Raw genomic sequence first — 57,671 nt, 5'->3', positions numbered from 1 at the left:
CGTGCGCCTGATTTTGTAGACACTTTCGCACCCGTTCTAGAAGATACCAAGAAGGTCTTTGCTACTACCAAAGGCCAAGTCATCACCTTTCCCGCCAGTGGCACCGGCGGATGGGAAGCAGCGGTTTCCAATACGCTTAGCCCCGGCGATAGGATTCTTGTGGCACGCTATGGAATGTTCAGCCACCGCTGGATCGATCTGTGCCAGCGCCACGGTCTTGACGTCCAGGTCATCGATTGCCCGTGGGGGAGTGGCGCGCCTGCAGACAAATTCCAGGAAATCCTGTCTGCTGACAAGGAGCATCAGATCAAGGCAGTCCTGACAACACATAACGAAACTGCCACTGGCGTCCTTTCAGACATAGGCGCGGTGCGCCGCGCGATGGACACCGCCGATCATCCAGCCATGCTTTTCGTCGATTGTGTCAGCTCGTTGGCCTCGGTTGATTTCCAGTTTGATCGCTGGGGCGTGGATATCGCTGTTTCCGGCTCGCAAAAGGGGTTCATGCTGGCCACCGGCATGGCGATCCTCTGCGTCAGCCCCAAGGCGCTGGAGGCAATGAAATCCGCCAAACTGCCGCGCACATTCTTTGATTTCCGTGACATGATGATAGCCAATGCCTCGGGCGGGTTTCCCTACACCCCACCTCTGCAACTGATTTACGGCATGCGCGAAAGCCTTAAGATGCTGTTCGAGGAAGGTCTGGACAACGTCTATGCCCGCCATCACCGGTTGGCCGAAGGCGTGCGCCGTGCAGTTGATGCCTGGGGTCTCAAACTGGTTGCTCAATCCCCAGACCTCTATTCCGATACCGTTAGCGCGATTTTTGTACCCGAGGGTTTCGACAGCAACACTCTCACGGATCACGCATTCAGCGCATATGGTGTATCCTTCGGCATCGGCCTGGGCGAAATGAACGGTAGGGCATTCCGTATCGGACACTTGGGCAGTCTGACCGATGTCCTGGTTCTGTCTGGGCTAGCCACCATCGAAATGGCCATGGCTGACCTGAACTATCCGATTGAACTGGGCAGCGGGGTCGCGGCAGCGCAGGATTACTATCGCACCAGCCGCCAGACACCGACCAAAGCCGCAGCGTGAGGAGGACCGTATGCTCGACTACACTTCAGCGGCAGATTTGACGATCGACCACATGCGCGAGGCGCATGAAAGTATAAAACCACATATCCGACGCACACCGGTCTTGACCTCGGATTATCTGAACGACCTGACCGGCGCGCAGGTGTTCTTCAAATGCGAGAATTTGCAGGAGGCCGGGGCATTCAAAGTGCGCGGTGCCTGCAACGCGGTCTTTGGGCTTTCCGACAAGATGGCGGTGAAGGGGGTTTGCACTCATTCCTCGGGGAACCATGCCCTGTCGCTCTCATATGCCGCAGGCCGCCGGGGCATTCCGTGCAACGTCGTCATGCCTCGCACCGCGCCACAGGCCAAAAAGGATGCGGTGCGACGCTATGGGGGAACCATCACCGAATGCGAACCTTCAACCTCATCGCGTGAGGCCACCTTTGCCGAGGTTCAGGCGCGGACGGGTGGCGAATTTGTTCACCCTTATAACGATCCGCGCGTGATCGCGGGACAGGCCACTTGTTCGGCGGAACTGCTGGAACAAACCGACGGGCTCGACGCAGTAGTCGCCCCCATCGGTGGCGGAGGCATGGTATCAGGCACTTGTCTGACCGTTTCGAGCCTTGCTCCTGAAACTGCAATTTATGCGGCGGAACCGGAACAGGCTGACGACGCTTACCGTTCGTTCAAGGCCGGGCACATCATTGCCGACGATGCGCCCAAAACGGTGGCAGATGGGCTGCTGGTGCCACTCAAAGAGAACACCTGGCATTTCGTGTCCAACTACGTGACCGATATCTTCACTGCATCCGATCAGGAGATCATTGATGCGATGAAACTGACCTGGAAATACCTGCGTGTGGTGATCGAGCCGTCTTCGGCCGTACCGCTCGCAACGATTCTGAAGAACCCCAGCACGTTCCGAGGCAAGCGCATCGGCGTCATCGTCACCGGTGGCAACGTGGATCTGGACAAATTGCCCTGGGTCAAAGGGTAAGGAGGAAGACCAATGAACAAACCGGCAAACATCGACGATCTGGAAGTTGGCTTTGACATCCCAGCCACCATTGGCATGGATGAAAGCGAAATTCAGACCCCATGCCTGATCCTCGACTTGGATGCATTGGAGCGGAATATCAAAAAAATGGGCGACTATGCCAAGGCGCATGGCATGCGACACAGGGTGCACGGCAAGATGCACAAATCGGTGGATGTTGCCAAACTGCAAGAGGAACTGGGCGGCGCGGTTGGCGTTTGCTGTCAGAAAGTGTCCGAGGCTGAGGTTTTTGCCCGAGGCGGCATTAAGGATATTCTTGTTAGCAATCAGGTGCGCGACCCCGCCAAGATCGACCGACTGGCCCGTCTGCCAAAACTCGGCTCACGCATCATTGTCTGCGTTGACGATATTGACAATGTGGCCGACCTGTCGGCAGCGGCTCAGAAATACGGTACCGAGTTGGAGGTTTTCATCGAAATTGACTGTGGCGCAGGCCGCTGCGGCGTGACCACAACCACTGCTGTGATTGAAATCGCCAAAGCAGTTCAGGGCGCTCCAAACCTGAAATTCACCGGCATTCAGGCCTATCAGGGCGCGATGCAGCACCTTGATACCTACGAGGCTCGCAAGGAAAAGCTCGACATCGCCATCGCGATGGTCAAGGACGCGGTCGTGGGCCTTAAAACTGAAGGCATCGAGTGCGAGCTGGTCTCAGGCGGCGGTACAGGATCGTATTATTTCGAAAGCAACTCGGGCGTTTACAATGAACTGCAATGCGGCTCGTACGCATTCATGGATGCCGATTATGGCCGCATTCTGGATAAGGATGGAAACCGCATCGACCAAGGAGAATGGGAAAACGCGTTTTTCATCCTGACCTCGGTAATGAGCCACACCAAGGCCGACAAAGCCATTTGTGACGCGGGCCTCAAAGCCCAGTCCGTCGATAGCGGCCTACCCTTTGTCTATGGGCGAAATGATGTGGAATACATCAAATGCTCTGACGAACACGGCGTGATCTCGGACCCGAAAGGTGTCCTCCAGGTCAATGACAAGTTGCGCTTGGTGCCTGGCCATTGCGACCCCACAGCAAATGTCCATGACTGGTATGTCGGCGTGCGCAATGGAAAGGTCGAAGCTCTGTGGCCGGTTTCGGCCCGTGGTAAGGCTTTTTGATCAGATAGCCTCGAGGCCTGGGATGCGGTGCTCCTTCTTCTCCGATCTCCGCACTGCGACCACAACAAAGAAAGCACGGTGACAGACATGACTGAAGAAACGGATGGCCTACTGATCGTAAGCGAAGCCTTGTGCGAAAAACTGGTTGGACGAAAACAGGCCTTTGACGCTGTCGAGGCGGTCTTCGCCGCTATGGCGCGTGGCGATGCGTATAACTTTCCTGTCGTCCGCGAGGCAATCGGCTATGCCGACGCGCTTTACGGCTTCAAATCCGGCTTTGATCGCGCCGGTATGGTGTTGGGCGTCAAGTCGGGCGGCTATTGGCCAAACAACATGGACAAGGGCCTGACCAATCACCAGTCCACCGTGTTCCTGTTCGACCCTGACACTGGGAAACTGGCGGCTCTGGTGGGCGGCAACTATCTCACGGCAGTCCGTACTGCGGCCTCATCCTCGATCTCGATCGCCCATTTGGCACGCGAGGATGCTAAAGTGTTGGGCATGGTCGGCGCGGGTCATCAATCCACCTTCCAGCTGCGCGCGGCGGCCGAACAACGCGATTTTGAAAAGGTCGTCGCTTGGAACCCGCATCCAGACATGCTGCCTCGCCTCGGGGCTGTCGCCGAGGAGCTTGGCATGGCGTTTGAAGTGGTTACACCAGAAGACTTGGGTGCACTGGCCGACGTCATCATCACCATTACGTCTGCTTTTGAGCCTTTGCTTATGAAAGACTGGATCAAACCCGGAACCCATATAGCCTGCATGGGTACCGACACCAAGGGCAAGCAAGAGGTCGATGCAAACCTCGTTGCCGCGTCCACGATTTTTGCCGATGAAGTCGCTCAATCCGTGTCAATCGGTGAGGCGCAACACGCCACTGCCAACGGCCTGATTTCAGCAGATGATATCACTTCAATTGGTGCCGTAATCAATGGAGACAAACCAGGCCGAACCAGTGACGAGCAGATAACGTTGTTCGATGGTACGGGTGTCGGGCTGCAAGATCTCGCCGTAGCATCAGTCGCCGCCCGGCTGGCAAGGGAACAAGGGTTGGGGTTAGTTGCTTAGGAGGCCCGCTAGCTTCAGTGTGCTACCGTGGGATTTTCACAAACAGGCTAGCGGCTTGCACGACCGAAAACTAGCATGACCGGTGTTTGTCCAGAGAATGAATTCAGGTTCATGGTTTCGGTAAGATAGGACGCGTGGTTTAGCATGCGTGCAAATGGGGTGGATTCCGGTAGGGGGCAGGATTGTAGTGCTCTGCCTCCTGAAAACTGGATCGTTTGAAGCTGGGTTTTTCCGCTAGGTTTCCTTGGCTGGGAAAGGAGCGGAATCGCATGAAAGCATCGAAGTTCACGGAGGCGCAAAAGGCCTTCATTCTGAAGCAGGGCGAGCAGGGCACGCCGGTCGCGGAGATCTGCCGCAAAGCCGGGATCAGTCAGGCGACGTATTTCAATTGGACGAAGAAGTATGGCGGGCTGCTGCCGGACGAGATACGTCGGTTGAAGGCGCTTGAGGATGACAACACCCGGCTGAAGAAGATCGTGGCCGATCTGACGCTTGACCGTGAGATGCTTCAGGACGTCATTCGGCGAAAGCTCTGAAGTCTGGTCGTTTGCGCGAGATCGTGACCAGGATGTGCGTCGACTGGGGCGTGTCGATCCGGAAGGCCTGTGGGGCCATCTGCTTCGACACCTCCACCTACCACTACAAGGCCCGGCGAACGGATCAGGCTGCCGTCGAGAGGCGGATCAAAGAGATCGCGGAGACGGGTGTGCGCTATGGTTACAGGCGTGTGTACGTGCTGCTGCGACGCGAAGGATGGGTGATCAACATGAAGAAGACTCGCCGGATTTACAATGAGTTAGGCCTGCAGATGAGGGACAAGCACCCGAAACGACGGGTGAAGGCAAAGCTGCGGGAAGATCGCCAGGAAGCAGTCGGACCGAACGATGTCTGGGCAATGTACTTCGTGCACGACCAACTCGCCCTGGGCAACAAGCTGCGTATCCTGACCATTGTTGACACGCATTCCCGCCTCTGTGCGGCAGCCGATCCTCGCTTCACTTATCGGGGCGAAGATGTCGTGCAGACGCTCGAACGGGTCTGCGGGCAGATCGGCTATCCGAACACGATCAGGGCTCGAACAACCCGTTCCGTAGGCAGTGAAAAGTCGATCTCAATGCCCAACCCTTTGCGGTTGAAGTCGTCCAGAACGTTCAGCAGCCGGAATTGCGGTCCATCCCCCAGCCTGTCGGCCATAAAATCCATCGACCAGAGCTCATTCGGGGGCCCAGGCACAGCCAGTTCGTCCGGCTTTTCTCGCTTCAGACGCTTGCGCGGCTTGATCCGCAGGTTCAGCTCCAGCTCGCGGTAGATCCGGTAAACCCGCTTGTGGTTCCACCTGTGCCCCTGCACGTTGTGCAGATACAGAAAACACAGGCCAAAGCCCCAAGTCTTATTTGCAGCCGTCAGGCCGAGGAGCAGGTCGGCGATTTGCTCGTTCTCCTCATCCAGCTTCGGGCTGTGCCTGTAGCACGTTTCGCTGACGCCGAACGCCCGGCACGCCAGCGCGATGCTGACCCCTTTCATCGCCACCGCTTTCACGGCCAACTCCCGGCGCTGAGCTGGCCGTATCATTTTTTTCCAACAGCCTCCTTCAGCAAGTCGTTCTGCATGCTGACGTCGGCGTACATGCGCTTCAGCCGACGGTTCTCCTCGGCCATGGCCTTCATCTCGCTGATGAGACTGGCGTCCATGCCGCCATACTTCGCCCGCCGCTTGTACAGCGTGGCACTGCTCATCCAGCGCTCGCGACAAAGCTCGGCGGCAGGCACACCGCCCTCCATTTGGCGCAGCACACCCATGATCTGGGCCTCTGTGAATCGTGTCTTCTTCATCGGAATCTCCTCGTTCATCCTGCCGAGAAAATTCTACTTCCGCATCCCCTTAAGATCGGGGGGGATTACCCATGCACAAGCTCAGAGAAGCAATGAAGGCGGAGACCCGGGACGTCCGTCTGGACGGCGAGGTCGAGGTTGATGGCGCCGTGTTCGGTGGTCATGTCCGGCCCGCCAATCTGCGGGAGGAGCGTGTCGACCGGCGGCGTCGCGCCAACCGGAGTGGGAAGCGCCGGGTGGTTGTCGTGCTCCGCCAGCGGGGCGACCGAACTGTGACGAGAACCTTTCTTCGAGAGGCGCAGGGCGTCGAGTTCGCAAGGGAAAGGATCGCTCTAGATACCGTTGTCTCGGCCGATGAAGTCGCGCATTGGGTCTTCTGGAAACTGACTTTGACATGCAAAGGATCAATCATTCAGAGGGTTACAGCGTCGGAGGAGCTCATACCAACCTTGCCGAGAGCTTCTTCTCGCGGCTTAGACGGATGATTGGCGGACAGCATCTGAAGGTCGACGGAAGTTATCTCGATGCATACGTGGCCCATGCAGCCTGGCTCGAGGATCATCGGGAGGAGAGCAATGGCCGCCTGGCGGATTGTTTGATCGGCGGCGCTCTCGCGTCCCCGGTCAGCCGGTCGTGGAAAGGGTATTGGCAACGGCGCGCAGCGTGACGGCGTCGCCGGCACCCCAGACACACATGCCTTTCTTCTTCTCGATCATCCTGACGAGCTTTCGTCGCTTGGCATGTCGCAGCGCCTGAACGACCTTGAAGACCACCGAGTTCCTAAGCGCAGTATCTGAGATGTCCTGGTCGCGCTCCGCCATTGCGCGGTCGGCAAGTTCTCTCGTGGTCAGCTCAACATCGACCCCGAGATGGCGGGCACAGATATCCGCGATCTCGCCCTTCTTGAAGAACCCATGGCTCACAATGTACCGGGCACGCTGCCGTTCAGATGCGGCGAACAGTTCAATCGTCGCGTTCACATGCGCCAGATCGTGCTTCGCATGTGCGAACTGCGCTTCGTATGCTTTAATCTGGCACAGTATCTCGGCCCGCTTCTCTGTCAGCGTGTGAACAATCAATGGTTTCGACATGCCGCCATTCCACACGAGATCTCGCCGGTCATCCAGATGGCATTTTGGTGCATTTGCTACCTAAGACCGAATGCCTGAACGCGCACTGGTCCATGAGTCTTGCGGATGCCCGTGAAATGCTGGAGGATTGGCGCAGGTACGACAACGAAGACAGACCCCACAGTGCGATCGGATATAACGTCCCGATCGCCATGCATTATCCCGATGGGGTCACCAGCCCGCCATCGTGAAGGAGCCGGAAAAATCTAGCTTCCGGCGGTCCAAACTTGGGGAGCAGCGCAAATCAACGACGGTTTCTCCCAAAGACTGGATGAAAGTTGGGTCTCAGGTCAAGTTTGATGAACCCTTCGAAGGAGCAAATGAATTCGAAAAAGCGGTTTCAGCGAAGCGCAGATTATCGGGACGATCAAGGAACACGAGGCAGGCATGTCGACGGCGGAGGTGTGCCGTCGACACGGGCTTAGCAACTGTATTTTTCAAGCGGTCTGAGCCGACCAGTATTGCTGAGATTTGAGGAGTGCGTTCACTATTGGGCACGGGTTTTCCAGAAGAGGGCCCGAATCCGCGTACCGGTTTACAATGAGGCCTGCGAAAATCTTTCAGATTTGGCCCGAAACTTTTCGATGTGAGCTCGAGACAGAATTTTAAGACGCATAATCAACACATTGACGGCGAGCTTCAGTTGTGAGATCAAAACCTCAAAAGGTGTGCTTATTTTTTTGCTTTTAAAATCATTGAACCACATCTACCACAATAACCGAAATATTGTCGCTGCCGCCGCCATCCAGTGCCAGTTGCACCAAGCGATCCGATATGGTTTCGATCGGCATTTCCGACATGGCACGTTGCAACATCCCGAAAGTAGCGTATTTCGTCAATCCATCCGAGCACAACAAAAATCGGTCTCCGGGTTGCAGTGCGCCACGAAATTTATCGAGTTCCAGTTCTCCTCCAACTCCAACCGCGCGGGTAATGGCGTTGGACTGTGGATGATGTTCGGCTTCGTCCCATGTCATCTGACCGGCCAGAACCAACTCGGCCACAAAGGAGTGGTCGGATGTCAGCATCTGAATTTCACCATCGCGCATCAGGTAAATCCGACTGTCACCTGCCCACAAACCGACAAAATGCCCGTTGGCCATCATCAGAACAACCACTGTTGCCCCAATTGTCTGCCCACCGCGCTTCGAGGCTTCTTTTTGGATTGCCTCATGGGCCAGGCGCAGGATGTCACGAAGAGCATGCAGCTTGTCGGTTGGCGTCAGACCCGAAGGAATTGCGGCCACCATATCCGCAATCAGACGGCTGGCGTAATCGCCGGCAGCGTGGCCTCCCATGCCGTCCGAAACAAGCCAGATACCTTCATCCGGAAGCGCCAGAATCGAATCTTCGTTTACCTTTCGTCTCAGGCCGACATGCGTGCGTGCGTTGTAACGTACCCTGGAAAAAGTCATGTAGGTGGTGCCTCGGCCCAGATTTCGGCATGAAGATTGAACAAGCCTTGCATCTTTGGTCCGGACGGTAAACCTTCGCAGACCATCAGACGGGAACCGCCCTGAACGACTGTGCTCCAAATGCTCGGATTGCGAAAAGAATCCGACATTAGTCCCGAAGCTAGATCGGGCAAGCAACCATTTTGCCCGTTTTCCTGTATCAGGATGATACAGTTGCCGGTTTTTTGTATGTTCGCGTTCTGTTGAGAGGATGGAACGGCTATTTCAGACAGGGCCTTGTCTAACCGATCACGAGACATGTCATCATCCAGCGCGTCCAATGCAACCCTCTCTAGGGCCTCGAATACACCGATATTGTTGAAATGGTCCAGAAAAGCACTGCTGCCGGAAACTACTGGAGCGGCGAGTGTCAGCGGAAAGCGGCGGCCCACCCGATCGACTGACGGCATCAGAACGCCCAGGACCTTTTGTGGACCAGCAAGTCCCGGTGACAGGCAGAACCGCCAGATCGGCGCGGACATGTAAAGCTCATTCCATCTTCCGGAATTCAACTCGGACCCCTGCAACAGACAGCGTTGCAACCATTCATCCCATTCGGCCACAAAAGACTGGGAAAGGCTGAGGCGAAAAAAGTCGCCAGCCGACGGCATCTTACCGAATGCTCCGAACCTCTGCCGCTGCATCAAAACGACTTGGGACAGCTGAATTTGGCAAGCGCTGGCAACGCAAAGGGATTGATCACCGATCCCGATTGTAGCTGGAAGATAGCGATCCGGCCTCCGACATTGAAAATGACTTTCTTGCGGTCGGATACGTTGGTTCGTCGCACTTCGGCCGCATCCAACAATCGAAACCACGCCCAGGGTCCATCACGGCTTAGTACGCTTTCGATGTTTTTCTTTTGCGGATCGAAACTGACCCGCGCAAGCCCAACAGGCCCCGGCCATGCCACGGCTAACGGTGATGGCAGCCCGCCGCGATGACGGAACTCCAGGGTTTGGCCGTCAATTTCCAAACTCACACCTTTTGCCTTGGGATCGAGCGCTTCGGGCATGATCTGGAAGTTAATTGCCGGTTGCGGACCGTTTGCAAAGAACGCATCGCGGATTTCCGCTGCGTATTGCAGTTGTTGCAACACCGCCTGACTTATCCCGAGATCGGTCTGGTTCACGCCAGTTTTCCATGTCCAAGGCCGCGTGCGCATATCAACGTGCTTGATCAGGTTGTCGTTCATGAAGGCGTCGATCATCCCACCAGGCCCAAACAACTTGGCAAAATCGCCAATCGCAACGTCCGCACGCGCCCGACGGTCGAACGGGTAGCGGTTTTCCAGAACCTGCTCGCAAAACGGCAAAACATTAGCCTGCCACCGAGCATTGATCGATGCACGCGTGCTGTCCGTCGTGATGCCAGATGAGCCGTTAACAATCTGCGTGGCCCAACGTTCCATTGGTCCCGGAACACGCGCCGCTTCTTGCATGAACCGCTGCATGGCCTGCCCGCTTTCCGCCCCTGACACGCCGCTGAACGACATTTTGTTGAGGTCCTGGTACACGTCTGTCAACGAGCCCATCAGCATATCAAGTTGCGAGGGTTGTGCCTCGGGCCGTGCCGTCAACTGATGCAACCAGTCAAACCGGTCCTGAACATAGGTGCCGGGCGGCGCTATGGGTTGAGCACCTTGACCGGTCGCCGTTTTTGCCAGTGCCTCAAGCAAGATCTGGGTTTGCACCGAGGTATTGGCTTGCAGCTCAATTCCAGCCACGGTGGAGAGTTTGTTGCTGACCTCGGTGTCAGCCAATGCAGAGCGGTCTTCGGTGAGCCGTGTTTCGTCGGAAATCGCCATCAGGATATTCACAATCGGCGAAGTCGGTCCGGACAGGACATTTGTAACCTCGACGGCGTGACTGAGCGATTCCATTGGGATGATATCGATATCGCCCAAAATGGCGTCATACCGTGCAATGTAGTCGTTGTAATACAGGTCAAGAACATCACGGCTGAGCGCTGCAAGTGCGAGTTCCGTCTGTTCTGCTTCGCCACGCGGACCCAATACCCAGCTTTCCCGTTGAACACGCTTTGCGACGCCGACAGCTTCTCCCAAGAATACCCCGTTGAAGCCTTGATAGGTAAATATACCTTCGATCCCGGAGTTGAGCGGCTTTCCGGAACTGCGGACCAGAACACGTGTGACGGCAGGGCCGCCAACCTCGGTAAGCCGCCATTCTGGCAAAGCGGTTGAGGCCGGGCTGGCTATAATCCCATTATAAACCCTCTGGGCCAGCGGCATCTCGGACAGGATACCCTGAATCTGCTCTACCATTGGGCCGTTCAACGCAATTTCCTGCATGGGCTGACCAAGCAATGCGTCCAAATGGTCGTTCAAATCGGCTCGCAGTTGGTCGCGCGATGGCCCAGGATAGGAGACGGTCCAGTCGATATTCATCCACTCGCGAACCAGGTCCTTGTTCATCGGGCCTTGCAGCCCAAGCATCAGATAGACCTTGAGCGCTTCATAGAGGACATCCGGGTTGTTGATGTTGGCTGCGATCTGCTCTTCCAGCCGCAACAGCAACCTTGGCAAATAGCGCCGGTTCAGCGCGGCGCGATAAGTTTGTGCAGCCTGCGTGCCAATCACCTCACCCTGATACAGACCGTATGTCAGGCGGCGTTCGGGGTCGGGGTCATCAAGCACGGGATTCGCAGGCATGTCGCGAAGGTTGTTGAGCGCCTGCACTACTGGCACAAGATCGGTATCCCCGACCGGGCTGGGAGGAAGTGTTGCCGCGGCGGCCTGATAGGCGCCGACACTGTCCCGAGCCTCTGCTATCAGGTCGGCGTTGCCCAGATAGCTACGCACCAGCAAGGCACCAACACCGATTGCCGCCAAAATCGTGGCCGCGATAGAACCCCATTTGACAATTCTGTAACGGCGTTCAACCTTGTCGTCGGCAGATACCAGACCCGCCTCGCGAAAGATCACCGCTTCGAACAACCGGGTCAGGAAATAGGATCTTCCCGTCCCCTGTCCTGAACCGATGGCTTGCCGTCCGATACCAAACGTACGAGCCATGCCGAGCATCAGGCGGTCGATCGGTGTACCTTCCTGTGTACCTGATGTGAAGTACACCCCTCGCAGCATATGGCGATGCTGGTATCGGCTTTCCTGGAAGACTTCGCTCAGAAAATCGCGGGCAACCTTGCGAACAGAGGCAACCTGAACCGGGAACCCGGCGACAAGCGCGCGGCGCTGGGGATCGGTCTCGGTCTGCATCCTCTCCAAGGACTGCGCATTTAGTTGCCCCAAGAGACCTGCAAACTCCTCATCAAACGCCGCAACCGGGGATTGTTCACCTTTGACCTTGTCCAGAGGCAGTGTAAAACCCCAGACCTGCTCGCGCTCTTCCTTGCCCAAATTGTCGAAGAATTCGGCGAAGCCCGCGATCAGATCAGCCTTGGTGAAAAGGACATAAACCGGGAAACGGACACCCAACGTCTCGCGCAATTCCTCTAGTCGACGTCGAACCGCCTTGGCATGTTCTTTTTGCGTCATCTCGTCCTGTAGTGACAGGTCGCTCAGGCTGATAGCGATCATCGCGCCGTTGATTGGCTGTCGCTTCCGGTACTTCTTGAGCAATCCAAGAAAACCGACCCAAGCCGCGTTGTCGACTTCGGCATCGCTTTCCTGGGTCGTATAGCGGCCGGCGGTGTCGATAAGGACCGCGTCTTCGGTGAACCACCAGTCACAGTTACGGGTTCCGCCCACGCCTCCGATTGCAGATTTACCCATTTCCCTGGCCAAAGGAAAACTCAGGCCGGAATTCACGATGGCAGTGGTTTTGCCTGCGCCCGGCGGCCCTATCATCACATACCAGGGCAATTCATTCAGATGTCTGCGCCCGTTCTTGGATTTGCGCAATTGGGACATCGCCGTCTTCAGCTTTGAGCGCAGTTCTGCGATTTCGGAGCCGATCATGTCGCCGGTTTCATCCACCGTTTCGACGATTTCCTCGGTCATCTTTTTTTCGCGACGGCGTCGAACGAAGAAAATGATCAACATTATCACAAAAAAGAAGCCGAAGATCGCGCCACCCCAGATCAAGCGGCCGCTCAGGCTGTCAAACGGGTGCCATTCGCCCCAACCAATCAAAGGGCCAAAATAGATCAGGCAACTTGCCAGCACGACCGCGACAAGCAGCAGGATGGTATAGATCGAACGGAACAGCGGCAGGATAAGTCGGTTGATAAGCATCAGTTCTGCTCCTGGACCAGCAAGACTTCGATTCTGCGGTTGGCCGCACGTCCTTCGCGGGTCGAGTTGTCTGCAATCGGCTCATTGTCTGCACGGCCTTCGGCACTAAGTCTTGATGGGTCGTTCAAGGCGTCAGCCATCTGCTGCATAACGGACTTGGCCCTTGCCAATGACAAATGCATGTTGGAGGGAAACCGTGAGGATCGGATTGGGACATTGTCTGAATGTCCCGCCACTATGACCGGCCCCGGTTCGTCGTTTAGCGCCTGAGCGACCCGATTGACGGGATCTACAAACGAATCCTGCAGCTGATCCGACCCTGACCCGAACATTCCCGACCCGGTGATCCTGATAACCAGTGTGTTGCCTGCTTCGAAGACCTTCACGATGCCCTCTTCAATTTCGGGCTGAAGGAACTGCGCCACTTTTTCAACTTTTGCTTGCTCAGGTGGCGGCGGTGGAGGGGGAGGTGCTCGGCGTTGCAACTCGGCTACCGGTCCTGAATCTATCACCGAAAGTTGGCCTATCAGGTTTTCAGTCTTGGAAGACAGGGCATACGAAAGACCGGCAAATTCTAACACCAGCAAGACCGCGGTGACCCCCACCGCAATCCAGACGGGCTTCCATGCGCTGAGCGCGCGATATGGTTTGTCCGCACCTTCCCAATGCGGCGACAAATCGTATTCGAGCGGTCCTCGCTGGGCGCGGATAAGCCGAGCCAAACCTTGCCGGATCTGCAGATGTCTGTCGCTTCCCCCCTGCTCTACGCGAAGCCGCCCCTCGAACCCGAGGGACAGGCACATATAGACAAATTCCAGAAGTTCGATATTGGAGCCGGGCTCTTTCTCGAGGCGCGCCAGCAGGTCGTAGAAGCGATCACCGCCCACCGTTTCGCGGTGGAAGGTTCCAACAAGCGATTGCGTGGCCCAACTGGATTGCTCACCCCAAGGCGTGTTCAGGACCACATCATCCAGTGTCGCGCAGATAGCATACCGCGCTACCTTCACCGTCTGCGCCGCAATTCCGGCCTGAAGCGCCGCATTTTCAAAGGTGCGGACTTCGGACACCACGCTTTGTCGAAGTTTGTCCGGGTCCATGTGCTGTGCCCGGTTTCGTATGCGACTGATCAATGAAAACAAAGGTGTAGCACAAGCATTCAAGCGATTCATACCGGTCATGACGACAGGCTCCGCCGTAGGTGCGGATTGCTGCTGCTTAGTCCGCGACTGGGGAACGCCATATGCGCCGACGCCACCCGCGCCCGCCGTAGGTGCAGACGCCGGTTCAAGCGGTGGTGTTCCATACCCAGAAGGATCGCTGGCCTGAGGGGCTGCAGGCTGTTGCGAAGCGCTATGCACCGGGCGACGCCCGCCGGGGTTCGGGCGGATCACTGTTTTGTCGGTGTCGTTCGGTTCTGCGAACGGATCGTCATCTGACATTAAGTTACACCTGTTCTTTTCGAGCCTTGCTGGCCAGTCTGACCTAGCCGGAACACTCTATCAAATTAAAACAACGCGAACCCGGCTCATCGGCTCAGTGGTTGCGAATGGCCCAAAGCTCCATTGTCAGCCCCGGATACTGGCCTGAAACATGCACCGCGATGCCGCCTGATGTGGTCATCTTGCTCCAATACGGGCTGGCAGCATCCAGTTCGAAATAAACGACGCCGGAATGATACGGGATTTGCCGAGGCGCGACAGGCAAAGGTCTGAGCGTAATGCCGGGCAAGGCCGAGTTCACAAGCTGGCGGATTTCTTCGACCGGACCGGTCTTGGCCTGACCGGCAAAGTGACGGCGCACATCTTCTGCAGGAATATCGGCGCTAACGGCAAGAACGAAACCTGCATTGCCGATCAATTTCCGGTCGGCGATGACACCAACACTTATACCATACTTCCGGGGTTCCAATGGGATCGAAATCGCGGTCTGTTCAAGAACGGAACTGAGATATTGCCGCAACATGCGGATCACCGGCGCGAACGTACCTGTCAGTTTGTCGTGCTGATAGGGACTGAATTGCGGTGCCTCCTTTTCAGAGCTCATGAAGGTTGCCAATTCACCCGCCAACGACGCACAAAGGCGAAAGGCCGTTTCAGGATGAACGTTTTCGATATTTGAAAAATGGCGAACTACCGGTAGCGCTCGGTTGATCGTCATCAGCAAAAGAAAATCTGAGATCTCTGCCGCACCCTTGGCGGGACCGCCCTCGGACAAGCGACCGGCAAGTGCTTGCATCCTGTGGGCAAGCATGCCCTCCAATTCATTCAGAAAACCGCTGAGTGCCGGGGCAGCCCGCACATCCAGACAGCTTGGTATGAAACCCCTATCAAGAATGATCTCACGATCCGGGCGCACCTCGATAATGCGGGCAATCGGAATGGCCAGACGATCCGCCAGATCATCGACTTCCAGCGCGAACTGTAAACGAAGCGTTCCCACACCGATCGTCACTGGCTTTTTTTGCTGGCTCATCACATCGGTGATTTCATGCTCGGTCGGACGCAGGCGGCTTGCCGATTGTTCCGCACCTGACAGGTCAACCTCGGATGCACCTTGACGGCGTTGCGGAACGGTCAGGTAAACCACGCAGTCCTTTATTGTTTCGGGAACTTCCAGCGCGGGCGGGTGGGTATCGGATTGCGGCATCCGGAAAACTGTCCCGTCCTGCGTCAGGCCTGAGCAGGACTTCAGCGCAATCTGACCAACTTTCAGGACCTCGTCATCAAGTTCCAGAGAACTGACGCCCCAGGCATAAGGCGTGATCCGTCGGGCCAACCCCGCGACCAGCGCCTCGGTGTACCGGTCCGCCTGCTGGAAATGGTGAGGTTGCAAAAACAACCCCTCGGTCCAAAGTACCTTACTGTCCCAGGACAAACCCAGTCCTCCCTCAATTCTCATCGCCGCCAATTTCACATTGCGACGTTACTTCAGTTTTTCCAACTGCTCCTTGTAGGCGCGCGCAAACTCGCGGCTGAACAGGTCGTGGAACTCGTTTTCGGCCTGATCCGAAATTTCTTCAAATATGTTCTCGTAGGCTTCCCAATAGCGCGCTTTCTTTCCCTTAAAGAGACTGCCAAGCGCACCAGAGCTTTCGATCTTGCCCGCAACTTCATCGGGGCTGAGTTTGGCCAGGACACCCTTGAGGGCGGCCTCCATCCCCGTGACCATCGCGACTTCGTGCGCCTTGATATCGTTCAAAGCTTGTTCAGTCGCCTCTTCCGAGCCCAGATAACCACGCGCGCGCGGCTTGATCATCGCTTCGATGGCCTGCTCGGGGCTGATCGAGAATTTCAACGGATTGTTACCGCCTGCGCTTATCATGGTCTGATCAATGCGGAATTCGCTTTTGATCGAAGTGCGGGTCATCAGAATTTCCCGCAGACCGGTGATCATCGCCCGCAGAACACGCCCCATCCGCCCCATTGTGGCAGGAAGATCGGCATCATCGATCCGTAAGTCCTCGATCTCCAACGCTTCCAAAAAGGCGCGTGCCGAGGAATGATCGCCTGGCTGTTCAGATCCCTGCGGCGGAGGTGGCGCAACCGTTCCTTGCGAAGATTCCACAGCCGGGGTCGGTCGTGGCGTTGGCCCCGAAGTCCTTTCAGGTGATGGGGGTTCCTTGAATGGATCACTTGACGGTGCCTGCGCCGAACCCGAAGGCGACAGTAAATCTTCTTCCCAGTCCTCCGGGATGAAATTTGCACTGGCCGTCGGAGAGGAAAACGCATCCTGCGCCGATGGGTTGTGCGCCGCATCGCTTGCGCCTTGACCGGCATGCGGATCTTCTGGCTTGCCAAAGAACGGGTCATCATCGTCCAACGGTGGTAGCAGTTCATCCATCGGATCATTGCGTTCAAGCTGCGAATGGCCTTTTGGCGCATCCCCCGAGCCCAAGAGATCATCCAGAAAATCACCCTCGGGTCCCGCATCATCGAGTAGAGCCAAAGGATCGGGCGCATTTTGCGCCTGTCCGTGGCTCACATTGCCCTGATCCATCGGTGCAGGAATGGCATCTTCGAGCGATCCCTTTTCGGCACCTATCTCGACTACCATTTCATAGTTCCCGGCGATCAGCACATCGCCATTGTTCAACGGCGTCGGCGTACGCCCCAGCGGAAGCTTGGAGTAGTTCAAGAAAGTTCCGTTCGTACTCAGATCGACAACTACAACGTTACCGTTGTGATCTTCGACCACGAAATGGTTCTTGGAAAGCATCCTGTCCGGGTCCGGCAAAACCAGATCGTTTGTTTCGGCACGCCCAACGGTCAAAGACCCGCCTCGCATCGCGACCGGGCGACCATCACCGGGTACGGTTCCGGTCGACTGAAACTTAAGCGTGACAAACATGCTTTGAGATCAACCTCCTACCAAAACTGTAAATTCACCTTTTACGATCATGCCGCCACACGCGACATTATCCATGACGCGTGCTGCAGGCAGTTTTCCGATAAGCACAGTGGCCGAACCTTTGATGATCGGATGGGGCGCAGCCGGTGTTGCCAGATCGGTCAGCCGTGCTGCCGGCAATTTCCCCACCAAAACCGTTGTCATGCAGGGTGGGAGGATCGGCATCGGTGCAGGAACCGGTGACGGCGGTGCCGGTGGCGGTGCCAGAAGCACACAAGGATGCAGATCTGTCACTCTGGCTTGCGGGAAACCCATGATCAGCCCTCCTTTGCCCCTATTTTACCGTTTCCGCCCTTGGCGATATTGACTGCGCGGTCGATAAGCAACTGCAGATACGACTCAAAATCGTCTTTGTGGTGTTCCAGCGCCACGAGGTTCATCGCAAAGGTCAGAACCTCACCCGCACCCGGAGGGGCCGCATGTTCCGCCAACTCGCCTGGCCCCAAGGTTCCATCGGCATAAACCACAGCTTGCGCGCATTTGACCGTTTCATCGTCCAATTCGGCGGTATCCACCGCAAGCGCAGCTTTTGCGCGGTTTTCGGGGGAAGGGCGAAACACCCACTCTTCCGCTGCGGCAAGTGACGGCGTATTGTGGTCGGGCGCCGGGCCGATAACGTCGCGTGCCGCCAGACAGGCCCACCAAATTCGTTCGCGCGGTGGCAAAATAACGGACATCAGCCTCAGAATATCGACCGGGGCGTTTTTTTCTTCCAACTCAGCCAAGACAACATCCGGCATCGAACTAGCCGGCGCCGAAAGTTTGGTGGCCAGCTTTGCATTTGCGCCAGCCAAAGCTCGCGCAGCCGGTTGCTGTGGCACCTTTGTCATGTTTTGCCATTTTGCGGTCATGATCAAAGTCCTCAGTTGATCATCGTGAGACCACCTTTGAGGGTCAGCATCCCGCTGCCGTCGACGGTGGTCATCGGGCTTTTCACGTCAGTTTTTGCCGTGCCTTCCACGGTGATCATCATGCCTTTCACCGTAACACCGGTTTGGTCGAGTTTCACCGACGATGAGCCAACTTTCAACTCGATCGACTGCGCGGCAGTCATCGTGATCTTGCCGGCACTGGCATCGACCGTGATATTCCCCAAACTCACCGCGGTGCTCTTGTCGCCTTGTTTGATAGTCTCGGAATGATCGCCGGTGACTGTGCGAGTCGACTGTCCTTCGATTGTCTCTGTCTGGTCGGTCTTGATCGTAACGGTCTGGCTACCGGTACTGATGTCAAAGGTCTGGTCACCCTTTTCTATCGTAAAGGTATGGTTGCCTTCTTTGATAGTCTCTGTGACGTGATTGAAAACTGTCTGGGTAAGATCGCCCGCGTCTTGTTTTTCCATGCCAATGGTGATCGTGGCGTTGTTCTTGATGATCTGTTCATAGTCTTTTTCTGACTGAAAACGGACCAGTTCGGCGTCTTTCTTGTCTTCAAACATCAACTCGTTGAAACCGTCTCCGCCCTTTGACGAGTTGGTCTTGATACCCGATTGTGTCGCGTTTGCCGGGTAGTCGTAGGGCGTCGGCGTTTCGGCATTGTAAAGCATTCCTGTACAGATTGGCCGGTCCGGGTCGCCCTCTTCGAACTGGATCACGACTTCCTGCCCGATACGCGGCACATGCACCATTCCCCAGTTCTTTCCCGACCACGGAGTTACCACACGAACCCAACAGGTGGTGTTCTCGTTTTTTTTCCCATCGCGGTCCCAATGAAACTGAACTTTGATCCGTCCATGTTCGTCGGTGTAGATTTCCTCCCCCGAAGGTCCGGTCACGATCGCAGTATGCAGCCCGCTGATCTGGGGCCAAGGCGTCACCAGCGGGGTTCGAAAGGGTTCGGTTTTCGGAATCGCATGAAAATCGTTGGAATACAATTCCTTGGCGTCCTTTGGGAAAGGGAAGGCGTCTTTTTCAATATCCTTGCGCTCGGCGTCGGCAGTGTAGTTTCCAGGTGCCTGCATGTAATGCGCGGCGCTGATGACAAGATAGTCGGTGGCTGTATCCTTGATCTTGAGGTTATCGGTATTTTCAATTTGAAATGTTCCACCCACCGCCATAGTCCGCACGGTGGAAGCCCCCTTCCATTTAGCAAATCTTACGGCTTCGGCCTCCATGCGAATGCGCGCGCGCGATGTGCCCAGGCTTGTGTCGCGCCGATAATGACCGGGATAGTCGTAGTTCTCCTTGGTTTTGAAGCTGTGTACGCCTTTGGCAATGTTGCTCGCAACTGTCAGGTCTGCGGTGGGCGTTTCCATATCGAAATCCCTCAACGTTACAGCCCCACTCGTGATGCGCTGATTACTGGTCATCTCGAATATATGATCGCCCCGACGCGCGGAACTTGCATCGCGGTCGAAGAATTCCGGGCTTGGCGTTTCTGGAAGGGCGGAATGCGCACCCGAACCATCGGCAAAAACCAGCGTCTCGCCGACTCCATCGGAATTAGCATGGTCGAAGAAATAATAGATCCCCTCCTCTTCCATCAAACGGCAGATGAAATCGTAATCCGTTTCCCGGTATTGAACACAGTACTCCCGCTCGCCATAGGTTTCCGACGTCGAATTGCGGGTGCGCGATATTCCGTGATCATTGAGAATTTCGTCAATGATGGTAGGGGCGGACAAGTTCTGGAAGATCTTGGAGTTCCTGCGGCGCGTAAGAAGCCAAAGCTTCGGCCTGAGCTCCAGATCGATCAAAACGCCTCCGCTTGAGATGTCTACGACCTTGGCACCAACGACCATGCCGCTGAACAATCTTTCATTACCTTCACTGGTCTCGAGGTGAATAGTCATAAACTTGCCGAGAAACTCTTCGAGTTTGACGTCGAATTTGGCCCAGACAACCTCTATTCGGGTTTCGGTCAGCTGGCTCATGCCATCCGTGACAACGGCACGGCGAATTTCGCAATCCTCCTGGGCGAAATCCCCGGTGACCCACAGCAGTTTTTCATCGCGGGTATTGGCCATCTCATCTCCTTTCCCGGAAAGCCGGCAAGGGTCTCCGGGTCATCACGGTTCTACAGGTCTTCCAAAAGTGCCGCCAGTTCGGCGTCAATATCATCACTATCACCATCATCTGCCGCATCGTCCGAGAACCCTGCCAGAAGGTCATCGAGATCGCCTAGAGGATCATCATCTGGCGGTACGTCATCCTGATCCTGAGGCGCTATCTCCCGCGGCGCGGGCGCCACCGGTTTTGGCGGCGTCGGGTCCGGAGGTGGCAGACCTGACCACGGCCCCAGGATTTCTCGCCCGGCCACCGAGTTAAATGAACCAAGTCGGATTTCGTCACGGCCCTTGATCGACACAATCGGCATGTAGCCACGCGCGATGGTATGTTCATGTTTCGGCAACGTCAGATTGCGTTCAGTGCATGGAAGTGCAACCTGATCTCCGTACCGGTCATTGACGAAATGATATGGCATTCCGCCGAGACTCATGACCTGCCCCAGACCCATAGACGAACCGTTCTGTTTGAACGAACGCGCCAGAAGGATCAAAATCAACACCACCGGGTTTGCCCATAGCATTCCTTTTAGCCCCTCGGACATGGTGAATTCTTCGAAATCGAACTCGTAGATAGGTTCGGACTTCGCACCATATGGCCGCCGCAGCAAAAAGCGCGGCGATGCCAGACCCAGATGACCTGCCTCTGGCATTGCACGCAAAGTGTCCCAGGCTTGCGCCACCAGTGGATGGCGATCCTTGGCATCCACATCAAGATATCCCGGCGTCATGGCACCGAAGAACGGGGCATCCACATGGGCTGCCACGCGCGCTATGCGGGCCAGGATTTCTGCGTGAGGCGGAGTTTCTTCGAAAGTGTATAGGCCAATCAGGGCCGAAAATCCGCCACGGCCATTTTCTTCGTCCAATGGGTCCTCGGTCAGAAGACGCACAAAACCGGTTTTTGACAGATCATCTTCGGCGGCGAGGTCTGCCGCGATTTCATCGGCAGAAACGTCGTACAGCATGACTTCGAGCGTATCATCGGTTTCAACGCTGCGGGCAATCAGGTCCAACGACCGCCACTGTGCTTCGAGGGACTGGAATTCAGGATGGTGCAGCACCAAGCGCATAGCCGCACTCAGAGCTTCATTCACCGCTTTCTGCATTGCGGCCGCATCTGGGTCAGGCAACTTTCTAATATGTGGGCCGACGATCCGGGCCAACAGTTCATCCAACGGCGAAGCCTGGGCCAATTGGCCAGATATGTCGCCAATCAGTTCTTGAAAATCGCTCAGCTTCCGGTCTGCACGGACCGTGTTGCCGCTCGAACTTTTTCGGGGCGGCACAACCTCCTGACCGAACTGCTCACCCCAAGTGATCAACTGACGCGAAGCGTGTTCTGCCGTCGCTCCGGATGACAACTGTCGTTTCAGGTTCGCCAAACCCTCGAACAACTCAACCTTTTCAAACAATTCATCGGGGTGCAGGTCGTCAAGTTCGTTCAGCCGAACTTCAATCCCGGCCCCATCCTTGCCGATCGGCAATACGAGGCTGGTGGCAAATCCTGCTATCACATCCTCGACCGTATCCGGATCCAGCAGGATCGGTTTGCGATTGGCAAGGGTATCCCCGGTTTCTAAAGTACCGCGTGCCGAGCGGCCCGAAAAATCACCAAAAAGCGCGATGCGAAAGCGCCTACGGTTCAGTTTCCCCGTGTCCGGACGTTCTGCATTCAACACACCAAAAGTGAACTCTGGATCAGAACTCATTAGCACGGCTTGGTTGGCGGTATCTGGCTGAGCATCCGATGCCTCGACATCCATCTCGCCAAGCAGGTCATCCAGATCCGAAACCCCAACATCACCCTCGTCGATCTCGGCAAGCACGTCATCAATATCCACAGGTTCGTCGTTTTCCAAAGCCGATAACAAAGCATCAAGATCGTCGTCTGCGGAACCTGATAGCGCATCGTATTCTTCGTCGAATACCGGTGGCAACTCACCCGGATCATCGAATTCGCCCAGAGTGTCTTCTTCATCCGGGATATCTAGATCAGACAACAGGTCGCTCGAGTCCAGATCGTCGCCCTCGCCAACTTCACGGACCTCCAGTTCGTTCAGCAAAGCATCTTCATCGGCAGGGTCTGGTGGTGTGTCTGCTGCTTCGACCACTTCGCCCAGATCGGTCAAATCGTCCAGAAGACTATCCAGATCAGAGTCGACTTCCGAACCATCATGTTGATCAAATTCTACCAAAGTGTTTTCGTGGTCTTCGGGATCAGCTAGGCCTGTTTCGTGGTTCGGTTCGTTATCGCCTGGGTCATTGAGCAGATCGTCAAGTTCAGACTGCGCTTCCCTGGCCGTATTTTCGTTTTCATCGATCGCCAGATCACGCAACAGATCATCCACCAATGCATCTGTTTCAATGGATTGATCGGCATCGAACGGATCATACAACAAGTCCTCGCGATCGGAAGCGTCTTTCATATCCGATTGTTCGGGTATGAGGTTCAAGTCGTCTGACCTATCGCCAAATGCCTCTTCCGCAGTCTCTTCAACCGGAGTTTCAAGCTCATCCAAAACATCTTCCAAATTTGGGTTTTCCATCAATTCTTGCGTCGACGGTGATTCAACCAGATCTGCCAGAAGACCTTCCAGGTCATCAGTAGGATCAGGATCGTGTTTGGACTTGGATAAGGAAGACAGCGTGTCGTCAGATTTTTCTTCGTCTACTGAGTTTGGTTCCAGCTCCGATAGTGACGTGAAAATATCGTCGCTTCCATCATTTGGGATCTCTTCAATTTCAGATATTGAAGACAAGACATCTGCAACGGATGTTTCTGGGTCTTCCTGTTCGGGATCATCGCTCAAGAGGTCTTCAAGAATGCCCTCGTAGCTGTCTTCTTCTTGCTTGTCTCCGGCTGTGGAAAGGGCCGCCAAGGCTTCCGCGGCTGACGTATCCCCGATTTCATCCTCTGGTGTAGACTTGGACAGATCCCCCAGTATGTCAGTAAGATCATTGTCATCTATTCGAGAATCAAATTCAGGCACCGACGACAGGACATCCGCTACAGCCGTGTTCTCGTCTGCCAACTCTGGTGTGTCGCTCGCCAAGTCATCGAGAATATCATCAAACGTTTCTGTATCGGGCGCCTCTTCAAGCGCCGGCAAGGAAGACAGGGCTTTGGCCGCCGACGTATCCTCGACATCCATTTCCGCTTCGCCTATCGCCAACCCGCTCAGAATGTCACCTGCATCATTGCCATCGCCAGAACTGACAACCTCAGGCAAGGAGTACAGGGCATTTTCTACAGTCGAGTCTTCGGGATCAGTTTCGGACGGTTCCGTCGCCAGACCGGACAAAACGGAATCAAATCCAGCATCGTCGGGAATGTCTTCTATTTCGGGAATTGACGATAGAACATCGGCGACCGTGGTATCGTGTTCTTCTACCGCGGGTCTCATACCGGCCAAGCCGGTAAGTACATCGGCAGTATCATCGGCTTCGGAAAACTCATCCGCATTCGACAGGGAGGCAAGGGTTTCAGCGACGGAAGTATCATTGTCTTCGACGTCAGAAGGTTCGGTCGCCAATCCTGCCAGAACCGCGGCAGATTCATTTTGGGCTTCAGGTTCATTATTTTCGGGCAGCGAGGACAGCACATCGGCTAAGGATGTATCTTGTTTTCCTTCGATCGGGGCAGATGCCGCGAGGTTTCCCAATACCTCGACGGTATCGTCTTCCTCTACCTTCTCTCCAACCGCGGCCAAAGATGACAAGGCATCAGTGGCCGATGTGTCCACCTCCTCTTTTTCGGGTGCAGCGTCGGCCAGATTGGCAAGTACATCGGAAGAGCTGTCTTCCTCAGGTTTCTCCTCCGTGTTTGGCAAGGACGAAAGAGCGTCGGCAACAGAAGTGTCTTCGGGGACATCCGGCCTATCGATTGTTTTGAGCCCCTCAAGGGCCTGCGTTTGTTGATCTTCCTCGGGCGCTTCCGAGGGCTCGGACGAGCGCAAGGACTCCAATGCGGATTCTTGCAGAGCGGAAGACGTATCACTGGATGCCAGTGAGGCCAGCAATGTCGGGTTGGCAAGGATTTTCTCGATCAGGGTTTCGGCCCCGGTCTTGCCATCCATATAGGCCATCAGGTTCGAGAGTTGCGTTCGAGCCTCAAGCAACCCTTTTAAAGGTTCAATTCTGGCCGCAATTTCCGCTGGCGAGAAATCAGCCATCTTCTCGAAAGTCAGGTCAACCGAAAGATCACCTTCTCCGGTCACGCTATTGGGAACCATAAACGCGACGCGGGGGGCCATCGCTTTCATCCGTTCATCGAAATTGTCGACATCAATCTCCAGGAAATTCCGATCTGATACCGATGGCGGCTCGATCCGTGATTTCCCGCTCAGGTCGCTCATAACCCCCATGACGAACGGCAATTGGACCTTCTTGGAGGACCCATACAGTTCGACGTCATATTCGATCTGAACCCTGGGCGCCCTATTACGGGCAATGAACTTCTGAGAACTGTCAGCCATCCGAGCGACCTTTAAGTTCTGCGACTTCTCGCCTTAATGCACGAAGCTCTTCGTGCATTGCCAGGACGTGCTCATCCACAAGGTCTGTTTCGCTGCGCACGAGTTCGCGTATCTGTTCAAACTCGGCCTCGGCTTCCGCCTCCACCGCAGACTGCATTGTGTTTACCAGAAGACCGATGAACAGATTTAAGACGGAAAAAGCCGTAATGACGATGAACGGGACGAAAAAGGCCCAGGCAAACGGGAACTCCTCCATGACCGGGCGGACAATGCCCATGGACCAGCTTTCCAGGGTCATGATTTGGAAAAGCGAGTAAAGAGACCGGCCCAGTGTCCCGAACCATTCTTCGAAAACTCCACCATACATCAACGTTGCCATTACCCCGAAGACATAGAAAACGATGGAAATCATGACGATGACAGCGCCCATACCGGGCAAAGCATCCAGCAATGCCTGCACCACGGCGCGCATTTGTGGAATTACTGATAGCAAACGAAGGGACCGGATCACCCGAAGCCCCCGCAGCGCGGAGAGGCCGGATCTATCGGGCAGCAGGCCCAGACTGACTACGACCAGATCAAACACGTTCCAGGCGTTGTTGAAGAACCGGAAGCCGTAGGCATAGAACTTAATCAGAAGCTCAATCACAAAAATAGTCAGGACAATCCTGTCGATGACCTTCAGCAGGTCACCGATTTGGCTCATCACTGCATGCGACGTACTCAATCCCAAAGTAACCGCATTGAAAATAATCACGGCCAGAATGGCGTTGGTGACCGACGGCCGCTCGATGAATTCGCGCGCGCGGTCCCGAAGAGTCAGTTCGGATTGGAGCTGATTTTCCATATGTCTGTCTCCTTCCGGTGATCGCGACAAAGTTTCAGGCGCTACCGGTCACCAGCGCATCAGGCTACTGCCGAAGCAACATTGTCGACGAGATCTTCTACATCCCTGATCGCGTCAAAGATGCCTTTTCCTTCTTCCATGATCGTCAGTTTTTCCAGATCCTTGATTTTCTGAATCGTAGTACGATCATCGATTTCCAGGCCATTGCCCATCATCATCTGCTGAATTTCGTCAAGGAACGCCTGTCGCTCGGCCAGCTTCTTGTTCATCGCAGTACCCTGTCGCTTCAATTCCATGCATTTGGCACCGATCTTAACGCCTTCCTTGAGCGTCTTCTGCTCTTTCATCTTTTTCATCAGCTTGTCGGCAGCAGAACCAAGCTTTTCTGACTTCTCCAGTGTCTTGGCCGTGTGATTGCGATATGCGACCCGTGCCTTTTCAACATCGCTGATCAGGCTTTTGACCTTCTTTACCGCAAAGTCCAAAATTCTTCTTCCGATGGATTGAATGTCCCTGCCCTTGGTGATTTCCTCGCCTGCCTTTTGTGCGCCCGACAAGGTTTCCTTGATAGCGTTCATTGGATTCGAAAAGTCCTTGGCCATGACGTCGTGCAGGCCCTGTCGTTCCAGCGCCTGCTGAACCGAAGATTCCCGCAGCTTGAGAAATGTCGCCAGCCCCTGTTGCAGATCTCTACGAAGTTTTGCCTCGTTCTTGAGCTGCTGATTTATTTCCACTCCCAGTTTGGCCACTTCGACAATTAGGGTCTTGTACGAAGTCACATCCGCCCCAGCCGTCGCCACCAGCTTGGCAACCGCTCCCGAAATTTTGATCACGCCCAAGGTGGTTTTCACCGTGGTCTTGATCCGGGTTTCCTTGAGCAGCCCCTTGAGATGTTTGTCCTTCTTGACCTCCGCTGCGACGGCCTTTTGCGCCGCGGGTTCCGCGCCCGCCAAAGCATTCCTGATGCTTAAGTTGGTCTCGCGGATCATTTCTTCGGCTAGCTTAAGGTTCGTTTTCGACGGTTGTTGCATCAACCCGTCGATTTTCTTGTCCAGCCGGACTGCTTCCTCCTTGATAACCTTTTCGTATTCCAGCATCACCTCTTCGGCGACGTCCTTGTACCGGTTCATCGACGTGCTGGGCACTTCGGAAGGCTTTTTGATCTTGTTGGTTCGGGTAATTTCAATCACGACATCGGCGCGGTACACCGGGATTTCGATATGATTCAGCTTCGGTTTGTTCCGAACCAGATCAACTATCGGCAGTTTCGCAGTCGTGACAGTTGATTTGGACATTCATTTCATCTCCCTGTAGCCATCTTATCCGAATGGAATCTTGCGCCCGCGTTTTCCGTCGGAGCGCGCCATTCCAACTTAGTCAAACCGATAGGTGAACTCGCCGTCAGTGAGATCGATCACAACACTGGCGACTTCCTTTCCTTCCATCATCCGTCGCAAGAATTCGATGGAAATGTCGGGCAGCATGGTGTTGGTCACGATCGCATCAATCATTCGTCCGCCGCTGTCGAGTTCCTGACATCGGTTGACGATCTCTTCGACGACCGCAGCGGTGTATTCAAAGGGCACACCATGTGCCTCCTGCACCCGTTTCTTGATCCGACCCAGTTGCAACTTGGTTATCTCGCCCAACATGTCCGGACTCAGCGGATAGTATGGGATCGTCACCAGACGACCCAGAAGCGCCGGTGGGAACACTTTCAACATTGGATCGCGCAGCGCCTTTGCCATGCCTTCCGGGTCGGGCATCAGATCGGGATCGGCGCACATATCCATGATCATTTCGGTTCCGACGTTCGATGTCAGGAGAATGAGTGTGTTCTTGAAATCGATCAGGCGGCCTTCGCCATCCTCCATCACACCCTTGTCGAAAACCTGAAAAAAGATCTCATGCACATCCGGATGCGCCTTTTCGACCTCATCAAGCAGCACAACCGAATAGGGTTTGCGCCGAACGGCCTCGGTGAGCACTCCTCCTTCGCCATAACCGACATAACCGGGAGGCGCGCCTTTCAGGGAACTGACGGTATGCGCTTCCTGATACTCGCTCATGTTTATGGTGATAACGTTCTGTTCACCACCATACAAAACTTCGGCCAACGCAAGCGCGGTTTCGGTTTTGCCAACGCCACTGGTTCCGGCCAGCATAAAAACACCAATCGGTTTGTTGGGATTGTCGAGTCCGGCACGACTGGTCTGGATACGCTTGGCTATCATCTTCATCGCATGATCCTGGCCGATCACCCGCTGCGCCAACCGCTCTTCCAGGTTCAGGATCGTGTCAATCTCGTCCTTGACCATCCGGCCGACGGGAATACCTGTCCAATCACCCACGACGCTTGCAACAGCCTGATGATCCACAATCGGCAGGATCAATGGAATGCCGCCTTGTACTTCTTCCAGTTCCTTGTTCTTCGCCTTCAGTTCCGCCAGCAACTTGGTGCGGTCTTCTTCGCTCAAGGGACTTTCCACGCCCTCCCCTTCAGCAATCGGAGCGTCAACGGGCGCACCACCCTCACGCAACTTGGCTCGCAGATCAAGGATTTCCTCGACAACCTTTTTTTCACTCTCCCAGCGTTTCGTGAGTTCTGCCAGGCGCGACTGTTCGGCTTCTTTGGCAACCTTTACAGCAGCACGACGGTCAGCCACCTCGTACCCGGCTGTCTCGTCCCGTTCGATGATCTCCAATTCTGTTGTCAGCGCTTCGATCCGGCGTTGGCTATCGTCGACCTCGGCCGGGACAGCGTGCTGAGACACGGCAACCCGTGCGCAGGCGGTGTCCAGCAAGCTCACCGACTTGTCCGGCAATTGCCGCGCAGGGATGTAGCGGGCGGACAAGGTCACTGCCGCTTCTATCCCTTCGTCCAGAACCTGAACGCGATGGTGCTTTTCGAGCATCGAGGTGATGCCTCGCATCATTAGCACCGCCTTTGGTATGTCGGGTTCTTCCACATGAATAACCTGAAACCGACGGGTCAGCGCCGGGTCTTTTTCGATATATTTCTTGTACTCGGCCCAGGTGGTCGCGCCGATTGTGCGCAAAGTGCCCCGCGCCAGCGCCGGTTTCAGCAGGTTCGCAGCGTCACCCGTTCCCGCGGCCCCTCCCGCTCCTACCAGTGTGTGCGTTTCATCCACGAACATTACGATGGGTGTGGGGCTGGCCTGTACTTCATCGATCACTTGCCGCAAACGGTTTTCGAATTCGCCTTTCATGCTGGCCCCGGCCTGCAACAAGCCGACATCAAGAACAAGCAACCGCACATCCTTGAGTGCGGGCGGGACATCGCCGCGCGCGATCCTCAGCGCAAAACCCTCGACCACAGCGGTTTTGCCCACACCGGCCTCACCGGTCAGGATCGGGTTGTTCTGACGCCGCCGCATTAGCACATCGACAATCTGTCGGATTTCCTCGTCGCGGCCGACGATCGGATCGATCTCTCCATTGCGGGCCTGCTCGGTAAGGTCGGTGCAAAACTGTTCCAGCGCCTCGCCCTTACCCAACGCACCGGGTGTCATCGCGCCACTGGCCTCGCCGGGCTCCGCCCCGCCACCGACGTGACTGCCGTCCTGCGCGCCCAATCCCACCTCGGGGGAGCCATCCGTCGCCGACTTGAAGTTGTCAGCCAAATCGTCTGGACCAATCTTACCCATTTCCGGCGACATCGACTTCAGAATATTGCGCAGAGCGGGCGTCTTAAGCATCCCCAAAAACAGATAGCCCGTACGAACCTTGCTGTCGGAATAGAGTAGTGATCCCCATACCCAGCCGCGTTCCATCGCGTCCATCAAGTGGTCCGAGAGATCCGAAATCGATGATGCCCCACGCGGCAACGTATCCAGTGACCTGGTCAATTCAGAGGCAATTTTACCCGGATCAAGATTGTAGTGCTGAATGATCCGATGGATATCACTATCCTGAGTATTCAAAATCTGATGCAACCAATGCTGAACTTCGACATAAGGATTGCCCCGCATCTTGCAGAATACGGTAGCCCCCTCGATCGCCTGATACCCCAGCTTGTTCAGCTTCCCGAAAAGCGCTACTCGGCTAATTTCTGTCATTTCGAGTTCCCTCCATGCCGTTCTGCATGATTATGCATCTTTGAAATTCGGATAGAGGACCAGATCCTCGGCATCCGGTTTTGCTTCTTCTGTCTCGTCGCGCGTGCGCAACCAGCTGGTGTGCCCAAGCCGGGTCGAACCGCGTAGTGACGCACGTGGAATTTCATCCCCTGCCAACACCAGATTGACATCCCAATCCAGCGTGTCTCCGACATAGGTCCTTACAATGGCCTGAAGACGTTTTTGCGAGATCCCGCCAGGCAGCAAGCGCTGATAGTCTTCGTAGGACAAAGGGCCCAATTTAATGCGAAACTTGGACGCTCTCGACCAGACGCGGTTTCCGATACTGGTCGATTGCCCCAACCCGGCAGCCGCACCCAAGCGCCACGTGTCATCCGGCTCCAACTCAAGCCACGACCCAACGAATTGCTGCACGGAAACGGGAACATGAAAGAAGGCCGACAGGATGGAAACCAGACCCTCTACCGTTTTCGTACCTGACGCAAGGTGCCCCGCAAAGTACCGCCGCGCATGGTCAGGCATTGCATCCCGATCTTGCATCCTGGCACCCTTGAAGCCGGCAAGTGCCGCAACTCGTTGCTCGAACGGGTCTTTGGCCCGGTCAAAATTAGGGGCTGGCTGCCCACTGGTCCAGGCTCGGTACACCAGACTCATAAGCCGATGTGTCAGCATATCCGCAAATGCAGTCAGAGTCGGATCACGATGATTTCGCAGCCGATCCCGAGCAAATTCGGTCAGATGCAGAGGCAGAGGACCATGGGGCCCAAAGAACCCGAACCAAAGGTTGCCCAACTGGGCAGGCGTTCCGTCCTTTCCTGGAGTAAAGCGGGTCACAGTGGTTGGGGCAAAAGCCAGGCTTGCATCCTGCCTTAAACGTACTTTGTCCTCGCTTGGGCGGCGGGATTCACCAAGGCGCGGCGCCTCCATGTAGTGAGCTTCTATGATCCGCAATGCCTGAAAAACGTGATGTTTTTCAGGGTCAGCAGCCAGTCGGCTCAGATGATCCGGCCTAGGCCGGTCGCCGGTCTCCATCTGGCAATCTCTCCCCGTCGTTCCGTCTTTAGCACCGTTTCGGTGAAGCTGTTTATCGTTGTGTATTTTCGGAAAAACCTCTCGAGCACAGCGCCAAGAACATAGACGCTTGTGCCTTCAAAGAAGTCGTCATCGAACGTGATGGTGATCTCCAACCCACGAACCGCCGTCGACAAAACCTCGTCGCTCATTCTGCGCACAATCGGTCGGCTGGCCACGGAAAGGATGCCCTCCAGTTGCTTTTCGATAACGCGGTCACCAAGCGGTGCATAAATTCCAAGCAACTCACGCAATGCGCCTACGCCGCTTTCGCCCTCTCCAGCAATTGACAGATAGTTCAGGCTCAGGTGACTGATCAGTTTCCAGGCGGCATCCCCCTGAGCCAAAGTCGCATGTGGTCGTGTCGGTGTGACCGGTGTTCGAATGGCCTTGATGGGTCCTCCTTCAGGAAGTTGAAAGACGCCTCCGTCACCGTTGCTCAGCAGCATAGGCAAATCCCGGTTCGAACAGATGGCTTCGATAGCCAACTGATTGAGATCCGGGGAATAAGGCGCCTGCATGCGATCCACGAGGCTCAGATAAACTTCGGACCCTAGATATGTCGTCCTTACTCCACGCAATCGTTCTTTTTCGTTCCTCTGGCGCATCCTGCGCGTAATGGTGTAATAAGCGCTATGGCTGTCACCGGCCGCCGTCAGATCAGTAGCGGAATAGAAAGGCCAAAAATCAAGGTCGCCCTGGTCGTCACTGCGAATGCCTCGTACAGCTTCGATCGATATGACTTCATAGTCCAAACCGGCAGTTCGACTAGGAACAACATGGAATTCGGTGTCCTTCGATGTCACTTGGATTCGGTCGCAACGTCGGCGGAACAAGTTTATTGCGGGTACTGCATTCAACGTAAACGCCGAGGGTTTGACGGCCGGCGCGACGTCACTCATTCCTTCCCCAAGAAGGACATAAACGTCGACATCACTGCTTTCCGACTGTTTCAGCGCGGGCTGCAGTCCTTTGAGTTCGACAAACAAAAACCGTTCAGGCATTGCAAAATACTCCTGCAACAAACGATAGCCGTCGAAAGAGCGGCGAGGAGTGGGGAGCAACGCTTCGTCCCGCTCAAATCCGCGGGGTTCCACCTCTCCGCCCGACAACCGCAACGTCCAGTCGGCGCGGCGGTTGGTGGATCTGCCTGTCAATCCCTCGCACTGAGTGCACAACAGTTCATGAAGGCGCCAAGCCTGACCGCTTTGCTTGTTCAGGTGCAGCACCAGGGAATCCATCGTCAACTCGGAAATCGGTTTGTTATCCGTCCGCTTGAACCTTAATCGGATCGCTGCACGGGCGTTTGCGTTTTGCGTAACACCGGCTGCAACGAGTTCGCCACGACCGTCTATATATTCCGCTTCTGTGATTTCAATTGGCCACAAGGTCAACTTGGATGCGGTTCGAAACTCGCAGGGCGTCTGCTCGCCCTCCATCAATCGGCTGCGGATAGACGAACCGCGCGGCAAAGTGAAACCTTCCATCAGCGCCGCGTTGTCCACATCTGGTACGAACTCTGCCACCATCATGGATGGAGTCGGGGCCAAATAGTGGGGATATACAATTTCCAGAAGATTACTGGTGAAAACCGGGAACTGCAGGTCCAGCGCCAACTGAACCCGAGCGGCAAGAAACGCACTGCCCTCCAAAAGCCGCTCGACATAAGGATCGAGAACCTCCAATCCTTCCATGCCCAGTCTGGCTGCAATCTTTGGATAGGCCTCGGCAAATTCCGCGCCCATCTCGCGCAGGAAAGCCAACTCGTTCTCGTAGTGTTTGAGAAGCCGTGTGTCCATTTCCTAGCTCCGCTCGATGGCGACCTCACCTGTGGTCACGTCGACCTTGCTGCGCAGATACAATTCCAAGGGCATTGGTTGGGCCCACATCACTGCCCGGATGTCGAATTCGACGAACATTTCTCCTGCCCGGGCTTCGGATCGCAACTCCACTGAAACTGTGCCCTTGGCAATCCTGGGTTCAAAGACCTCTATCGCCGACTGGATGTGCTTTTTTATCTCACGGGCTTGCTCCAGCGTCGAATATCGACCGGTGGCTTCGCGGACACCAAAGTTCAGCACGGATTTTGACACGTTGGGATAGGTTTTCGGATCTATCAGATCCGAATGATCGCTAGTGTTCAGCAATACAGACAGATCGCGCTGGATAATTTCACGGAGCCGAATGATGTCAATCACACGTGCGTCACGGCTTTCCTTCAGGTTTCCCGGCTCATCGTCGGTCAGCCGATCCAACAGCGATGGTTGAAGTCGCTCGGCAAGGGTCTTGTCAGCCATCGGCGACCGTTTCTTCGCCATCAGCCTCCAGCGTGAGCGCGCGCATATCCAAAAGCGCGATGTCGGAATTATTTGTCGTTAGCTGTCTCTGGCCAAGTCCGACAAACGTATCTGCCCCGGCATCTTCCCACTTCGTGGCTCGACCCAGTTTCAACGCATCGTCGCCGCGCTGATGTGTCCCTGGATAGCGCGTTGGAATCAATGCGGCTACTTCGCCGCCATTTGCCAATGTCACAACGGCTGCTGTCCAGACTGCATCACGAAGATCAGTCGGTGCTTCGATGTCTATTTGTCTTATCTGCGCAAAAGGTAGCCAGAAATACCGTCCGTTAACAATAACTTCGAGGACTGGCCCCAATCGCATGTCCGCGTCTGCAATCCAATCAAAATGGTCTCCGTCGACCATACCCTTGGTTGTCGGGGCAGCATCAAAGGCGCGCGCGCGCAGCGATGCAGCCTTATCGGTTTCGCCTTGCGCCAAAAGTTTCTGTGCCTCTATCAGCAAGGCCAGCCATTCCTGGGGTTCGCCAAATATCAGAGGGTCTTTTTCACCGGCGAAAACCTTCTCGCGATAGACCTCACAGATTATCGCTTCACGATAGGTTTTTGCCATCATCGTGGCGCCTTCGTCCATTTCAGCGCTAAGTTTCAACTGGGTGATCGCGCGTTTCCAATCCCCCAGAACGCACAGCAGCTGAAACAGAAATACGCGCAGTTTGGCATCCGCCGGATTGGCGCGAACCTTGTCCTGCAACGCAGCCAGCGTCCCAGCAAGATCACCTGATTTCAGATATTCTTCCGGCGTCATCAAACCAACTCCAACAACCAAATTTCACCGCGATCCGGGTTCGGTTGCCCAAAGACACCCGAACCCTTCTGCGTGCCTGATCAGCTGTAATCGCCGGTTTCGAGGTTCCATTTGAAGGTTTCTTTCTTGTCTTTCAAAATCTTGCCAGACTCGAAATCAGACGGGTAGTAGTCAAAGGCGATTCCGCGATATGCCAATGTCCAGTTTTCCTCTGGAATCTGCTCTTCGCCGCCGCTCACGGAATAGCTGTCGATAATGGCGTGACGCAAAGTCCAAATAAGATAGGGTTCCATACCTTTTGCAACATCGTCACCCGCACGACACATATGAATGACAACTTCGGATGTCACTTTGCCGCTTGCAGTGTACTGTGCGATCTTGGCTGAGGCGACGCTTAGTTCGGTGGTCAAAGTGACTTTGCCGAAATTGGCATTGGCATAACCACGTTGGGTGGTGCCGAGATCGGTCATGTCGAGGGTACGTTCAGCGCTCCATTCAATGGATTTTACCGGAATCCATTTGCCATCCTTGTGTTTCAATTCACGAGCTTCGCCGGGAATGCCGTCAATTTTGATGAATACGTTTTCCATTTTTTATCCTTCCTGAGGAGAGTTAACAGCAGCACGACCGAGCCGCGCTGCGGAAAGGCATGTTCAGCGTCTACTACGCGCCCTTTTCAGACGGGAGTTTCGAGACCAGCCGCAACGAAACTGACAGGCCTTCGAGTTGATAGTGCGGTCTCAGGAAAAACTTGGACGTATAGTAACCGGGGTTTCCTTCGACCTCTTCAACAACAACTTCAGCCGCCGACAAGGGTTTACGCGCTTTCTCGGCTTCGGACGATATCTCAGAGTTGGTATCAACGTATTCGTTGATCCATTCCTGCAGCCAGTCCTGCATATCATTGCGGCTTTTGAACGATCCGACTTTGTCCCGAACCATGCATTTGAGGTAGTGGGCAAATCGGCAAGTCGCGAACAGGTAAGGCAAACGCGCCGCCAGATTCGCGTTCGCGGTCGCGTCCGGATCGTTGTATTCCGCCGGCTTGTGCAAGGATTGCGCACCGATAAAGGCCGCCAGATCCGAGTTCTTGCGATGAATAAGTGGCATCATACCGTTTTTGGCAAGTTCTGCCTCGCGCCGGTCCCCGATGGCTATTTCGGTGGGGCATTTCTGATCCACGCCGCCGTCGTCGGTCGCAAAGGTGTGTGACGGGAGATTTTCCAATGCCCCGCCACTTTCGATGCCGCGAATACGCGAACACCAGCCATATTGCTTGAATGAACGGTTGATGTTCACGGCCATGCCGTAAGCCGCATTCACCCAGCTGTACTTGTTGCTGTCTGCGCCTTCGGTGTCTTCCTCAAAGGCGAACTCCTCGACCGGTTCAGTCTTGGACCCATAGGGCAAACGACCAAGGAATCGTGGCATTGCAAGGCCGATGTATTTGGAATCCTCGCTTTCGCGCAGAGACCGCCAGGCAGCATACTCCGGCGTCTGAAAAATCTTGGTCAGATCGCGCGGGTTGGCAAGTTCGGACCAACTGTCCATCTGGAACAGAGTTGGTTTGGCGCCGGTGATCAACGGCGCGTGTGCTGCCGCTGCGACCTTGGCCATCTCGCCCAGCAATTCAATATCCTGCGGACTGTGGTCAAAGTGATAGTCAGCCACCAACGTGCCATATGGCTCGCCACCAAACTGGCCGAATTCCTCTTCGTAGAGCTTCTTGAAGATCGGAGATTGATCCCACGCAGTCCCTTTGAACTTGCGCAGAGTCTTGTGCATGTCCTTCTTGGAGATGTTCATGACCCGAATTTTCAACTGCTCATCAGTCTCGGTGTTGTTGACGAGATAATGCAGCCCGCGCCACGCGCTTTCCATTTGCTGGAAGTCTTCGTGGTGCAGGATCAGGTTAACCTGTTCGGTCAATTTCTTGTCGATCTCCGCGACAATGCTTTCGATAGAACGCAACGCGTCATCCGAAATCAGCGCTGTATTCGCCAGGGCCTGTTCCGCCAGTGTCTTGACAGCAGACTCGACGGCGGTTTTCGCTTGATCGGACTTGGGCCGGAATTCCTTTTGCAGCAACGCTTCAAATTCGGACGATCCGAATGCGGTTTGACCTTCGGCTTGTTGGACTTGGGCTTCTTCTTCGGCCATTTTTATTCCTCCTCGCTCGCTTCACCGCCCGGCTTTGGTTGTGCTGCCAGTGTTTTCAGCAATGCCGGGTCTTGAATGATTTTTGAGATCAAGTCTTCAGCCCCCGTCTTGCCGTCCATATACGTCATCAGGTTCGATAGCTGGGTTCGGGCTTCAAGCAACTCGCGCAGTGGCTCTACCTTGCGGGCAATAGCCGCCGGACTGAAATCGTCCATGGATTCGAACGTGATATCGACAGCCATGTTGCCTTCGCCGGTCAACGTATTTGGAACCGTGAACGCGGCGCGCGGCGCCATCGACTTCATCCTGTCATCAAAGTTGTCGACATCGATTTCCAAAAACTTCCGATCTGCAACCGGAGGCTGCTCAACTTCGGACTTGCCTGCCAGGTCGCTCATTACGCCCATCACAAAGGGCAACTGAACCTTCTTCTGGGCTCCGTAAAGTTCCACATCGTATTCAATTTGAACTCTCGGCGCCCTGTTTCGCGCTATGAATTTTTGCGAACTGTCGGCCATCTGTTGCTCCTCAATCCTTTTTCAGTTCTGTTGTACCGCGTGCGGTGATCGGTGCAGGCAGTTAATAAGAGTCGTAATCGTCTTTGGGTTTGATCCCACCGATCCGACGAACTTCATCCAAACCTTCTTTCGCCATATCTTCGATTATTGTCAAAAAATCGGCATTGACGAGACGTTTGGCCCGTTCCAGCAAAACTGGGATCGGGCTCGAAGGCTCACACCGGGCATAGTAATCCATGATCCGATCCAGCATCATGGTAACATCACGGGCCGAATTAATTGCGCCGCCGCCAACAGCCGGTGCTCCACCCGTCGGCGCAGAAGGCATTTCCACAGGCTGTCCTTCATCCGCAGTTTCCGACGCCGTAGCAGACCCGGAACCACCATGCTGTGACAGCGCTCGCTGTACCTGCTTTACGGAATTAATTAGCGGTTCGAGATCAGGGCCTTCGCCCGGTGTTTGCTCGTTGAAAACCGCATCAATGGCTTGCAAATGTTCCAGCGCCGTTTTGACCGCTTCAGAGTTGGCATTCAGAACATTATCATCTGTGTCCTTGAACGCAGCCGACACCGCATTCATATCCGGTACATTGTCCATGTCGGCGGGTGCGTTAATTGCACCATCAGCAACATCTACATGGCGCAGCGTTAGGCGACCGAACATACGGCTGTCGGTCAGTGGGCACCGCCGCAAGGCGCGGATTACTCGATCTGAAGACGCAAGACCTTGCACGGCATTGATCCGCATGGTCGCGTCACCATCGTCTTCGTCCAGTTCGGGATGACAAGAATCCCAATAGTCTTCAAGAAGGCTGCGGATATATCCCAGAGACGACGCAAAGTCGGGCAAACCGGATGAATGCAGTACGGCTTCAGCCAGAAAGACCGCCGCACGGATCTCGTGGCTTTGCTCCATAACCTCAAGGGCTTTGGTCCGGACGTCGGTCCAATCCTGTTCTTCCGCAGCTACAACCTCGGTACCCATCTGGCGTTCTTCGCCTGGCTGGGCCGCCAGTTCCAAATCCGTGAAGATGGCCTCGTATTCAAGATTTTCGCCACTCGGCGGGTTTGCATCGCGCGGTTCTAGGTAGGCTGCCAGATCCATTCATTCCTCAGGGCTTTTTTCATTTTTTCAATGTTGTCTCATACATAGCGGCACCCCCTAAGGCCCAACCAGCCGAAGAAAACGCCAATACGAAATCAACAAATACGTTTCAAGATCGATATTCCCAGCTCCTGTCTTGACCCACAGTCAGCCTTATTGTCTCTTCAAAGTCAAATTCATATTGCGCGTGAGGCGGTTTCCAATGGGAGTAGAACCGGTTACCGGAGCTGAATTGCGGCAGGTGGTGGGTATTGCCCGAAAGCAACCATTGGCGTTCGCATTCTGCATCGACTCCAAAAACGATGATTGCCTTTTCATTGATCGGCGCAAGCCACCATCGACACTGGGAAAAGAGGCTAAAAAGCAGGGCGGCTCTCCCAAAGTTGCGTTCGGTGTTCTGACTGCGGACGCAAACATGATCACACTCGCGTGCGACATGTCGCTTCCCAATTTAGCCAAAAGAGTTCGCAAATACCTGAAAAACAACAGCGTTTCCGCAAAAGTCACCGCGACGGACGCGAATGGAACCATCCTCGAAGAAGAGAGCGACGTCGGTGAGATCCAGGCCGGCGCAAAGCATCTTGCCCCAAAGCACGAGGAGACCGCGCCAACGCCTGACACCCGTTCGACGTCTGAACAGTCAGATCAAGCATCTGACAGACCAGCCAGACAAAAAGCATCAAAGCACTTGCGCGACTTGGTCTTGCGCGCCGCCCGCATTGGACCCGAAGCACAGCAACTCGCCGCAAACGAAGCCAAAACAATTTCGGAAAAAATCAAAGCTGGCGACCTGACCTTTGTTTCCCAGTCGATTGTAAATCTGGCTCAGCGTATCGCCGATATGTCGCGTGATATAGATGCCCCTTCTCCGGATGTCGCACAACCAGGCCCGAATGCGCTGAACAGGGCACGACAAGACTGGATAGCTGCCCGCAAGGCAACGGCAAAGGACGTGCGCGCCTTGATCGTCGCAATCAATGCTGCGACCAAGGACGAATACCGATTTCGAAATGCTGCTTCTCAAATCGTACGAAAGCTGCAGCCGCTAACGCAGATGGATACAACCCTGGAAACGGTTTTGGGCGAGTTTGCTACGGCCGATTCAGCTGCCAAACGCCGTCGGCTGGCTGTCACCGCAAGAGCACACGCGCAAAAACATCTGAAAGTCGTCAACTCTGAGTTTTTCAAGACAATAGATTCCAACGGGTTTGTCGAAACCAGCATCAGATCGACGGTTACAACTACACTGCGGAAAGTGAACGACGCCCTGAAACACATAACGTGAGCAAGGTAAAGCGGAGGTGAACATGAAGATTTCAAAACTGGCGCTGGCCGCACTCGGTGTTTTTCTTGCCACTATACCTGGCGTCAGCACCGCAGAGGAGAAGCTAACTGTTGAATTGAACAAATTCGAAGCCATCGAAACTGGTGGTTGCCGCGCCTTTTTCCTGTTTCGAAATCACACAGGCAACAGCTATGAGCAATTTGAAATGTCTTTGGCTATTCTCGACGGCAGCGGGGTCATCGACCGCTTACTTTCTGTCGACGCTGCCCCACTACCAATCCAACGGACAGTCCTCAAACTTTTCGAAATTCCCGAGATTGATTGCGGCAATATTTCCGAAGTTTTGCTGCACGATCTGTCAGCTTGCAAACCGCAAAATTCAGAACCGACAGACTGTTTCCCAATTCTGGAACTGAACAGCAAAACCTCTGCAATCTTGGCGAAGTGATCATGGATGGGTTTGAAAACCTTGGTCCCGGAGGGCCAATCATCGCGCTTTTGGCGGTTCTGTCGGTTTTCTCGCTGGCCCTGATTGTCGTTAAGGCGATCCGCTTGTGGCCCGTTACCTCTGGCGGCCCGATGCGTGATGCTGCTTTGGCACATTGGGCGAAAGGCGATAAGTCTCAGGCGCAACTCCAGGTCTCTGCTGGCAAGGCACCCGCTGATCGCGTCTGCGCTTATGCCATGCAAGCCTTGGCCGAAGGATTCAAAGGACCCGCATTGTTGGCAGAACTGACCCGGCGGGGGAACGAGGAGTTCGCTTCCATGAACAGCATGATTCGTGCGCTTGAACTCATCGCGATGATCAGTCCCTTGTTGGGGCTATTGGGGACGGTCACCGGCATGATCCAGTCTTTCCAGGAACTCGAACTGGCGCAGGGATCGGCAAACGCAGCGGTGTTGGCCGGTGGTATCTGGCAAGCGTTGCTGACGACTGCCGCAGGCCTATTGGTCGCCATTCCCGCTGCTGTAGGCGCGACGCTGTTAAACGCGCGCGCAGAACGTGGTGCGCAGGCTATCGAGAACTCGGTTGGTCGATTGATGGTTATCGAAGAACGCGGCGATGACTGAGGATAGGCAACGATGGCAGCCGAGGTGATCCTGAAACGTCCACTGCACCAGAAGGCGCTGATTTCTCTGGTTCCGATGATCGATGTGATGTTGATCTTGTTGGTCTTCTTCATGGTTACGTCGACATATCTGAACCTCGACATGATCCCCGCGCTTTCGCGGACGGACCAGAGTGAAGAGGCATCGCCACCCACCGCAGAACAGGGGGGCACCTTGTTGATCCGACTAGGCGCGGACGGGGTTCCAGTGATCCGTGGTCGTGAACTTGAGTTTACAGAATTGGGCGGAATAATACGAACGCGGACGGCGCAAAATCCCCGTTTGAGCGTCATTGTTCTTCCGACCGGAGGCGCCAATATGCAAGCTCTGGTTTCGCTGATGGACACCCTAACAAGCGCAGGCGCTACCAAGGTAAGGATAATCCGGCTGGAGACCCGATCATGAGGATCACCCGCCCTGCCCCGCGCCCTCAGCCGGAAACGATCATCGCATTGATAGACGTGGTGTTCTTTTTGTTGGTGTTTTTCATGCTCATCGGGCGGATGGATGCAACCGCGCCATTCGACGTATCACCTCCCGAAGCCCGAACCGGCGCGGACATGCCAGCGGGCGGGACGACGATATCTGTAAGCACAACGGGATCGTTGGCTCTGGACGGGGTGGCCTCTGATGCCGAACAAATCTTTGCTTTTTTGAAAAAGGAAATTCGAGAAACACCGGATACTCTCGTGCGCATCAATGCACATAAGGACGTCGAACTACGAAATGTTCTGCCCCTGATCACCAGACTGGAACAGCTTGGAGTGCGTGATCAGGTTTTGGTGGTCACGCCACCGCCGGTCACTCCATGATCGGCGAGCCTGCTATCTGGGGTCTCGGATTGGTGGGGTCAGTCGCCCTGCACGCCGTATGCGGGGGAATTCTGTTATGGTCGTTTGAACCGAAAGTGGTTTACGAACAATCGATGCCGGAGACCAAGATGCATCTGTCAACCTACCAGGTTGAGCGGTCTGACGCAGCCGAGGCCGTCCCTGAAAGGCAAACAGCAGCAACATCGAATACTACCGGTCGGCGCATCGGCCAAGGCACCATTCCGCAAACCCGGGGAAAAAGCCTTGCCCCCGATTTTGCGGCATTACAGCCTGTGCCGAAACGTGGCCAAAAGGCCACTCAAGCCAGTGTCCGGCCTACTGTAGGGCAGTCGGAGATCATCGACGCAACACAAATATCGGCGGCTGTTCCCAAAGCAACGACGCTTGTTGCTGGGGATGCTTCCGACATCGGCGATATGGTTCAAACCCGGCCACCGTCCAGCAACGCGATTTCACTCGATCAGCCTCTGCCGGTATCGGCAAAAATCGAAAAACCACAAACAACCACGCTTTCTACCGCACCGCTTCCGGAAACGGTTATGGTTGCCGCACTGGCATTTTCAGGTAGTGGAGACGTAACCGTTGACCCTGTATCAATCGCGGCGTTCCAAAGTTTTGTCGACCCAAGCAACGCCGGAAGCGCCTCGACCGAGTTGCGTGACGGAATCTCGGGCGTTCTGTCCCGAGTGCCCTGTTCGCGGATACAGGTGCAATTTCACCCTGAAAACAACACATTGGAAGTTGTCGGCCATGTGCCGGAATACAACATGCAAGCACCGATAATAGCTGCCTTGCAAGCCCAGATGGGTCAAAGCATTTCTGTAACCAACAACTTGTTGATCCTTCCACGTCCGCAATGCGGGGCCTTGTCAGGCATAGGTGATGTCGGCCTGCCTCAGTCAACGGATCAGATAATCAATCCGCTGATTGTTGGCGCAGATGCCCACGCCCGAGAATTTAACTATTCCGAAGGTCAGCAACTGGTTCTTGATCTGACTGCGCCGGACTACGACGCCTATGTTTATGTCGATTATTTTGATGCTGATGGAATGGTCATTCATCTCAGCCCAAACGAAAACGTTGATTTAGTCAAAACTCCGGCGAAATCGGTCCTGAAGATCGGGGCGGAAAAACTCGGAGATCCAGGATTGTTTATCACCATAGGACCACCGTTCGGACAGGAGATCGCGGCGGCATTCGCCACGTCCGAACCACTTTATGATGGCATTCGACCTTTAGGCGAACCCGCCGAAGACTATCTGGAATGGCTGAAGGAGCGAGTTTCCGCTCTTCGGGCGGAGAATTCGGACTTCAAGGGAGAGTGGGTGTACTTCTTTATTGCCACGTCGCCAAATTGATTAAACTGCCTTGATACCAATAAGTTTTCGCGCCTCTTGCGTCGACGCTATTTCGCGACCGGCCTCTCGGGCCAAACGTGCGAGTTCTTCGATTAGTGCTCCGTTTGATGCCGCCTTGTCTCCGGAAGGCAAATAAAACGTGTCTTCGAGACCGGTGCGCAAATGCCCGCCAAGCTCTGCGGCCTTACGGTGCAGAGGCCAGATTTCGGAGCGTCCGATCGCGGTTACTTGCCATCTGGAATTGCTTGGAGCCAAATCTGCAAGGATCGGCAGAAGATCTACCCGTGCAGGTTGTCCCGACGCGACACCCATAACAAAGTTCAGGTGAGCAGTGCCCGAAAACATTCCGGCCTGGCGGTACATTCCCACGCTGCGAACAATTCCGGTATCAAAGCACTCGAACTCCGGGATCGCTTCGGCAGCTTGGATCGCAGTCAGAAAATCCTGAACTTTCTGTACCGGATTGTCGAACAGCATTGGTGGCCAAGCCCAAGACCCATCTTTTCGGGCCTTCAGATAGTTCAGCGACCCTGCATTGCAGGCGGCAATTTCCGGTTTGGTCGCCTTGATGACGTCCAAGACCCCCCGATAGTCGCAACCCACAACTCCGGTGGTATGATTGATGATGATGCCTGGGCAGGAATCTCTGATAGCTGCCTGAATCTCTCGCGAAAGATCAATGTCCCAGCTTGGAAGATGACCTTTGCCTTCACCCTGTTGCCGTAAGTGGATGTGAACAATGGCGGCTCCGGCCTCGTAGGCTCTGCGAGCTTCTTCTGCCATTTCTTGCGGAGTGACCGGTACGTTGTGCTGCAGAGGATCAGTCAGCACACCGTTCAGAGCACAGCAGATTATTGCTTTTTCCATATTCACACTTACCGCTAGTCTTTTGAATTGGCCGCATGACGAACCCGAAACACCGACTTTTTTGGTATCCTGAATGCGAACCGTCAAGGTCGCGATGTCGCGAGCAGATATCCACCCAATACCCAATTCTGGACGTTCATTACTCTCCAATGATCCATCATAACTTTTTATTATCGCAACGATTGATAAATGCAACTTATGTTGATGGTATTCGTCTGCTAGCCTTTTCTATGAAACGCGCGGCCCAACATGGGCCGAAAAACCAACACATATTCGATGGAGAGAATTATGGACGGAAACGACATAGGCAAATGTCCAGTCATGCATGGCAGTACAGCGCTTGGCACGCGCTCGAACCGTGACTGGTGGCCAAACCAGCTGAACCTGAAAATCCTGCACCAGAATTCCTCCCGTTCCGATCCGATGGGAGAGGCATTCAGCTATGCTGAAGAGTTCAACTCGTTGGATTTCAAAGCACTCAAACAAGACCTTTACGACCTCATGACTGACAGTCAGGATTGGTGGCCAGCGGACTATGGTCACTATGGCGGGCTTTTCATTCGGATGGCCTGGCACAGTGCCGGGACCTATCGCACTGGCGACGGACGCGGCGGCGCCGGCACAGGTCAACAACGGTTTGCTCCTCTGAACAGTTGGCCTGACAACGGAAACCTCGATAAGGCGCGACGGCTGCTGTGGCCGATCAAGCGGAAGTACGGCAACAAAATCTCTTGGGCAGACCTGATGATCTTGGCCGGAAACTGCGCCATTGAATCGATGGGCGGCAAAACATTCGGCTTTGGCGGCGGCAGGCCGGATGTCTGGGAACCCGAAGAAGACGTCTATTGGGGCACTGAATCCGAATGGCTGGGTGAAAAGCGCTATTCCGGAGATCGGGAGCTGGAAAATCCGCTGGCTGCCGTGCAGATGGGCCTGATCTATGTGAATCCGGAAGGACCCGATGGCGAGCCCAATATTCTGGCCTCCGGCCGCGACATCCGCGAAACATTCGGTCGAATGGGGATGGATGACGAAGAAACCGTGGCTCTGGTGGCTGGTGGCCATACATTCGGGAAAGCCCATGGTGCAGGAGATCCGGCGCTCGTTGGCCCCGAGCCTGAAGGCGCGCCGATCGAAACCATGGGTCTGGGCTGGATCAATGCATATGGGACCGGCAAAGGGGATGACACCACCACCAGTGGCATCGAAGGTGCCTGGACGGCAAATCCGACGAAGTGGGACAACGGCTATTTCGATCTGTTGTTTGGCTATGACTGGAACCTGACCAAATCACCGGCAGGAGCATGGATTTGGGAACCGGTTGGCGTGACCGACGAAGATATGGCCCCGCAGGCACATGATCCGTCGAAAAAAGTCAAAACCATGATGACTACGGCCGACATGGCGATGCGTATGGATCCGATCTACGGTCCAATCTCGCGCCGCTTCCACGCCAACCCGGAAGAGTTTGCCGAAGCGTTCGCACGCGCGTGGTTCAAGCTTACTCACCGCGACATGGGGCCAAAATCGCGCTATTTGGGCGAAGAAGTTCCTGCTGAAGATCTGATCTGGCAAGATCCGATCCCGCCATCGGAAACCAAACTGTCTGATGCCGATGTTGTTTCGCTCAAGGCAAAAATCCTCGAATCCAGCCTGTCCGTGTCCGACCTGGTCAAAACCGCCTGGGCTTCGGCTTCGACGTATCGCGGTTCAGACCACCGCGGCGGCGCCAACGGTGCACGCATACGGCTGGAACCGATGAACCGCTGGGAAGCCAACGATCCGGAACAGCTTGGGCGTGTGTTGCAAGTGTTGGAGAGCATCCGCAATGAATTTCCGCGGCCCGTCTCGATGGCGGACCTGATTGTACTGGGCGGTTCTGCTGCAATCGAAAAGGCAGCAAAAGACGCGGGGCACGATGCAACCGTTACGGTCACACTGGGCCGGGGCGATGCAACGCAAGATCAGACTGACCCCGAAGGCATGGCTGTTCTGGAGCCAATTGCCGATGGCTTCCGCAACTACCAGAAAGCCGAATACTCGATCTCCCCCGAAGAGTTGTTGATCGACAAGGCTCAGTTGCTGGGTCTCTCCGCGCCCGAGATGACAGCTTTGATCGGTGGCTTGCGGGTGCTTGGCGCGAACCAGGGCGGGGCGACCCATGGTATGCTGACCGAGCGTCCCGGCAAGTTGACCAACGACTTTTTCGTCAATTTGTTGGACATGGGAACCGAATGGACACCGGCGTCGGGTTCATCGAACATTTTCGAGGGTCGCGACCGGGCAACCGGGACCGTCAGGTGGACCGGGACTCGGGTCGATCTGGTTTTCGGTTCCAACTCGCAACTTCGGGCAATTGCCGAAATCTATGGGCAGGACGATGGTCAGGCCCGGCTTGTGACCGATTTCATCTCAGCCTGGACCAAAGTGATGGATGCGGACCGCTTCGATATGAAATGACAGTTCCAAGCCCGTGATCCAAAAGGCGCGGCGGTCAACCGTCGCGCCCTTTTTCCATTACTACTGACGCCGCGGATGCGGCATAAACGAATGGTTCGAGCCCCTAGGTTCGGACGTTGTTAGTCCGTTTTGATCTGGACGCATTTCGCTGACCTACCTATCACTTGATTTCGCTATTTCCTCGGAGAAGCCTGATGTCCGCCACGCGTAACGTTCTGTTCATCATCATTGACCAACTGCGAGCGGATTGTTTGAGCGGAGAGTTGGCCCAGCACGTCGACCTCCCGAACCTTCGCGCGCTCATGCAGGACGCGGTGAGTTTCGATCGACATTTCTCGGTCACCAACCCCTGTGGGCCATCGCGCGCATCCATCCTGACCGGTCAATACGCGATGAACCACCGATCAGTGCGAAACGGCACGCCATTGCGCCATGACATACCCAATCTGGCAACTGAGATGCGCAAAGCAGGACTGCTGCCAATGCTTTTCGGGTATACCGACACCTCTTCAGATCCACGTGTCCACCACCCCAACGACCCGGCGATGAAGACCTATGAATACCCAATGACTGGTTTTCACGAGATGACCGAGATGCGGCTTGAAATGTCGTATCCATGGCAATCGCATTTGATCCAGCAGGGGTACGAATTCGAAAAATACTGGGATGTATACAAGCCGATTGCGCCAGATGGCGGCAAACCACGCCTGAATGACCCCGCTCTCTACTCAGCTGAAGATAGTGATACTGCGTTCCTGACGAATTCTTTCCTTGGCAAAATCACAGCGCATCACGGCAAAAGCTGGTTCGCCCATCTAACTTATATCCGTCCTCACCCACCACTAGTCGCTCCCTGCCCCTACAACCGTATGTACAATCCGCAGTCTTTGCCTTTGCCTAAAAGGTTGACATCTGTCGAACAGGAATGCGCGGTTCACCCGTTCTTTGCTCCGCTCATAAAAACCAGTTCTATCGAGACATTTGTCGAAGGGTTCCCCGGGCTGGAAGCAACGGACGAAAATATCCAGACGCTGAGGTCGATCTATCTTGGTCTGGCAACCGAGGTCGATCACCATATCGGCCGGGCAATTCAGCATCTCAAGGATAGCGGTCAGTATGATAACACACTTCTGGTCGTAACGGCGGACCACGGCGAAATGTTGGGTGATCACCATTCATGGGGAAAGATGACTGTTTATGACGCTGCGTATCAGACACCACTCATCATCCGAATGCCGGGAAACAAAGCCCGAGCTGGCAAGGTTGTTTCCGCACCAACCGAGACCATCGACATAACGCCGACCATTCTCGATTGGATCGGTTGCGACATTCCCAATTCGATGGATGGGCGCTCTCTAATTCCGCTGATGAACGGCGATGTGCCAGATGACTGGCGTACCTACACGTTCAGCGAACTGGATTTTTCCCAACCTTCAAAGCCGACAGAATGGGAAAAAGCGCTGGGGACCAATCCATCGAATTCCTGCCTTGGTATCTTGCGAGACAATAGATTCACGCTTGTGGAATTCGCCGCCGACCTGCCGCCAATTTTGTTTGACCACTGCGGAAAAGGCGAATTTGAGAATGTGGCCGGCAAACCCGAGTACGCGAACGACCTTTCCCGCCTGACCCGGCAAATGTTGCGGCACAGGATGCAGAACATGGATCACACATTATCACTGAACACAATTTCGGCCATGGGACCGCAATCGAGACGCCGCTATATCTGAGGTTCCCTGTCGAATTGTAGCGAACCGCTTTCGGCCCTGTCCATCGATTCCGTTAGCCCAAGATCGGCCAAGACAGGGCCGTATTCTTGTCGTGATAGGTCACGTGCTTGCTCACCTGCATATGGAATGATCACGCGGCCCACACAGCTTAGCGATGCCGTACGCAAAAGTTCGGACGGCAAATGGTCGGGTGCCGCGAGGCGAAGAACATCAGGCCTGAAATCTGTAAGATATGCGGCAAGGCCCGAAGCCTGCCCTTGCCGGTCAGCCTCAAAGGACAAAAACCCATCGCTGAATTTGAGGCGCGACGAATTCTCCAACCCGTTGCGCCGCGCGATTTCTCTGGCCGCCCTGACAAGGCCTGACCGGCAGTCCTGCGCCATTATAATCAGTTTCGGAAGATCACGACTGGCTTTTAGGGGAACAAAACCCACACCGCTCCCGATTTCGAGGAGCCGCGCGCAACCATCGAGGTAACCCCCGATATTTCTGGCGTTCCGCCGATCGAACCTGCCCGCAACAATGGAGTTGAGAGCCTCGGATGAGAATAGCCCCGGATCGGCTGGCAATTCGATGTCATGGTTCAAAAACCACTGAGTTGATGCAGCTGTGGAAAGACGCGCATCTTGTCCCACGTAGGGCGATGCGACCGTTTGGAAATCTGTATTTGCTTCTCTGGGTTTTTCAAATTTTTCAGTTGCCGTTCTTTCCACGCGGCTCATCATCGCCGCTATCTTGGCCGGGTCGCGAGGCTGCGGCGGTTTGGCCACCACCTTGGCAATCGGTGTCTTACCCGCCTCAATCAATTCGTTTTTCAGGCCTTGGTATTCGGGCGTCTGTTTATACGCATCGAGCCGCGTCTCAATTCGATCCAACGCCGCCTCGTGCAACGCTCGAAGCACGGGATCCATGAGGAGAGCCTGCATGATCTCCCGCCCGAGAGGTGCATGGCGCAGAATGGAGCGATCCTCGACTTCATTGCGATCCTGTAAGGCCCAATAGTCGGAATTGTACTTGTCTTTTTTGTTGTTGACGTTGCCTCGAAATTTTCGAACGGCATATGCATCCACAGACTTGACAGCGTAGTGGTTCATTTGTGCCCATTCATAGCCGAGCGTGCGTCGGATGGAGCGCCAACCTCGAAATTTGAAATAGTCTTCCATCGGAAGACCAGAACCGTTCAGCCACTTCACCGACTCTGGGAAACCAGTTTCAAGATGCTTGTTCTTGATCGAAGGTCGATGAATACCAAGTTTCCAATACTCTGGATCGAACTTGAACAAGGTTTTGACCCCCCAACCCTTATTCCAAAGGGGCGGTGCCGCACGCAGGTATTGTTCTGTCACCGGCTTGCGCGACCAATCAACCACACCACCTGAGCCGAATATTCGCCAGGTGATCACAATGCCATTCGCTCCTTTTTCCACGGCGTCGGAAATCAATCCGTCAAGATTTCCGGATGGATGGTTGATGCACAAGAACTCATCAGCATCGAAAACCAGCAACCAATCTGCGGCCTGAACCAAGGGCTCGGCCTGCGCATGTTTCAGCGCAGATGGCTGCGGCTTGACACCATCAGGAATGACGTTGTGCCGGTGATAGCCCAGACCAAGCTCCTCCAGACGCTGAAGCATTTCCACCGTTCCGTCAGAGCAATCATTGGTATAGACGAGAATATCAGTGAACCCGACTGCCAGGTGATGCGCATACCACTCCAACAAATACGGCGCTTCGTCTTTCATCATAGATACTGCCATGATGGTGCCGTTGGGGCTTTTGCGTTTTCGCAGCTTTTCAAGAATGCCGTGTTGGGCGGGCATGTTTCGTCCTGTGTTGCCTGTGGTCGGTCGTCAGGTCCCGATATACGCGCAGAAAGAACAGACTACCATTGTTGGACACGATTTGACTGCTGAGATGCAATTCGCCTTTGCATCCTCAAGCCAAATAAAGGACAACACACATAAAATACCGGCAAATTCTATCGAGGAAGCAGACTTGTCCGAAACTCGCCGCCCCGTTGCCTCTCTGTGGATCGGAGAGAGCCTTCACTATCTCAATCAGTTATGCCTGAAATCACACTTGCGTCACGGCCATCCGGTGACTCTGTATTGCACCGAAGACGTAGTCAATGCACCCGAAGGTGTCGAGATCAGGTCCGCTTCCGAGATTATGGATATCGATATGTCGGTGGTCGAAGCGACGTCCGCGTCATTTCTTTCGAACGTCTTCCGCTACAAGATGATCAAAAAGACAGGCGCCATCTGGATCGACTGCGACGCTTACTGCCACAAACCTTTTCCGGACGAATGGGAGTGGATCTTTGCCGGTCATGGGATGCGCGGTGCGCTGAACTGCGGGGTTGTCGGATTGCCGCAAGAGTGCGAGTTGATCGACCAACTTTTGGACTATTACGAGAACTTGCCAGATTATCCTGCTTGGTGGGGACAAAGCCAGCGCAAGAAGATGGACCGGCAAAAGGGTCAAGATCCCTTGGCTGTTCGCATTTACAAAACCGAACGCACGGCATTTGGTCCACAGGCATTTACGCATTACGCAAAACAAACCGGCGACTTTGATCGGGCAATGACGCCAGATGTGTTGTATCCTGTGCCGTTTCAACTGAACGATATCTTCTACGATCCGCATGGTAGAGTCGAAGGGTGGTTCACGGAAGATACCGTTTCCGTTCATCTTTACACAAATGGCACCAAACCCTGGTGGCGCAAACACGCGCCACTCAAGAACTCTTACGCTTGGCGCATGTGCCGCGAGGTCGGGATCGATCCGAAACAAACTCTAGGTGGGTGAGGAGGTCACGTCAGCGCCAGAAATTGTCCAATCATCTAGGAGTAGCTCAGACATCGCCGTTTCAGCATGTGAACTCTAGCCGCGACGGCGACAACCCAGTACTACGTGATCTGCTCAGCCTGATCCCTCCGAATGAGCCGATCGGCACAGTGACTGCTGATGGCGCCTGCGACACACGCCGATGCCACAACGCCATCATCGAGCGCGACGCTGTTCGAATCTTTCCGATCCGCAAGAACGGGCGCTTGCTTAAGGAAGACTGTCCTGCGGCAATTGCCAGAAACAAAAAACCTGCGCGCAACGCGACATTACGGGCGGGCATTCTGGAAGCGCTGGACCGGATACCATGTCCGCAGCAGGATCGAGGCGAGGATGCGCCGCCTGAAGGCCTTCGGCGAGCGCATCGCGGCAAGAGACCCAAACCGCCAGACCGCAGAAATCCGCATCCGCATCGCCCTCATGAACCGCTTCAACGCCCTCAGAATCGCCGCGATCAAACGCGTGGCATGACGTCGGCGGGGTACGGGTCTTCACACCTCAAACGCGAGTTACGCAACAACGCCAGTCAGAGGACTGCACGACTTTTTGTTGACTAGCACAAAAGAGCCACGCTAGGGTACAGGTATGAACAGGTTTGAACATGATGACACAGGGATATCTCTGATCGGCGCATCCAAGTCGGTCAAGATTGCCCATCGTCTGGAAACGGATATCAGATCTGGTGCGCTCAGTCGGGGTGATCCGCTGGCCAGCGAAAGCGCACTTGTGAAGAGATTTTCGGTCAGTCGGAATACGATTCGCAAGAGTCTGGAAATTCTCAGCAATAAAGGCCTGATCACCACCAAGAGCGGTATCGGGTCCTTCGTTACCTTCGGCGGCAAGACAATTGATGATCGTTCCGGGTGGAGCGTTGCTCTTGCGTCGGGAGATATTCACCTGGAAACTCGCGTTCTGGTACTGGACCGTGGATCCATGGACATCCCCGATGCGCCCGTCGAAGCGGGTTCGGATTTTCTGGTCGTCGACCGATTGAGGTACCAGGTCCATACAAGACAGGGCGTGTCGCTGGAGCGCAGCCGGATTCCATGGCGGGACAGTTTCTCGCATGTTTTGGATACCGGGCTTAAGAACGGGTCGTTGACTGAATTGCTTAGATCCAAAGGACTAGTGGTTGCGGGCGGGGACGAATGGGCCGGAGTATTGCCCGCACTTTCCGATATGGATGCCCGAGTCATGGGGCGTAATCCAGGTGAGCCAATGCTGCACTTACGCCGACTGACACGAGCCGCAGACGGGTCGATCATTGAATTTGTCGAAAGCATATTGGACCCAGTGATGTTCGGTCTGCACATGGAGTTCTAGTTGACAACAATGCCGGTAAGCTCTGACATTCAGTACGATCGCGCTTGTGGGGCTTTGGCCGGGATGGCGATTGGTGACGCGATGGGCATGCCGTCTCAGACACTGAGCCGTGCGGATATTCTTCGTCACTACGGTGTGATCTCAACTTTTATTGCTCCGTTCCCGGATCACCCGGTCTCGCACGGGCTCAAAGCAGCGCAGGTTACAGACGACACCGAACAGGCGTTGTTGCTGGCACTCAGACTGATTGAGGATGGTGGTCAACTAGACGAACACCGTTGGGCCAACGACCTCCTCGCATGGGAAGCCGATGTTCGCAAACGAGGGTTGCGCGATTTGCTGGGGCCGTCGTCCAAGGCTGCACTCGACGCAATCATTTCAGGCGCCTCTGCTGACGAGACTGGGCGCAATGGGACCACCAATGGCGCGTCGATGCGCATTGCACCAGTCGGTATTGCAACACGTATTGCACCTGAAGCCACCTTTCTGGATCGTGTCGAACTTGCCTGCCGAATGACCCATAACACTGGCGAAGCAATTGCCGCCGCTGCGGCCGTTGCAACAGTCATCAGTTGCGGCATCGACGGGATGTCATTTGACCAGGCCATAGCGCCGGCGTTACGCGCCGCCGAAGCGGGTCAAAGGCGCGGATATGCAGTTGGTGAAAACGCCATGGCCGAAAAGATCGCTTTGGCACTGGAAGCAGCAAAGGATGGACTTTCGTCCGAGGCCTTCGCCGAGCGTATTGGAACGTCCGTTGCCTCACACGAATCTGTGGCGGCAGCATTCGGTGTGGTTTTGCTGGCAAATTGTGACCCATGGGAAACTGCGAAAATTGCCGCGAATATCGGAGATGACACCGATACGATCGGTGCGATTGCCGGGGCAATGGCAGGTGCCTGTGTCGGGCAAAGCAGGATCACGCAATTCGCCATCGAAACGGTATTTGCGGCAAACGAGTTGCCGCTGGAACAAATTGCGCGAGATTTGTTGTCGCTGCGTGCCAATTGCGATGGCTCGGCGTTCGAAAATGCGGAGATGGTCCAATGACAAACCGGCTATTGCAAATGTCAGGTGTTGTCGCCGATCTTCTCTACGAGATCGATCATGTCCCTGCCGCGGGCGAAGAGGCGATCGTACGCGGCTTTTCGATCAAACCCGGCGGTGGCTTCAATGCCATGGTTGCCGCAAAGCGCACGGGCATGATGGTGTGTTATGGCGGAACCATCGGGTCGGGACCTTTTGCGCAGTTAGTCCGCGAAGGGCTGAACGCCGAAGGCATTCCGTTCTTGCGCAGCCAGGATCTGACGAGGGATCAAGGCTGTTGCAGCGTCCTGATCGACAGTGAGGGCGAACGCACCTTTGTCGCAAGCGATGGGGCCGAGGGGCACGTGACCACCGAGGACCTGGAACAGATTGGATTTGCCGAGTACGGGTGGACGTTGCTATCGGGCTACGCCCTTCATTATGCGGGTTCGCGTGCGGCCCTGCATCATTGGCTTCTGACGGAAGCCATTATTCCAAACCTGGTGTTTGATCCGTCCCCGGTCGTGGCGTCGATCCCACGCGAAATTCGCGACGCGGCTTTGGACCGGGCGTATTGGGTCAGCACAAATGCCCGCGAGGCCGCGATTCTGACCGGCTTGGGTGATCCGACCGAAGCCGCCCTTTCCATTGCGAAATCACGCCCGGCAGACGGCGGTTGCGTGGTGCGAAACGGATCCGAAGGGTGCCTTATCGCCACCGGTGACACCGTGGAACATGTCCCGCCCTACCGCGTCCGGGTTGTCGACACAAATGGTGCTGGAGACGCCCATATAGGCAGCTTCATCGCCCGCTTGTCTCTTGGCGACACGCCCTCACAAGCCGCCAGATATGCGAATGTGGCGGCGGCTATTTCAGCGACACAAAAAGGCCCGGCAACAACACCCAGCAGTGTGGTGGTTGCCGAGGCGCTTAATAAAAAAGAGGCCTGTTGATCGAGAGAATTCTCAATTGCGAATGACTGGGAGGTCAAAATGAACAAACATATCTTATTGGCTACAACCGCCGTCTTTGTTGGTACTGCCGCCATCGCCGATGAAATTCGGGTTCTGAACTGGCAGGGCTATGGCACCGATCTGGATTGGGCGGTCGAGGCATTCACCGATGCCAGCGGTCACACTGTTGTGCACGAGTATTTCAACTCGGAACAGGAAATGCTGACCAAGCTGCGCACCAACCCCGGCGCTTATGATGTCGTGCTGATCAACGCGGCATTTACACCGCAGGCGCAAGAAGAAGGTCTGATCGGGCCTGTCGATGTTGCACTGGTCGAAAATCTTGCGGACGTACCTGAAAACCTGAGCAGCAATCAGGACCTGAATGCCGGTGGGGCACTGCATGGAGTTCCATGGACCTGGGGTCTGACATCCTTTGCTGTCAATACCGGCGAGTTTGATGAGCTGCCGGACTCGATCGAAGTATTCTGGGACAAGGCGCATGAGGGCAAAGTCTCGATCCGCGACGATGCGCTGGAGGCGGTGCAATTCGCCGCTATTGCCACTGGTCAGGACATCAACAACATTGCCGATTTGGATGCCGTCGAGGCCAAGCTTGCCGAGTTGATGCCACAGATAAAAACCTATTGGGGATCCGAGAACGACTGGAACCAGTTCATGGCCGCCGGTGATTTGGATGTGGCGACTTTCTGGTCCGGATCGGCCAGCCGATCGATGGCTGCCGGTCTGCCGGTGCAGTTCATCGTGCCAAAAGAAGGGGCAATCGGCTGGCTGGACGGACTGTCTGTTCCCAGCTCGTCCAACAAGAAAGAGGCAGCGCATGCCTTTATCAACTGGATGATCGACCCAGAGTTCTACGTGAAATGGGCCGTTGATGGTGCTCCTGCATCGGCCAATGCCAAAGCGGCTGCGGCTCTGCCCGATGACGCCTTCAACAAACAGGTTCTCGGAGACCCCGAAGTTGTTGCCCGCGTTCAGTTCCAGCGCCCGGTCTCGGATGAGACTCGCGAGAAATACCTTGAACTGTGGCAAGGTCTAAAGGCCGCCCAATAAACTGCCAACTCTCAGGGGAGTGTTTCTGGATGTCCGATGTTCTTGCCAAACAGGAACGACTGAAGATCTTCAGCCTGCTCTCCCCTGCATATCTTTGGCTGACGGTGGCTATCTTCTTGCCACTGTCAGCCATGCTCTATTTCAGTTTCCTATCCGATGTACCGTTTGGTGATGGAGAGTGGTTCCATACGACGGAAAACTACCAGGCCTTTTTTCAAACTTCGACTTATGCCACGCTGTTATGGAAGTCGCTTAGGCTTGGTCTGACGGTGACCGCGATTTCTGTGCTGGTCGGGTTTCCCTGCGCCTATGTCTTAGCCAAGGCGATCAAGGGCCGGTCGCGCGAGGCGCTGTTTCTGCTGGTCATTCTGCCGTTCTGGTCCAACTCGCTCGTGCGCATCTTTTCCTGGGCCATTGTGTTACGCGGCAACGGTGTGCTGGATCTGGGCCTGAATGCTGTTCTTCCCTTCGAAGTGGATGTAAACTTGATGTTTTCGACCCCGGCCATCGTGATCGGGCTGGTTCATTCCTATCTGCCCTATGTTATTCTGACTTCGTATCTGGCGCTTCAGGCCATTGACGACACTCTGATTGACGCTGCCCGATCCATGGGCGCGGGCAAACTGACCATCCTTTGGCGCATCATTCTGCCACTGTCTCTTCCCGGGTTGATGGCCGGAGCGGTGCTGATCTTTGTTCCGGTGGTTGGCTCGTTCATGGAACCCCGCATTCTGGGCGGTCGTGTCGGCACCTATTTCGGTACGGTGATTGAAGATCAATTCGTGGCTGTGTTCAACTGGCCGCTTGGGGCCGCTCTTTCCTTCATCCTGCTTGCCGTGGTGCTGTTGATCCTTGCCTTGGCAAGCCCGGTTCTGAAAAGGGCACAAACATGAGTGGCCGATTTCTGACAGTTTTGGGGAAGGTCTGGCTGGGGCTGATCCTGTTTTTCCTCTATGCGCCAATCATCGTCATGGCGATCATGTCCTTCAATGCCTCACCTTATTATCAACTACCGTTCGAGTTCTCGCTCAGGTGGTACGAGGATCTGTCTGGCAATGGTCAGATTATCGATGCCGCAGCTCGGTCAGTGCTGATCGCGCTTGTGACCACGGTTGTCGCGACAATTCTGGGCACCGCTGCATCTGTTGCCCTGTTCCGGTTCGACTTCCGGGGCAAGCGGTTCTTGCAGGTCATGCTGTTTCCACCCATCGCCATTCCGTGGCTGATCACCGGAACGGCGATGCTGATCTTCTTTTTTGGCGTTGGTCTCGGCCGCGGCACCCCTTCAGTCATTATCGGCCATGTAGCGCTTGCCCTGCCCTACGTCATTGTTGTCGTCAGTGCTCGATTGGCCACATTTGATGCCACGCTGGAGGAAGCTGCGCGGTCGATGGGCGCCGACGCCTGGACGGTGACGCGTCGCGTGACTTTACCATGGATTTCTTCCGGCGTGATCGCAGGCGCGTTGTTCGCTTTTGCCGTCAGTTTTGACCAGTTTGTCGTCTCGTATTTCCTGTCAGAACCGGGTGACAGCACGTTACCGGTGCTGATCTACACGTCGATCCGCAAGGGATTCACACCAGAGATCAACGCGATTTCCACAATCATTATTGTTGTTTCCATGGCCGTGATGCTGTTTGCCGCGCGGTTCTCAAACTTCGGAGGAGAACGCTGATGGCCGAGGTTTCTGTCCAGAATGTCACCAAGTCATTCGGACCGCTCAAGGCACTGAACGATGTAACGATGGATTTCCCTGATGGCGGTTTTTTTGCACTGCTTGGGCCATCGGGCAGCGGCAAGACCACGCTGCTGCGCGCCATTGCCGGTTTCATCTTCACTGACGCCGGATCGATCCGTATCGGCGATACATCGGTCGAACATATTCCGGTTGAAAAACGCGATATCGGCATGATGTTCCAGAATTATGCCCTGTTTCCCAATATGACCGTCGCAGACAATGTCGGGTTCGGGCTGCGTGTGCGCAAAGTCGGTGCGATCGAGGAACGCCGGCGCGTTGGCGAAGCGCTGGATTTGGTTCAGCTGGGCCAGCACGGAGACCGCAAACCGCATCAGCTGTCCGGTGGCCAGCGCCAGCGGGTCGCACTGGCCCGTGCCATAGTGACAAACCCCAAGGTTCTACTGCTCGACGAACCCTTATCGGCGCTGGACAAGTCGCTGCGCATCGACATGCAGATCGAACTGAAGCGTATTCAGCACGAAATCGGCATCACCACCATATTCGTGACCCATGATCAGGAAGAGGCGCTGACCCTATCCGACAAGATCGGCATCCTTCGGCAGGGAGAGATGATCCAGGCCGGCGCTCCGCGCGAGGTTTACAGCAATCCAACGGATGTGTTCACCGCTGAGTTCTTGGGAGAGGCGAATTTTCTCTCGAAAGATGGTAAGGGGATTTTTAGAGTGGAAGGAGCGGACATCAAATTGCCGCCCGGAACTGCAGCAAATGCCACTTTGGCCGTTCGTCCCGAAAACATGAGCATTCTGGTGGACGAACCACAAGGGGACAACCTGTCAAAGATACCGGCAATTCTGGAACGTCGGATCTTTGCCGGGGCGATGGCAACCTGCATTGCGCGATGCGGAGGGCAGGTATTCAAAATAATCGCCCGCGATCAGGATATTCCCGAACTCAAGGAGGAGGCTCAGGTCTGGCTGAGCTGGGACCCCGAGAAGACAATTGTCGTTCCCGGTTAGGGGTTCAGTGAACTGATGTAAACTAAGGGTATTGCCAAGTTGTACAGGCTGAGTGATCCAGCTATGTCGCGCTAATGAACATCCCACCGATCATGCCATGCCTTAGAGGCTTTCGTTTTCATCGTGAGATCATTGCTTATGCGGCTTGGGCTTACCATCGCTTTGCGTTGAGCACAGCTGACGTCGAGGATCTGTTGGCTGCGCGGGGCGTTATCGTCAGCCGGGAAACAGTTCGGCTGTGGGTCAATCGCTTTGGTCTACACTTTGCAGATTGCATCAAGCGGGATCGTCCACAGCCGAATGACAAGTGGCACATGGACGAAGTCGTGATCATGATCC

General features: G+C 55.1%; 46 protein-coding genes and 7 pseudogenes (1 of these 53 running past the window's edge). 27 read left to right on the top strand and 26 right to left on the bottom strand.

All coding sequences use genetic code 11. The annotated features are described in order from the left end of the window. The 5 genes and pseudogenes from bhcA to AC2FLX_RS08530 form a co-directional block, all read left to right on the top strand. A protein-coding gene (gene bhcA, locus AC2FLX_RS08550; RefSeq protein ID WP_496810555.1) for an L-aspartate--glyoxylate aminotransferase BhcA crosses the window boundary here: on the top strand, positions 1–1,101 show its 3' portion. It extends 90 nt beyond the left edge of the window; the window shows 1,101 of its 1,191 coding nt (coding positions 91–1,191); its start codon lies beyond the left edge, outside the window; its stop codon occupies positions 1,099–1,101. A 10-nt stretch (positions 1,102–1,111) separates the two neighbouring features. Next, the gene (gene bhcB / locus AC2FLX_RS08545; protein WP_496746510.1) at positions 1,112–2,083 is read left to right on the top strand and encodes a beta-hydroxyaspartate dehydratase BhcB; all 972 of its coding nucleotides are present in this window, start codon (positions 1,112–1,114) and stop codon (positions 2,081–2,083) included. A 12-nt stretch (positions 2,084–2,095) separates the two neighbouring features. Next, the gene (gene bhcC, locus AC2FLX_RS08540) at positions 2,096–3,259 is read left to right on the top strand and encodes a 3-hydroxy-D-aspartate aldolase BhcC (protein ID WP_480750788.1); all 1,164 of its coding nucleotides are present in this window, start codon (positions 2,096–2,098) and stop codon (positions 3,257–3,259) included. 87 nt (positions 3,260–3,346) lie between these two features. Next, positions 3,347–4,327 (top strand): iminosuccinate reductase BhcD, encoded by a 981-nt coding sequence (bhcD, locus tag AC2FLX_RS08535; RefSeq protein WP_496748686.1) that lies wholly within the window; start codon positions 3,347–3,349, stop codon positions 4,325–4,327. A gap of 269 nt (positions 4,328–4,596) precedes the next feature. Continuing rightward, positions 4,597–5,399, top strand: a pseudogene (locus AC2FLX_RS08530) (transposase); the annotation flags it as partial. On the opposite strand, the pseudogene AC2FLX_RS08525 reads toward AC2FLX_RS08530, so the two are convergent. After that, positions 5,396–6,159 (bottom strand): annotated as a pseudogene (locus AC2FLX_RS08525) (transposase); the annotation flags it as partial. The pseudogenes AC2FLX_RS08530 and AC2FLX_RS08525 overlap by 4 nt on opposite strands. Before the next feature lie 71 nt (positions 6,160–6,230). Between AC2FLX_RS08525 and AC2FLX_RS08520 the strand changes: the two are divergent. Together AC2FLX_RS08520 and AC2FLX_RS08515 are read left to right on the top strand one after the other, a co-directional pair. Further along, the gene (locus AC2FLX_RS08520; protein WP_496810730.1) at positions 6,231–6,644 is read left to right on the top strand and encodes a transposase; all 414 of its coding nucleotides are present in this window, start codon (positions 6,231–6,233) and stop codon (positions 6,642–6,644) included. Further along, positions 6,554–6,826 (top strand): transposase, encoded by a 273-nt coding sequence (locus AC2FLX_RS08515; protein ID WP_496810731.1) that lies wholly within the window; start codon positions 6,554–6,556, stop codon positions 6,824–6,826. Before AC2FLX_RS08520 ends, AC2FLX_RS08515 begins: the two co-directional genes overlap by 91 nt. Here AC2FLX_RS08515 and AC2FLX_RS08510 read toward each other — a convergent pair. Beyond that, complete coding sequence (locus AC2FLX_RS08510) at positions 6,783–7,250, bottom strand: hypothetical protein (RefSeq protein ID WP_496745273.1); 468 nt, start codon at positions 7,248–7,250, stop codon at positions 6,783–6,785. The genes AC2FLX_RS08515 and AC2FLX_RS08510 overlap by 44 nt on opposite strands. 62 nt (positions 7,251–7,312) lie before the next feature. On the opposite strand from AC2FLX_RS08510, the pseudogene AC2FLX_RS08505 reads away from it, so the two are divergent. Continuing rightward, positions 7,313–7,480 (top strand): annotated as a pseudogene (locus AC2FLX_RS08505) (integrase core domain-containing protein); the annotation flags it as partial. Between the two features lie 133 nt (positions 7,481–7,613). Further along, positions 7,614–7,727, top strand: a pseudogene (locus AC2FLX_RS08500) (transposase); the annotation flags it as partial. A gap of 254 nt (positions 7,728–7,981) precedes the next feature. Here AC2FLX_RS08500 and AC2FLX_RS08495 read toward each other — a convergent pair. From AC2FLX_RS08495 to tssA, 22 genes and pseudogenes are all read right to left on the bottom strand, one after another. Next, positions 7,982–8,704, bottom strand: coding sequence for a PP2C family protein-serine/threonine phosphatase (locus tag AC2FLX_RS08495; protein ID WP_480750792.1), 723 nt, complete (start codon positions 8,702–8,704; stop codon positions 7,982–7,984). Further along, on the bottom strand, positions 8,701–9,387 hold the full coding sequence (gene tagF / locus AC2FLX_RS08490) for a type VI secretion system-associated protein TagF (RefSeq protein ID WP_496810732.1): 687 nt from the start codon (positions 9,385–9,387) through the stop codon (positions 8,701–8,703). Before tagF ends, AC2FLX_RS08495 begins: the two co-directional genes overlap by 4 nt. Then, entirely contained in the window at positions 9,387–12,956 is a 3,570-nt protein-coding gene (gene tssM, locus AC2FLX_RS08485) for a type VI secretion system membrane subunit TssM (protein WP_496810733.1), read from the bottom strand. The genes tagF and tssM overlap by 1 nt, the downstream gene beginning before the upstream one ends. Beyond that, positions 12,956–14,395 (bottom strand): type VI secretion system protein TssL, long form, encoded by a 1,440-nt coding sequence (tssL, locus tag AC2FLX_RS08480; RefSeq protein WP_496810734.1) that lies wholly within the window; start codon positions 14,393–14,395, stop codon positions 12,956–12,958. Before tssL ends, tssM begins: the two co-directional genes overlap by 1 nt. A gap of 94 nt (positions 14,396–14,489) precedes the next feature. Continuing rightward, positions 14,490–15,830: a type VI secretion system baseplate subunit TssK gene (gene tssK / locus AC2FLX_RS08475; RefSeq protein WP_496745267.1), complete on the bottom strand. Its 1,341-nt coding sequence runs from the start codon at positions 15,828–15,830 to the stop codon at positions 14,490–14,492. Between the two features lie 48 nt (positions 15,831–15,878). Next, entirely contained in the window at positions 15,879–17,303 is a 1,425-nt protein-coding gene (gene tagH / locus AC2FLX_RS08470) for a type VI secretion system-associated FHA domain protein TagH (protein WP_496810735.1), read from the bottom strand. 9 nt (positions 17,304–17,312) lie between these two features. Continuing rightward, positions 17,313–17,618 carry a PAAR domain-containing protein gene (locus AC2FLX_RS08465; protein WP_480750798.1) on the bottom strand — a complete coding sequence of 102 codons (306 nt, stop codon included), beginning with the start codon at positions 17,616–17,618 and terminating at the stop codon, positions 17,313–17,315. Positions 17,619–17,620: 2 nt separating this feature from the next. Further along, positions 17,621–18,214 (bottom strand): DUF6931 family protein, encoded by a 594-nt coding sequence (locus AC2FLX_RS08460; protein ID WP_480750799.1) that lies wholly within the window; start codon positions 18,212–18,214, stop codon positions 17,621–17,623. An 11-nt stretch (positions 18,215–18,225) separates the two neighbouring features. After that, a complete protein-coding gene (locus tag AC2FLX_RS08455) occupies positions 18,226–20,328 on the bottom strand; it encodes a type VI secretion system Vgr family protein (RefSeq protein WP_496810736.1) in 2,103 nt (700 codons plus the stop codon). Between the two features lie 50 nt (positions 20,329–20,378). Then, positions 20,379–23,522 carry a type VI secretion system contractile sheath domain-containing protein gene (locus AC2FLX_RS08450; protein WP_496875410.1) on the bottom strand — a complete coding sequence of 1,048 codons (3,144 nt, stop codon included), beginning with the start codon at positions 23,520–23,522 and terminating at the stop codon, positions 20,379–20,381. Positions 23,523–24,368: 846 nt separating this feature from the next. Then, a pseudogene (tssB, locus tag AC2FLX_RS08445) lies at positions 24,369–24,845 on the bottom strand (type VI secretion system contractile sheath small subunit); the annotation flags it as partial. Then, entirely contained in the window at positions 24,838–25,692 is an 855-nt protein-coding gene (locus tag AC2FLX_RS08440; RefSeq protein ID WP_480750801.1) for an ion transporter, read from the bottom strand. The pseudogene tssB (AC2FLX_RS08445) and the gene AC2FLX_RS08440, both read right to left, overlap by 8 nt. 59 nt (positions 25,693–25,751) lie before the next feature. Then, positions 25,752–26,987: a hypothetical protein gene (locus tag AC2FLX_RS08435; RefSeq protein ID WP_496810737.1), complete on the bottom strand. Its 1,236-nt coding sequence runs from the start codon at positions 26,985–26,987 to the stop codon at positions 25,752–25,754. Positions 26,988–27,065: 78 nt separating this feature from the next. Beyond that, positions 27,066–29,771: a type VI secretion system ATPase TssH gene (gene tssH, locus AC2FLX_RS08430; RefSeq protein WP_496810738.1), complete on the bottom strand. Its 2,706-nt coding sequence runs from the start codon at positions 29,769–29,771 to the stop codon at positions 27,066–27,068. A gap of 30 nt (positions 29,772–29,801) precedes the next feature. Continuing rightward, a complete protein-coding gene (gene tssG / locus AC2FLX_RS08425) occupies positions 29,802–30,824 on the bottom strand; it encodes a type VI secretion system baseplate subunit TssG (protein WP_480750804.1) in 1,023 nt (340 codons plus the stop codon). Continuing rightward, positions 30,788–32,662 (bottom strand): type VI secretion system baseplate subunit TssF, encoded by a 1,875-nt coding sequence (gene tssF / locus AC2FLX_RS08420; RefSeq protein ID WP_496810739.1) that lies wholly within the window; start codon positions 32,660–32,662, stop codon positions 30,788–30,790. The genes tssG and tssF overlap by 37 nt, the downstream gene beginning before the upstream one ends. A 3-nt stretch (positions 32,663–32,665) precedes the next feature. After that, complete coding sequence (tssE, locus tag AC2FLX_RS08415; RefSeq protein WP_496810740.1) at positions 32,666–33,160, bottom strand: type VI secretion system baseplate subunit TssE; 495 nt, start codon at positions 33,158–33,160, stop codon at positions 32,666–32,668. Then, complete coding sequence (locus AC2FLX_RS08410) at positions 33,153–33,968, bottom strand: type VI secretion system accessory protein TagJ (protein WP_496810741.1); 816 nt, start codon at positions 33,966–33,968, stop codon at positions 33,153–33,155. Before AC2FLX_RS08410 ends, tssE begins: the two co-directional genes overlap by 8 nt. 80 nt (positions 33,969–34,048) lie before the next feature. Then, positions 34,049–34,558: an Hcp family type VI secretion system effector gene (locus tag AC2FLX_RS08405; protein WP_480750808.1), complete on the bottom strand. Its 510-nt coding sequence runs from the start codon at positions 34,556–34,558 to the stop codon at positions 34,049–34,051. A gap of 73 nt (positions 34,559–34,631) precedes the next feature. Beyond that, positions 34,632–36,128, bottom strand: coding sequence for a type VI secretion system contractile sheath large subunit (tssC, locus tag AC2FLX_RS08400; RefSeq protein ID WP_480750809.1), 1,497 nt, complete (start codon positions 36,126–36,128; stop codon positions 34,632–34,634). A gap of 2 nt (positions 36,129–36,130) precedes the next feature. Next, positions 36,131–36,646: a type VI secretion system contractile sheath small subunit gene (tssB, locus tag AC2FLX_RS08395; RefSeq protein WP_480607686.1), complete on the bottom strand. Its 516-nt coding sequence runs from the start codon at positions 36,644–36,646 to the stop codon at positions 36,131–36,133. A 61-nt stretch (positions 36,647–36,707) separates the two neighbouring features. After that, positions 36,708–37,751 (bottom strand): type VI secretion system protein TssA, encoded by a 1,044-nt coding sequence (gene tssA / locus AC2FLX_RS08390; RefSeq protein ID WP_496810742.1) that lies wholly within the window; start codon positions 37,749–37,751, stop codon positions 36,708–36,710. Positions 37,752–37,983: 232 nt separating this feature from the next. On the opposite strand from tssA, the gene AC2FLX_RS08385 reads away from it, so the two are divergent. The 6 genes from AC2FLX_RS08385 to AC2FLX_RS08360 are packed head-to-tail and all read left to right on the top strand — an operon-like array spanning position 37,984 to position 42,337. After that, entirely contained in the window at positions 37,984–39,036 is a 1,053-nt protein-coding gene (locus AC2FLX_RS08385) for a hypothetical protein (RefSeq protein WP_496810743.1), read from the top strand. Positions 39,037–39,058: 22 nt separating this feature from the next. Beyond that, complete coding sequence (locus AC2FLX_RS08380; protein ID WP_480750812.1) at positions 39,059–39,484, top strand: hypothetical protein; 426 nt, start codon at positions 39,059–39,061, stop codon at positions 39,482–39,484. 2 nt (positions 39,485–39,486) lie between these two features. Then, positions 39,487–40,107 carry a MotA/TolQ/ExbB proton channel family protein gene (locus AC2FLX_RS08375; RefSeq protein ID WP_496745249.1) on the top strand — a complete coding sequence of 207 codons (621 nt, stop codon included), beginning with the start codon at positions 39,487–39,489 and terminating at the stop codon, positions 40,105–40,107. A gap of 12 nt (positions 40,108–40,119) precedes the next feature. After that, entirely contained in the window at positions 40,120–40,551 is a 432-nt protein-coding gene (locus tag AC2FLX_RS08370; RefSeq protein ID WP_480750814.1) for an ExbD/TolR family protein, read from the top strand. Continuing rightward, complete coding sequence (locus tag AC2FLX_RS08365; protein WP_480750815.1) at positions 40,548–40,958, top strand: ExbD/TolR family protein; 411 nt, start codon at positions 40,548–40,550, stop codon at positions 40,956–40,958. The genes AC2FLX_RS08370 and AC2FLX_RS08365 overlap by 4 nt, the downstream gene beginning before the upstream one ends. Then, positions 40,955–42,337, top strand: a complete 1,383-nt coding sequence (locus tag AC2FLX_RS08360) for a DUF4384 domain-containing protein (RefSeq protein WP_496810744.1) — start codon at positions 40,955–40,957, stop codon at positions 42,335–42,337. The genes AC2FLX_RS08365 and AC2FLX_RS08360 overlap by 4 nt, the downstream gene beginning before the upstream one ends. Here the strand turns inward: AC2FLX_RS08360 and AC2FLX_RS08355 are convergent, their stop codons facing one another. Continuing rightward, the gene (locus AC2FLX_RS08355; protein WP_496810745.1) at positions 42,338–43,399 is read right to left on the bottom strand and encodes a beta-keto acid cleavage family enzyme; all 1,062 of its coding nucleotides are present in this window, start codon (positions 43,397–43,399) and stop codon (positions 42,338–42,340) included. Positions 43,400–43,492: 93 nt separating this feature from the next. Between AC2FLX_RS08355 and katG the strand changes: the two genes are divergently transcribed. Further along, a complete protein-coding gene (gene katG, locus AC2FLX_RS08350) occupies positions 43,493–45,664 on the top strand; it encodes a catalase/peroxidase HPI (protein WP_496810746.1) in 2,172 nt (723 codons plus the stop codon). 194 nt (positions 45,665–45,858) lie between these two features. Then, a complete protein-coding gene (locus AC2FLX_RS08345) occupies positions 45,859–47,394 on the top strand; it encodes an alkaline phosphatase family protein (RefSeq protein WP_496745241.1) in 1,536 nt (511 codons plus the stop codon). On the opposite strand, the gene AC2FLX_RS08340 is transcribed toward AC2FLX_RS08345, so the two are convergent. Then, on the bottom strand, positions 47,385–49,139 hold the full coding sequence (locus AC2FLX_RS08340; protein ID WP_496875408.1) for a glycosyltransferase family 2 protein: 1,755 nt from the start codon (positions 49,137–49,139) through the stop codon (positions 47,385–47,387). The genes AC2FLX_RS08345 and AC2FLX_RS08340 overlap by 10 nt on opposite strands. A gap of 250 nt (positions 49,140–49,389) precedes the next feature. Between AC2FLX_RS08340 and AC2FLX_RS08335 the strand changes: the two genes are divergently transcribed. The 10 genes and pseudogenes from AC2FLX_RS08335 to AC2FLX_RS08290 all read left to right on the top strand — a co-directional run. Continuing rightward, on the top strand, positions 49,390–50,202 hold the full coding sequence (locus AC2FLX_RS08335) for a glycosyltransferase family 32 protein (RefSeq protein ID WP_496745237.1): 813 nt from the start codon (positions 49,390–49,392) through the stop codon (positions 50,200–50,202). Next, positions 50,187–50,712, top strand: a pseudogene (locus AC2FLX_RS08330) (transposase); the annotation flags it as partial. The gene AC2FLX_RS08335 and the pseudogene AC2FLX_RS08330, both read left to right, overlap by 16 nt. A gap of 114 nt (positions 50,713–50,826) precedes the next feature. Then, entirely contained in the window at positions 50,827–51,564 is a 738-nt protein-coding gene (locus AC2FLX_RS08325; protein WP_496745235.1) for a GntR family transcriptional regulator, read from the top strand. A 9-nt stretch (positions 51,565–51,573) separates the two neighbouring features. Beyond that, the gene (locus AC2FLX_RS08320) at positions 51,574–52,614 is read left to right on the top strand and encodes an ADP-ribosylglycohydrolase family protein (RefSeq protein WP_496810751.1); all 1,041 of its coding nucleotides are present in this window, start codon (positions 51,574–51,576) and stop codon (positions 52,612–52,614) included. Beyond that, positions 52,611–53,543 carry a PfkB family carbohydrate kinase gene (locus AC2FLX_RS08315; RefSeq protein WP_496810747.1) on the top strand — a complete coding sequence of 311 codons (933 nt, stop codon included), beginning with the start codon at positions 52,611–52,613 and terminating at the stop codon, positions 53,541–53,543. The genes AC2FLX_RS08320 and AC2FLX_RS08315 overlap by 4 nt, the downstream gene beginning before the upstream one ends. Before the next feature lie 39 nt (positions 53,544–53,582). Beyond that, positions 53,583–54,617 (top strand): ABC transporter substrate-binding protein, encoded by a 1,035-nt coding sequence (locus AC2FLX_RS08310; protein ID WP_496810748.1) that lies wholly within the window; start codon positions 53,583–53,585, stop codon positions 54,615–54,617. Between the two features lie 29 nt (positions 54,618–54,646). Next, a complete protein-coding gene (locus AC2FLX_RS08305; protein WP_480750824.1) occupies positions 54,647–55,510 on the top strand; it encodes an ABC transporter permease in 864 nt (287 codons plus the stop codon). Beyond that, a complete protein-coding gene (locus AC2FLX_RS08300; protein WP_480750825.1) occupies positions 55,507–56,292 on the top strand; it encodes an ABC transporter permease in 786 nt (261 codons plus the stop codon). The genes AC2FLX_RS08305 and AC2FLX_RS08300 overlap by 4 nt, the downstream gene beginning before the upstream one ends. Then, positions 56,292–57,332, top strand: a complete 1,041-nt coding sequence (locus AC2FLX_RS08295) for an ABC transporter ATP-binding protein (protein ID WP_496810749.1) — start codon at positions 56,292–56,294, stop codon at positions 57,330–57,332. Before AC2FLX_RS08300 ends, AC2FLX_RS08295 begins: the two co-directional genes overlap by 1 nt. A 74-nt stretch (positions 57,333–57,406) precedes the next feature. Next, positions 57,407–57,671: pseudogene (locus AC2FLX_RS08290) on the top strand (IS6 family transposase); the annotation flags it as partial.

The sequence above is a fragment of the Ruegeria sp. YKSF57 genome, assembly GCF_059612585.1.
The sequence above is the reverse complement of the archived record's forward strand: the minus strand, read 5'-3'. Positions and strand labels throughout refer to the sequence as shown.

Coding starts and splice junctions, on each gene's coding strand:
- AC2FLX_RS08465 (WP_480750798.1), bottom strand. CDS start 17,618: ATGGGTTTCCCGCAAGCCAGAGTGACAGATCTGCATCCTTGTGTGCTT.
- AC2FLX_RS08375 (WP_496745249.1), top strand. CDS start 39,487: ATGGATGGGTTTGAAAACCTTGGTCCCGGAGGGCCAATCATCGCGCTT.
- AC2FLX_RS08435 (WP_496810737.1), bottom strand. CDS start 26,987: ATGTCCAAATCAACTGTCACGACTGCGAAACTGCCGATAGTTGATCTG.
- AC2FLX_RS08410 (WP_496810741.1), bottom strand. CDS start 33,968: ATGACGCCGGAAGAATATCTGAAATCAGGTGATCTTGCTGGGACGCTG.
- tssH (WP_496810738.1), bottom strand. CDS start 29,771: ATGACAGAAATTAGCCGAGTAGCGCTTTTCGGGAAGCTGAACAAGCTG.
- AC2FLX_RS08315 (WP_496810747.1), top strand. CDS start 52,611: ATGACAAACCGGCTATTGCAAATGTCAGGTGTTGTCGCCGATCTTCTC.
- AC2FLX_RS08495 (WP_480750792.1), bottom strand. CDS start 8,704: ATGACTTTTTCCAGGGTACGTTACAACGCACGCACGCATGTCGGCCTG.
- tssB (WP_480607686.1), bottom strand. CDS start 36,646: ATGGCCGACAGTTCGCAAAAATTCATAGCGCGAAACAGGGCGCCGAGA.
- AC2FLX_RS08310 (WP_496810748.1), top strand. CDS start 53,583: ATGAACAAACATATCTTATTGGCTACAACCGCCGTCTTTGTTGGTACT.
- AC2FLX_RS08450 (WP_496875410.1), bottom strand. CDS start 23,522: ATGGATGTCGAGGATACGTCGGCGGCCAAAGCCCTGTCTTCCTTGCCG.
- AC2FLX_RS08405 (WP_480750808.1), bottom strand. CDS start 34,558: ATGGAAAACGTATTCATCAAAATTGACGGCATTCCCGGCGAAGCTCGT.
- tssM (WP_496810733.1), bottom strand. CDS start 12,956: ATGCTTATCAACCGACTTATCCTGCCGCTGTTCCGTTCGATCTATACC.
- tssE (WP_496810740.1), bottom strand. CDS start 33,160: ATGGCTGACAAGACCCTTGCCGAGCGACTTCAACCATCGCTGTTGGAT.
- AC2FLX_RS08510 (WP_496745273.1), bottom strand. CDS start 7,250: ATGTCGAAACCATTGATTGTTCACACGCTGACAGAGAAGCGGGCCGAG.
- tssA (WP_496810742.1), bottom strand. CDS start 37,751: ATGGATCTGGCAGCCTACCTAGAACCGCGCGATGCAAACCCGCCGAGT.
- tagF (WP_496810732.1), bottom strand. CDS start 9,387: ATGCAGCGGCAGAGGTTCGGAGCATTCGGTAAGATGCCGTCGGCTGGC.
- AC2FLX_RS08370 (WP_480750814.1), top strand. CDS start 40,120: ATGGCAGCCGAGGTGATCCTGAAACGTCCACTGCACCAGAAGGCGCTG.
- bhcC (WP_480750788.1), top strand. CDS start 2,096: ATGAACAAACCGGCAAACATCGACGATCTGGAAGTTGGCTTTGACATC.
- AC2FLX_RS08340 (WP_496875408.1), bottom strand. CDS start 49,139: ATGATGAAAGACGAAGCGCCGTATTTGTTGGAGTGGTATGCGCATCAC.
- AC2FLX_RS08460 (WP_480750799.1), bottom strand. CDS start 18,214: ATGACCGCAAAATGGCAAAACATGACAAAGGTGCCACAGCAACCGGCT.
- katG (WP_496810746.1), top strand. CDS start 43,493: ATGGACGGAAACGACATAGGCAAATGTCCAGTCATGCATGGCAGTACA.
- AC2FLX_RS08295 (WP_496810749.1), top strand. CDS start 56,292: ATGGCCGAGGTTTCTGTCCAGAATGTCACCAAGTCATTCGGACCGCTC.
- tssG (WP_480750804.1), bottom strand. CDS start 30,824: ATGGAGACCGGCGACCGGCCTAGGCCGGATCATCTGAGCCGACTGGCT.
- tagH (WP_496810735.1), bottom strand. CDS start 17,303: ATGTTTGTCACGCTTAAGTTTCAGTCGACCGGAACCGTACCCGGTGAT.
- AC2FLX_RS08365 (WP_480750815.1), top strand. CDS start 40,548: ATGAGGATCACCCGCCCTGCCCCGCGCCCTCAGCCGGAAACGATCATC.
- AC2FLX_RS08300 (WP_480750825.1), top strand. CDS start 55,507: ATGAGTGGCCGATTTCTGACAGTTTTGGGGAAGGTCTGGCTGGGGCTG.
- tssF (WP_496810739.1), bottom strand. CDS start 32,662: ATGGACACACGGCTTCTCAAACACTACGAGAACGAGTTGGCTTTCCTG.
- AC2FLX_RS08345 (WP_496745241.1), top strand. CDS start 45,859: ATGTCCGCCACGCGTAACGTTCTGTTCATCATCATTGACCAACTGCGA.
- bhcD (WP_496748686.1), top strand. CDS start 3,347: ATGACTGAAGAAACGGATGGCCTACTGATCGTAAGCGAAGCCTTGTGC.
- AC2FLX_RS08325 (WP_496745235.1), top strand. CDS start 50,827: ATGAACAGGTTTGAACATGATGACACAGGGATATCTCTGATCGGCGCA.
- AC2FLX_RS08515 (WP_496810731.1), top strand. CDS start 6,554: ATGCAAAGGATCAATCATTCAGAGGGTTACAGCGTCGGAGGAGCTCAT.
- AC2FLX_RS08320 (WP_496810751.1), top strand. CDS start 51,574: ATGCCGGTAAGCTCTGACATTCAGTACGATCGCGCTTGTGGGGCTTTG.
- AC2FLX_RS08440 (WP_480750801.1), bottom strand. CDS start 25,692: ATGGAAAATCAGCTCCAATCCGAACTGACTCTTCGGGACCGCGCGCGC.
- bhcB (WP_496746510.1), top strand. CDS start 1,112: ATGCTCGACTACACTTCAGCGGCAGATTTGACGATCGACCACATGCGC.
- AC2FLX_RS08380 (WP_480750812.1), top strand. CDS start 39,059: ATGAAGATTTCAAAACTGGCGCTGGCCGCACTCGGTGTTTTTCTTGCC.
- tssC (WP_480750809.1), bottom strand. CDS start 36,128: ATGGCCGAAGAAGAAGCCCAAGTCCAACAAGCCGAAGGTCAAACCGCA.
- tssL (WP_496810734.1), bottom strand. CDS start 14,395: ATGTCAGATGACGATCCGTTCGCAGAACCGAACGACACCGACAAAACA.
- AC2FLX_RS08455 (WP_496810736.1), bottom strand. CDS start 20,328: ATGGCCAATACCCGCGATGAAAAACTGCTGTGGGTCACCGGGGATTTC.
- AC2FLX_RS08360 (WP_496810744.1), top strand. CDS start 40,955: ATGATCGGCGAGCCTGCTATCTGGGGTCTCGGATTGGTGGGGTCAGTC.
- AC2FLX_RS08520 (WP_496810730.1), top strand. CDS start 6,231: ATGCACAAGCTCAGAGAAGCAATGAAGGCGGAGACCCGGGACGTCCGT.
- AC2FLX_RS08305 (WP_480750824.1), top strand. CDS start 54,647: ATGTCCGATGTTCTTGCCAAACAGGAACGACTGAAGATCTTCAGCCTG.